General features: G+C 69.9%; 57 protein-coding genes and 2 pseudogenes (1 of these 59 cut by a window edge). 35 read left to right on the top strand and 24 right to left on the bottom strand.

Annotated elements, in window-relative coordinates:
* Positions 1 to 15 precede the first annotated feature (15 nt).
* The 7 genes from TSH58p_RS29025 (at position 16) to TSH58p_RS28995 (ending at position 7,444) form a co-directional block, all read left to right on the top strand.
* Entirely contained in the window at positions 16 to 315 is a 300-nt protein-coding gene (locus tag TSH58p_RS29025) for a cupin domain-containing protein (RefSeq protein ID WP_014198409.1), read from the top strand.
* Between the two features lie 26 nt (positions 316 to 341).
* Positions 342 to 761, top strand: coding sequence for a hypothetical protein (locus tag TSH58p_RS29020; protein ID WP_109070409.1), 420 nt, complete (start codon positions 342 to 344; stop codon positions 759 to 761).
* Between the two features lie 215 nt (positions 762 to 976).
* Positions 977 to 1,630: a metal-dependent hydrolase gene (locus TSH58p_RS29015; RefSeq protein ID WP_109070410.1), complete on the top strand. Its 654-nt coding sequence runs from the start codon at positions 977 to 979 to the stop codon at positions 1,628 to 1,630.
* A gap of 230 nt (positions 1,631 to 1,860) precedes the next feature.
* A complete protein-coding gene (locus TSH58p_RS29010; RefSeq protein WP_247874069.1) occupies positions 1,861 to 3,459 on the top strand; it encodes a hypothetical protein in 1,599 nt (532 codons plus the stop codon).
* A gap of 180 nt (positions 3,460 to 3,639) precedes the next feature.
* Complete coding sequence (locus tag TSH58p_RS29005) at positions 3,640 to 4,176, top strand: (2Fe-2S)-binding protein (RefSeq protein WP_109070412.1); 537 nt, start codon at positions 3,640 to 3,642, stop codon at positions 4,174 to 4,176.
* The gene (locus TSH58p_RS29000; protein WP_109070413.1) at positions 4,173 to 5,171 is read left to right on the top strand and encodes a xanthine dehydrogenase family protein subunit M; all 999 of its coding nucleotides are present in this window, start codon (positions 4,173 to 4,175) and stop codon (positions 5,169 to 5,171) included. The genes TSH58p_RS29005 and TSH58p_RS29000 overlap by 4 nt, the downstream gene beginning before the upstream one ends.
* On the top strand, positions 5,168 to 7,444 hold the full coding sequence (locus TSH58p_RS28995) for a xanthine dehydrogenase family protein molybdopterin-binding subunit (protein ID WP_109070414.1): 2,277 nt from the start codon (positions 5,168 to 5,170) through the stop codon (positions 7,442 to 7,444). The genes TSH58p_RS29000 and TSH58p_RS28995 overlap by 4 nt, the downstream gene beginning before the upstream one ends.
* Before the next feature lie 138 nt (positions 7,445 to 7,582).
* On the opposite strand, the gene ahpF is transcribed toward TSH58p_RS28995, so the two are convergent.
* Positions 7,583 to 9,163: an alkyl hydroperoxide reductase subunit F gene (gene ahpF, locus TSH58p_RS28990; RefSeq protein ID WP_109070415.1), complete on the bottom strand. Its 1,581-nt coding sequence runs from the start codon at positions 9,161 to 9,163 to the stop codon at positions 7,583 to 7,585.
* Between the two features lie 266 nt (positions 9,164 to 9,429).
* Positions 9,430 to 9,993 carry an alkyl hydroperoxide reductase subunit C gene (gene ahpC / locus TSH58p_RS28985; protein ID WP_059399299.1) on the bottom strand — a complete coding sequence of 188 codons (564 nt, stop codon included), beginning with the start codon at positions 9,991 to 9,993 and terminating at the stop codon, positions 9,430 to 9,432.
* 234 nt (positions 9,994 to 10,227) lie between these two features.
* On the opposite strand from ahpC, the gene TSH58p_RS28980 reads away from it, so the two are divergent.
* Complete coding sequence (locus TSH58p_RS28980; RefSeq protein WP_109070416.1) at positions 10,228 to 11,184, top strand: hydrogen peroxide-inducible genes activator; 957 nt, start codon at positions 10,228 to 10,230, stop codon at positions 11,182 to 11,184.
* Between the two features lie 55 nt (positions 11,185 to 11,239).
* Here TSH58p_RS28980 and TSH58p_RS28975 read toward each other — a convergent pair whose 3' ends face one another.
* The 5 genes from TSH58p_RS28975 to TSH58p_RS28955 all read right to left on the bottom strand — a co-directional run bounded on the left by TSH58p_RS28975 (position 11,240) and on the right by TSH58p_RS28955 (position 16,235).
* Positions 11,240 to 11,851: a helix-turn-helix domain-containing protein gene (locus TSH58p_RS28975; protein ID WP_109070417.1), complete on the bottom strand. Its 612-nt coding sequence runs from the start codon at positions 11,849 to 11,851 to the stop codon at positions 11,240 to 11,242.
* A gap of 47 nt (positions 11,852 to 11,898) precedes the next feature.
* Positions 11,899 to 12,915, bottom strand: coding sequence for a sulfate ABC transporter substrate-binding protein (locus tag TSH58p_RS28970; RefSeq protein ID WP_109070418.1), 1,017 nt, complete (start codon positions 12,913 to 12,915; stop codon positions 11,899 to 11,901).
* Positions 12,916 to 13,108: 193 nt separating this feature from the next.
* Entirely contained in the window at positions 13,109 to 14,026 is a 918-nt protein-coding gene (locus TSH58p_RS28965) for a prephenate/arogenate dehydrogenase family protein (protein ID WP_109070419.1), read from the bottom strand.
* Between the two features lie 164 nt (positions 14,027 to 14,190).
* Positions 14,191 to 15,285, bottom strand: a complete 1,095-nt coding sequence (hisC, locus tag TSH58p_RS28960) for a histidinol-phosphate transaminase (RefSeq protein ID WP_109070420.1) — start codon at positions 15,283 to 15,285, stop codon at positions 14,191 to 14,193.
* Positions 15,286 to 15,323: 38 nt separating this feature from the next.
* Positions 15,324 to 16,235 carry a chorismate mutase gene (locus TSH58p_RS28955; RefSeq protein WP_109070421.1) on the bottom strand — a complete coding sequence of 304 codons (912 nt, stop codon included), beginning with the start codon at positions 16,233 to 16,235 and terminating at the stop codon, positions 15,324 to 15,326.
* 145 nt (positions 16,236 to 16,380) lie between these two features.
* On the opposite strand from TSH58p_RS28955, the gene TSH58p_RS28950 reads away from it, so the two are divergent.
* The 3 genes from TSH58p_RS28950 (at position 16,381) to TSH58p_RS28940 (ending at position 18,919) form a co-directional block, all read left to right on the top strand.
* The gene (locus TSH58p_RS28950; RefSeq protein ID WP_371732451.1) at positions 16,381 to 17,592 is read left to right on the top strand and encodes a homoserine O-acetyltransferase; all 1,212 of its coding nucleotides are present in this window, start codon (positions 16,381 to 16,383) and stop codon (positions 17,590 to 17,592) included.
* Between the two features lie 10 nt (positions 17,593 to 17,602).
* Positions 17,603 to 18,253 carry a methionine biosynthesis protein MetW gene (gene metW, locus TSH58p_RS28945; protein WP_109070423.1) on the top strand — a complete coding sequence of 217 codons (651 nt, stop codon included), beginning with the start codon at positions 17,603 to 17,605 and terminating at the stop codon, positions 18,251 to 18,253.
* 96 nt (positions 18,254 to 18,349) lie between these two features.
* Positions 18,350 to 18,919: a PRC-barrel domain-containing protein gene (locus TSH58p_RS28940; RefSeq protein WP_109070424.1), complete on the top strand. Its 570-nt coding sequence runs from the start codon at positions 18,350 to 18,352 to the stop codon at positions 18,917 to 18,919.
* A 4-nt stretch (positions 18,920 to 18,923) separates the two neighbouring features.
* On the opposite strand, the gene TSH58p_RS28935 is transcribed toward TSH58p_RS28940, so the two are convergent.
* Both TSH58p_RS28935 and TSH58p_RS28930 read right to left on the bottom strand, forming a co-directional pair.
* Complete coding sequence (locus TSH58p_RS28935; protein ID WP_109070425.1) at positions 18,924 to 19,487, bottom strand: alpha/beta hydrolase; 564 nt, start codon at positions 19,485 to 19,487, stop codon at positions 18,924 to 18,926.
* Positions 19,488 to 19,548: 61 nt separating this feature from the next.
* A complete protein-coding gene (locus tag TSH58p_RS28930; protein ID WP_035678754.1) occupies positions 19,549 to 20,325 on the bottom strand; it encodes a class I SAM-dependent methyltransferase in 777 nt (258 codons plus the stop codon).
* A gap of 61 nt (positions 20,326 to 20,386) precedes the next feature.
* Here TSH58p_RS28930 and gloB point away from each other — a divergent pair, with 61 nt between their 5' ends.
* From gloB to TSH58p_RS28915, 3 genes are all read left to right on the top strand, one after another.
* On the top strand, positions 20,387 to 21,148 hold the full coding sequence (gloB, locus tag TSH58p_RS28925) for a hydroxyacylglutathione hydrolase (protein WP_109070426.1): 762 nt from the start codon (positions 20,387 to 20,389) through the stop codon (positions 21,146 to 21,148).
* A 70-nt stretch (positions 21,149 to 21,218) separates the two neighbouring features.
* Positions 21,219 to 21,824: a glutathione S-transferase N-terminal domain-containing protein gene (locus tag TSH58p_RS28920; RefSeq protein WP_109070427.1), complete on the top strand. Its 606-nt coding sequence runs from the start codon at positions 21,219 to 21,221 to the stop codon at positions 21,822 to 21,824.
* Positions 21,825 to 21,838: 14 nt separating this feature from the next.
* Positions 21,839 to 22,267 (top strand): cupin domain-containing protein, encoded by a 429-nt coding sequence (locus tag TSH58p_RS28915; protein ID WP_109070428.1) that lies wholly within the window; start codon positions 21,839 to 21,841, stop codon positions 22,265 to 22,267.
* Between the two features lie 129 nt (positions 22,268 to 22,396).
* On the opposite strand, the gene dcd is transcribed toward TSH58p_RS28915, so the two are convergent.
* On the bottom strand, positions 22,397 to 22,981 hold the full coding sequence (gene dcd, locus TSH58p_RS28910; RefSeq protein ID WP_109070429.1) for a dCTP deaminase: 585 nt from the start codon (positions 22,979 to 22,981) through the stop codon (positions 22,397 to 22,399).
* Between the two features lie 140 nt (positions 22,982 to 23,121).
* On the opposite strand from dcd, the gene TSH58p_RS28905 reads away from it, so the two are divergent.
* On the top strand, positions 23,122 to 23,997 hold the full coding sequence (locus TSH58p_RS28905) for a hypothetical protein (protein WP_109070430.1): 876 nt from the start codon (positions 23,122 to 23,124) through the stop codon (positions 23,995 to 23,997).
* A 13-nt stretch (positions 23,998 to 24,010) separates the two neighbouring features.
* Here the strand turns inward: TSH58p_RS28905 and TSH58p_RS28900 are convergent, their stop codons facing one another.
* Positions 24,011 to 24,415 carry a four-helix bundle copper-binding protein gene (locus TSH58p_RS28900; RefSeq protein WP_109070431.1) on the bottom strand — a complete coding sequence of 135 codons (405 nt, stop codon included), beginning with the start codon at positions 24,413 to 24,415 and terminating at the stop codon, positions 24,011 to 24,013.
* 161 nt (positions 24,416 to 24,576) lie between these two features.
* On the opposite strand from TSH58p_RS28900, the gene TSH58p_RS28895 reads away from it, so the two are divergent.
* Positions 24,577 to 25,326 carry a sulfite exporter TauE/SafE family protein gene (locus TSH58p_RS28895; RefSeq protein ID WP_109070432.1) on the top strand — a complete coding sequence of 250 codons (750 nt, stop codon included), beginning with the start codon at positions 24,577 to 24,579 and terminating at the stop codon, positions 25,324 to 25,326.
* Here the strand turns inward: TSH58p_RS28895 and TSH58p_RS28890 are convergent.
* Positions 25,307 to 26,356 (bottom strand): SDR family oxidoreductase, encoded by a 1,050-nt coding sequence (locus TSH58p_RS28890; protein WP_109070433.1) that lies wholly within the window; start codon positions 26,354 to 26,356, stop codon positions 25,307 to 25,309. The two genes, TSH58p_RS28895 and TSH58p_RS28890, sit on opposite strands and share 20 nt — an antisense overlap.
* Positions 26,357 to 26,546: 190 nt before the next feature.
* Between TSH58p_RS28890 and TSH58p_RS28885 the strand changes: the two genes are divergently transcribed.
* The 5 genes and pseudogenes from TSH58p_RS28885 (at position 26,547) to TSH58p_RS28875 (ending at position 28,391) form a co-directional block, all read left to right on the top strand.
* Positions 26,547 to 26,783 carry a sulfurtransferase TusA family protein gene (locus TSH58p_RS28885; RefSeq protein ID WP_109070434.1) on the top strand — a complete coding sequence of 79 codons (237 nt, stop codon included), beginning with the start codon at positions 26,547 to 26,549 and terminating at the stop codon, positions 26,781 to 26,783.
* Positions 26,783 to 27,274 (top strand): annotated as a pseudogene (locus tag TSH58p_RS34325) (DUF2478 domain-containing protein); the annotation flags it as partial. The gene TSH58p_RS28885 and the pseudogene TSH58p_RS34325, both read left to right, overlap by 1 nt.
* A gap of 50 nt (positions 27,275 to 27,324) precedes the next feature.
* Positions 27,325 to 27,543 (top strand): annotated as a pseudogene (locus tag TSH58p_RS34320) (enolase N-terminal-like fold-containing protein); the annotation flags it as partial.
* Positions 27,544 to 27,579: 36 nt separating this feature from the next.
* Positions 27,580 to 28,053, top strand: coding sequence for a Rossmann-like domain-containing protein (locus TSH58p_RS34315; protein ID WP_247895572.1), 474 nt, complete (start codon positions 27,580 to 27,582; stop codon positions 28,051 to 28,053).
* 11 nt (positions 28,054 to 28,064) lie between these two features.
* On the top strand, positions 28,065 to 28,391 hold the full coding sequence (locus tag TSH58p_RS28875; RefSeq protein ID WP_109070436.1) for a DUF1244 domain-containing protein: 327 nt from the start codon (positions 28,065 to 28,067) through the stop codon (positions 28,389 to 28,391).
* A 46-nt stretch (positions 28,392 to 28,437) separates the two neighbouring features.
* Here the strand turns inward: TSH58p_RS28875 and glp are convergent, their stop codons facing one another.
* On the bottom strand, positions 28,438 to 29,688 hold the full coding sequence (glp, locus tag TSH58p_RS28870) for a gephyrin-like molybdotransferase Glp (protein WP_109070437.1): 1,251 nt from the start codon (positions 29,686 to 29,688) through the stop codon (positions 28,438 to 28,440).
* A gap of 400 nt (positions 29,689 to 30,088) precedes the next feature.
* Between glp and TSH58p_RS28865 the strand changes: the two genes are divergently transcribed.
* From TSH58p_RS28865 to TSH58p_RS28835, 7 genes are read left to right on the top strand one after another with little or no spacing between them, the layout of a single operon-like run.
* Entirely contained in the window at positions 30,089 to 30,763 is a 675-nt protein-coding gene (locus tag TSH58p_RS28865; RefSeq protein WP_109070438.1) for an amino acid ABC transporter permease, read from the top strand.
* A gap of 14 nt (positions 30,764 to 30,777) precedes the next feature.
* A complete protein-coding gene (locus TSH58p_RS28860) occupies positions 30,778 to 31,431 on the top strand; it encodes an amino acid ABC transporter permease (protein WP_109070439.1) in 654 nt (217 codons plus the stop codon).
* 46 nt (positions 31,432 to 31,477) lie between these two features.
* Positions 31,478 to 32,278 carry a transporter substrate-binding domain-containing protein gene (locus TSH58p_RS28855; protein WP_109070440.1) on the top strand — a complete coding sequence of 267 codons (801 nt, stop codon included), beginning with the start codon at positions 31,478 to 31,480 and terminating at the stop codon, positions 32,276 to 32,278.
* Positions 32,279 to 32,337: 59 nt separating this feature from the next.
* On the top strand, positions 32,338 to 33,126 hold the full coding sequence (locus tag TSH58p_RS28850; protein WP_094303362.1) for an amino acid ABC transporter ATP-binding protein: 789 nt from the start codon (positions 32,338 to 32,340) through the stop codon (positions 33,124 to 33,126).
* A gap of 26 nt (positions 33,127 to 33,152) precedes the next feature.
* On the top strand, positions 33,153 to 34,091 hold the full coding sequence (locus TSH58p_RS28845; protein WP_109071482.1) for a 2-hydroxyacid dehydrogenase: 939 nt from the start codon (positions 33,153 to 33,155) through the stop codon (positions 34,089 to 34,091).
* Between the two features lie 11 nt (positions 34,092 to 34,102).
* Positions 34,103 to 35,155 (top strand): LacI family DNA-binding transcriptional regulator, encoded by a 1,053-nt coding sequence (locus TSH58p_RS28840; protein WP_109071483.1) that lies wholly within the window; start codon positions 34,103 to 34,105, stop codon positions 35,153 to 35,155.
* Between the two features lie 26 nt (positions 35,156 to 35,181).
* Positions 35,182 to 35,934: a 2-keto-4-pentenoate hydratase gene (locus TSH58p_RS28835; protein WP_109071484.1), complete on the top strand. Its 753-nt coding sequence runs from the start codon at positions 35,182 to 35,184 to the stop codon at positions 35,932 to 35,934.
* A gap of 176 nt (positions 35,935 to 36,110) precedes the next feature.
* On the opposite strand, the gene edd is transcribed toward TSH58p_RS28835, so the two are convergent.
* Entirely contained in the window at positions 36,111 to 37,910 is a 1,800-nt protein-coding gene (gene edd / locus TSH58p_RS28830; RefSeq protein WP_109071485.1) for a phosphogluconate dehydratase, read from the bottom strand.
* 28 nt (positions 37,911 to 37,938) lie between these two features.
* Entirely contained in the window at positions 37,939 to 38,490 is a 552-nt protein-coding gene (locus TSH58p_RS28825; RefSeq protein WP_109071486.1) for a gluconokinase, read from the bottom strand.
* A gap of 118 nt (positions 38,491 to 38,608) precedes the next feature.
* On the opposite strand from TSH58p_RS28825, the gene TSH58p_RS28820 reads away from it, so the two are divergent.
* Both TSH58p_RS28820 and gndA read left to right on the top strand, forming a co-directional pair.
* On the top strand, positions 38,609 to 39,685 hold the full coding sequence (locus TSH58p_RS28820) for a LacI family DNA-binding transcriptional regulator (RefSeq protein ID WP_247874191.1): 1,077 nt from the start codon (positions 38,609 to 38,611) through the stop codon (positions 39,683 to 39,685).
* A gap of 64 nt (positions 39,686 to 39,749) precedes the next feature.
* Entirely contained in the window at positions 39,750 to 41,192 is a 1,443-nt protein-coding gene (gene gndA, locus TSH58p_RS28815) for an NADP-dependent phosphogluconate dehydrogenase (RefSeq protein WP_109071488.1), read from the top strand.
* A gap of 113 nt (positions 41,193 to 41,305) precedes the next feature.
* Here gndA and TSH58p_RS28810 read toward each other — a convergent pair whose 3' ends face one another.
* The 3 genes from TSH58p_RS28810 to TSH58p_RS28800 form a co-directional block, all read right to left on the bottom strand.
* Positions 41,306 to 42,109 carry an oxepin-CoA hydrolase, alternative type gene (locus tag TSH58p_RS28810; protein ID WP_109071489.1) on the bottom strand — a complete coding sequence of 268 codons (804 nt, stop codon included), beginning with the start codon at positions 42,107 to 42,109 and terminating at the stop codon, positions 41,306 to 41,308.
* Positions 42,106 to 42,537, bottom strand: a complete 432-nt coding sequence (locus TSH58p_RS28805; protein WP_109071490.1) for a PaaI family thioesterase — start codon at positions 42,535 to 42,537, stop codon at positions 42,106 to 42,108. Before TSH58p_RS28805 ends, TSH58p_RS28810 begins: the two co-directional genes overlap by 4 nt.
* A 74-nt stretch (positions 42,538 to 42,611) precedes the next feature.
* A complete protein-coding gene (locus TSH58p_RS28800) occupies positions 42,612 to 43,592 on the bottom strand; it encodes a S1C family serine protease (RefSeq protein WP_109071491.1) in 981 nt (326 codons plus the stop codon).
* Positions 43,593 to 43,805: 213 nt separating this feature from the next.
* On the opposite strand from TSH58p_RS28800, the gene lysM reads away from it, so the two are divergent.
* Positions 43,806 to 44,291: a peptidoglycan-binding protein LysM gene (gene lysM / locus TSH58p_RS28795; RefSeq protein ID WP_109071519.1), complete on the top strand. Its 486-nt coding sequence runs from the start codon at positions 43,806 to 43,808 to the stop codon at positions 44,289 to 44,291.
* Positions 44,292 to 44,454: 163 nt separating this feature from the next.
* Complete coding sequence (locus TSH58p_RS28790) at positions 44,455 to 45,336, top strand: hypothetical protein (RefSeq protein WP_109071492.1); 882 nt, start codon at positions 44,455 to 44,457, stop codon at positions 45,334 to 45,336.
* A 3-nt stretch (positions 45,337 to 45,339) separates the two neighbouring features.
* Here TSH58p_RS28790 and TSH58p_RS28785 read toward each other — a convergent pair whose 3' ends face one another.
* The 6 genes from TSH58p_RS28785 to TSH58p_RS28760 form a co-directional block, all read right to left on the bottom strand.
* Positions 45,340 to 46,092, bottom strand: a complete 753-nt coding sequence (locus TSH58p_RS28785) for an ABC transporter permease (RefSeq protein ID WP_282183626.1) — start codon at positions 46,090 to 46,092, stop codon at positions 45,340 to 45,342.
* Positions 46,089 to 47,027 carry an ABC transporter ATP-binding protein gene (locus TSH58p_RS28780; protein WP_109071493.1) on the bottom strand — a complete coding sequence of 313 codons (939 nt, stop codon included), beginning with the start codon at positions 47,025 to 47,027 and terminating at the stop codon, positions 46,089 to 46,091. The genes TSH58p_RS28785 and TSH58p_RS28780 overlap by 4 nt, the downstream gene beginning before the upstream one ends.
* Positions 47,024 to 48,196, bottom strand: coding sequence for an ABC transporter permease (locus TSH58p_RS28775; protein ID WP_109071494.1), 1,173 nt, complete (start codon positions 48,194 to 48,196; stop codon positions 47,024 to 47,026). Before TSH58p_RS28775 ends, TSH58p_RS28780 begins: the two co-directional genes overlap by 4 nt.
* 4 nt (positions 48,197 to 48,200) lie before the next feature.
* Positions 48,201 to 49,121, bottom strand: a complete 921-nt coding sequence (locus tag TSH58p_RS28770; RefSeq protein WP_109071495.1) for an ABC transporter substrate-binding protein — start codon at positions 49,119 to 49,121, stop codon at positions 48,201 to 48,203.
* A 115-nt stretch (positions 49,122 to 49,236) separates the two neighbouring features.
* On the bottom strand, positions 49,237 to 50,376 hold the full coding sequence (gene hemH, locus TSH58p_RS28765; RefSeq protein ID WP_109071496.1) for a ferrochelatase: 1,140 nt from the start codon (positions 50,374 to 50,376) through the stop codon (positions 49,237 to 49,239).
* Positions 50,377 to 50,444: 68 nt separating this feature from the next.
* The gene (locus tag TSH58p_RS28760; protein ID WP_109071497.1) at positions 50,445 to 51,185 is read right to left on the bottom strand and encodes a GntR family transcriptional regulator; all 741 of its coding nucleotides are present in this window, start codon (positions 51,183 to 51,185) and stop codon (positions 50,445 to 50,447) included.
* Between the two features lie 268 nt (positions 51,186 to 51,453).
* Here TSH58p_RS28760 and TSH58p_RS28755 point away from each other — a divergent pair, with 268 nt between their 5' ends.
* The 3 genes from TSH58p_RS28755 to TSH58p_RS28745 form a co-directional block, all read left to right on the top strand.
* A complete protein-coding gene (locus tag TSH58p_RS28755) occupies positions 51,454 to 52,485 on the top strand; it encodes an ABC transporter ATP-binding protein (protein ID WP_109071498.1) in 1,032 nt (343 codons plus the stop codon).
* A gap of 64 nt (positions 52,486 to 52,549) precedes the next feature.
* Positions 52,550 to 53,866, top strand: a complete 1,317-nt coding sequence (locus TSH58p_RS28750) for a PotD/PotF family extracellular solute-binding protein (protein ID WP_109071499.1) — start codon at positions 52,550 to 52,552, stop codon at positions 53,864 to 53,866.
* Positions 53,867 to 54,039: 173 nt separating this feature from the next.
* On the top strand, positions 54,040 to 54,187 hold the beginning of the coding sequence (locus tag TSH58p_RS28745; protein WP_199230195.1) for an ABC transporter permease. 776 nt of this gene lie beyond the right edge of the window; the window shows 148 of its 924 coding nt (coding positions 1-148); it begins with the start codon at positions 54,040 to 54,042; its stop codon lies beyond the right edge, outside the window.

Raw genomic sequence — 54,187 nt, 5'->3', positions numbered from 1 at the left:
GGAGGGCACCGAGCGATGAGCACCCGTCCCCAGGCGGTTTCCACGCAGCATGTCGAGAACGAGCGCACCCGCGTCACCGAATGGCGTCTGGTTCCGGGTGCCGAGACCGGCGCCCATGTGCATGGCTACGACTATGTGATCGTCCCGGTGACCGCCGGCGCCTTCACCATCGTCGATCCCGACGGCAACGCCCGCCAGTTCCCGCTGGAGCCGGGCCGCTCCTACTTCCGCAAGGCCGGCGTCAGCCACAACGTCATCAACGATGGGGACAGCGACATCGTCTTCGTCGAGGTCGAATTCCTCCAGCCCGGCTGACCCCTCAAGCCCAATCCGACTGACCGATGCACCGCGGCTCCACCATGTTCGACTATGGCCAGGACGGCGACGAGCCGCTTCCCGACGCCGTCATCCGCACCGGCGGGCCGCGGTCCGTCCAGCATTTGCTGCTGTCCCTGTCGCCGGAGAACCCGCTTTACCTCTACGCCGACGCGGCGGATGCCGGGGGTGGGGCCTATTACCGGGACTCCCGCGAAGTCTGGCAGTCGCTGGCCGACGGGGAGGGCCAACGCTGGCGCTGGTTCGTCGGCAGCCAGGGCCGCGTCGTCGAGGCCGCCCCCGGCGACGTGCACGGCCTGCGCCGCGCCGCCCCGGTCGCCCTGACCATCACCTGGTACAGCCTGCCGGACCGCGAGAGCGTCGGCCGGGTGCGCAACGCCCTGCGCGCCATCGGCGCCACCTGCACCCGAGGCCCGGCGGGCTGACGGGCTCGGCGCTCCTCAACCAACGGTGTGAACGCATAGGCGCCATGTTATTTCGGAATCCCTCTTGATCAGGCCGCGATTGTGTGGTCGCGACTTCTGTCCTAAAGTTAGGAACCAGGAATCCGGGAGCATCCGACAGAGTGGCCGTCACCCAGGCACAGCCTTCGCGCGTTCTGACGCCCTGTGCCTCATCGCTCGTCCGGCGGTGACCGCCCATGATGGCCTCTTCCCACATGATCGTCGGCGGGGCGGCGTGGTTCTACGCGTCGGCGCGCTTCGGCCTGCCCTTCGACGTGGTGGCGTTCGGAGCGGCGGTGATCGGGTCGCTGGCGCCGGACATCGACCATCCCAAATCGACGCTCGGCCAGTTGATGCGGCCCCTGTCGAACGTGATCTCCGCCGTCTTCGGGCATCGCGGCGTCACCCATTCCACGCTGGCCATCGTGGGCTGCCTGTGGGTCCTGCACGAGTATGCGGACTACTCGCACCTGATCCTGCCCTTCCTGATCGGCTATCTGACCCATCTGGCGGGCGACCTGCTGACCCCGGCGGGGCTGCCGCTGCTGTGGCCGATCAAGCGGCGGCGCAACTTCGCGCTGCCCATCCTGAAGACCGGCGGGTTCTCGGAACAGCTGGCGGTCACGCTGCTGGCCGGCTGGATGATCTCCGGCCTGTTTTCCGGTTCCGGGCCGGGCCTGCCCTTCGACCGCCTGCCCTTCGAGAACTGGATGGCGATGGACCGCCCCTGGCGCTCCGCCGTCGTCGCGGCGCAGGGCTTTCTCGGGGAGGAGGGGCGGGAGCGCAGCGCACCCCCCATCCCCGCGCGCAAGCCCGCGGAGCCCGGACGGAACCGCCCGCTGAAGGGATGAGGCATGACCGCTTGGGTTGTGCTTTAAATGTAACGGTCAATGAATCATCTTCGCTTTCCGCTTCGTCAGCCTTGTCACATTTCGTCATAGAGCTGCAAAATTCTATCTTTGTCACCGCTTAGCGATTCGTTAGGCTTTTTAGGCATATTCTAACAACCATATCCAATCGATCTTAGATTGAATTTCCACACGCTTCGATGCGGATGGGTCCGACCATGGCAAAGCTTCGGATGTCGAAAGAGACACAGGCTGTCGACGGCGCTCCGCCCGACGCGGTGACGGCCATGCCGCTCCACCTCGCCCTGCCCGATCTGCCCGGTGGACGGGACAACAGCCTGAAGCGCGTGTCCGATGTCCTGGCCCCGCTGGACCATGTCCAGAAGCTCCAGCTCTACAAGATGATCCGCGACGGGTATCTGGAGGACATGGCCGAGCCGGTCGCCCAGATGCTGGTCACCATGCTGAACGGGCGGCGGTCCGAACACGCGCGCCGGGTCTGGACCGGCCTGTTCGACGCGCTGATCCTGCGCGACGATTCCCTGCTGACCAGCGGCGTCCGGCTGGCCGGTGCCCTGCATCTGGCCGATGTCAGCGCCTGGTGGTTCGCCCTGGCCCCGCGCATGGAGCCTCTGGTCGGCCGCGTCCAGGAGACGGTGGCCCGGCTCGCCAAGGACCAGCCGCTGAACGAGATCTTCGCCTCCGCCGAGGCGCAGGGCTGGGCGGACGAACTGCGCCAGCGCAGCCTCGCCGTGCTGGCCCGCCTGCGCGCCACGCCGGCGGAGGCGACCGCCTTCCTGGCCGAGGTGTCGGGCTTCCGCGCGCAGATGTTGAAACGCCACGGCGTCCGCCAACGCGAGGGCGTCGCCCGCGCGGAGCTGGAGCGGATGGAAACCATCCTTCATGCCGCCCCCGCCTGGGCGGACCAGCCCCTGCCGTCACTGCTGCACGGCGACCCGGTGCGTCTGGCGCGGGAGATGGTGCGGCGCGGCGACTGCAATCGCGAGGGAGCGGCCATGTTCGCGGTGGCCGGTCTTCACCGGCGGGACGACGCCGCCCTGGCGACCCGCCTGTTCGAGGCCTTCCCCATCGCCGTCGCCAAGGACGCGATCATCGGCCGCCTCCTCGTCGCCGCGGAGACGCTGAAGACGACGCTGACCGGCAGCTTCCTCAGCAAGCCCGGCCTGCTGGTGGCGGACGCGGTGGACGACCGCGACCATCCCTCCGCCCAGTTGCAGCATTTCCTGGCCTGGTACGACGCCGTCCACGCGCTGGAACTGGACACCACCGACCGCGAACGCAACATGGTCCATCAGGCGTTCCGCGAGTTGAGCAACGCGGTGCACGAGGATCTCGCCCCCGTCCTGGCGCGACGGATCGAGGCGCTGACCATGCACAGCGTGCTGGACCCGCTGATCGAGCGCGTGCGCTTCGTCAACGAGTTCCAGGCGCAGCTGGCGCGGCGCGGCATCGTGTCCTCCGGCAAGCCGTGGCGGGCCGAGGACGGCAACCACGTCGCCACGGTCTTCCGCCGCCTGTCCTCCACCGGTGCCGCGGAGGGGCTGCGGACGCTGGGGCAGCTCGCCGATCTGGCGGACATGCTGAGCTATCCCATCGAGATCACCGCGCTCGACATCGCGCTGGCCGGGGTGATCGAGTCCGCCCTTCGGCAGCAGAAGACGTTCGGCGCCTCCGAATCCCGCCTGATCGACCGCGTCATCGCCGTGTCGAGCGACGAGCGCAAGCGCTGCCGCTGGTGGGTCGCCCCGGAGGTCGTCACCCTGCTGGACGCCGCGGAGAAGTCCGGCATCGCCGGCCCCGCGAAGAAGTAACCGCGGACCGCCGAACCCCAACCTTTCAGCCTGTGCCCGAGGTGCGGCAGCGTCCGTTCCCGGCCGGTTCGTTCCGGCTGCGGAACGGCGGTGCAAACCTCCTGTTGTCCGGACATGTGAAGCCGGCGCCGCCCTTTGTCGTAACGGCGTCCGGCGCTCCCCCGCAGATCCGGAGTCTCCATGGCACAGCTCAAGGCCAGCCTGCGCCCGACCCCCGCCCCTCCTCCCGAACCGATTCCCGTCACGCTGAACATCAACGGGGTGGAACGGACACTTCACCTCGCCCCCTGGACGACCCTGCTGGACGCGCTGCGCCTGCACCTCGACCTGACCGGCACCAAAAAGGGCTGCGACCACGGTCAGTGCGGGGCCTGCACCGTGCTGGTGGACGGGCGCCGCATCAACGCCTGCCTGACGCTGGCGGCGATGCAGGACGGCCGCAAGGTCACCACCATCGAAGGGCTGACCACCGGCGACTCGCTCCACCCGCTCCAGGAAGCCTTCATCGAGCATGACGCCTTCCAGTGCGGCTATTGCACGCCGGGCCAGATCTGCTCCGCCGCCGGGCTGATCGCCGAGGGCAAGGCCACCACCGACGATGAGATCCGCGAACTGATGAGCGGCAACCTCTGCCGCTGCGGGGCCTACCCCAACATCGTCGCGGCGATCCGGCAGGCCATGGCGACCGCCGCCCCGAAGGCGGAGGGCGCGCCATGAGATCCTTCACCTACACCCGAGCCGGCAGCGCGGCGGACGCGGTCGGACGGGCCGGCGCCTCCGGAGCGGTCTTCGTCGCCGGGGGGACCAACCTGCTCGATCTGATGAAGTCCGACGTGGCGCGGCCGGAAAAGCTGGTCGACATCTCGCGCCTGCCACTGGACCGGATCGAGGAGACGGCGGAGGGCGGCCTGCGTCTGGGCGCGCTGGCCCGCAACGCCGACACCGCCTATGACGAGCGCGTGCAGACCCGCTACCCCATGCTGTCCAAGGCGATTCTCGCCGGGGCCTCGGCGCAGCTCCGCAACATGGCGACCAACGGCGGCAACCTGCTGCAACGGACACGCTGCTATTACTTCTACGACACGGCCACCCCCTGCAACAAACGGGAGCCGGGGTCGGGCTGCGGCGCGATCGGCGGGGTGAACCGCATCCACGCCATCCTGGGCGCCAGCGACCACTGCATCGCCGTCCACCCCTCCGACCTCTGCGTCGCGCTGGCGGCGCTCGAAGCGGTCGTCCAGGTGACCGGGCCGGACGGCGAGCGCAGTATCCCCTTCACCGAGTTCCACCGCCTGCCCGGCGACCGCCCGGAAATCGACACGGTCCTGCGGCCGGGCGACCTCGTGACATCCATCGACCTGCCGGCCAGGGGCTTCGCCGACCATTCGACCTATCTGAAGATCCGCGACCGCGCCTCCTACGCCTTCGCCCTGGTGTCGGTGGCGGCGGGGCTGGAGATGGATGGGGACACCGTCCGCGACGCCCGGCTGGCGCTGGGCGGGGTCGCCCACAAGCCCTGGCGCGACCCGGAGGCCGAAGCCGCCCTCATCGGGAAACCCGCCACGCCCGACCGGTTCCGCGCCGCCGCGCGCGTGCTGCTGCGCGACGCCAAGGGGCACGAGCACAACAGCTTCAAGATCGAACTGGCCGAGCGCGCCATCGTCCGCGCCCTGACCGAAGCCGCAGACCGCAAGGGAGCGCCCCGCCCATGATCGCCATTCCCAGCATCCCCGGCTTCCTCAAGGAGCCCAACGGCCCCATCGGCAAGCCCGTCAGCCGGGTGGACGGGCGCAAGAAGGTGACCGGCAACGCCCATTACGCCGCCGAATTCACCCTGCCGGACCTCGCCCACGGCTACATCGTCTCCAGCGCCATCGCGCGCGGCCGGATCACCCGCATCGACACGGCGGCGGCGCTCGCCCTGCCCGGCGTCATCCACGTCTTCACCCACGAGAACCGGCCGAGCCTCGCCTGGTTCGACCGCAAATGGAAGGACGACGACGCGCCCAAGGGAGCGCCCTTCCGTCCGCTCTACGACGCGGAGATCCACCACGCGCTCCAGCCGGTGGCGCTGGTGATTGCGGAGAGCTTCGAGCTGGCCCGCTACGCCGCCCGCCTCGTCCACATCGAGTATGAGGCGGCCCCCCACCAGACCGACCTGCGCGCCAACCGCGTGAACACCTTCACCCCCGGCAAGGACAAGGGCGGCTTCCAGCCCCCGCCGAAGCCGCGCGGCGACCCGGAGCAGGCCTTCCTCGACTCGCCAGTCCAGGTGGACGCAGAGTTCACCCAGGCGGCGGAATACCACAACCCGATGGAGATGCACGCCACCACCGTCCTGCACCACGATGACGGCACGCTGACCGTCCACGACAAGACCCAGGGCGCGCAGAACTGCCACACCTACATCTGCAACGTCTTCGGCCTGCCAAAATCCGCCGTGCGGGTGATGTCGCCCTTCGTCGGCGGCGCCTTCGGCTCGGGCTTGCGGCCTCAGCACCAGCTCTTCATGGCCATGTTGGCGGCGACGCAGTTGAAACGCTCCGTCCGGGTGGAGCTGTCGCGTCCGCAGATGTTCAGCTTCGGCCACCGGCCCGAAACCATCCAGCGGGTGGCTTTGGGTGCCGACCGCGACGGCACGCTGCGGGCGCTGATCCACGAGGCGGTGCAGGAAAGCTCGCGGAACGAGAATTACGTGGAGGTCGTCGTCAACTGGTCGGGCCAGCAGTACGCCTGCGACAACGTCCGGCTGGACTACAAACTGTCGCGGCTGGACGTGCACACGCCGCTGGACCAGCGCGCGCCCGGTGCGGCGACCGGAGTCCCGGCGCTGGAGATTGCCATGGACGAGCTGGCCTGCAAGCTCGGCATGGACCCGGTGGAGCTTCGCCTGAAGAACTACGCCGAGACCGATCCAAACACCGGAAACCCCTTTTCCAGCAAGGAGCTGCGGGCCTGCTTCCAGCACGGCGCGGAGCGGTTCGGCTGGGCGAAGCGCACCCCCGCGCCGCGATCGATGCGCGACGGGCGGGAGCTGATCGGCTGGGGCATGGCGGCGGGCGTGTGGGACGCCATGCAGGGGCAGGCCGCCGCCAAGGCGGTCCTGGGAGTCGACGGCAAGCTGGTGGTGTCGAGCGCCACCGCGGACATCGGCACCGGCACCTACACCGTCATGACGCAGATCGCCGCCGACGTGCTGGGCCTGCCGATCGAGGAGGTGACCTTCTGCCTGGGCGATTCCTCGCTTCCCACCGCTCCCATCGAGGGCGGGTCCTGGACCGTCTCCACCGTCGGGTCGGCGGTCAAGGCGGTGTGCGACCGGGTGCGGTCACAACTGGTCACATTGGCCGGCAAGCTGGAGAACAGCCCGCTGAAGGGTGTGGCGGAGGAGGATGTCGTCTTTGCCGATGGCCATCTGATCGTCCGGGACGACCGGTCGCGGCGGCTGTCGATCACCGACGTGATGCGCGGCTCCGGCACGCTGACGATCGAGGAGGAGGCGCGCGCCCTGCCCTATCTGCTGGCGCGGGCGCGGCACACCTTCGCCACCCATTCCGCCGTCTTCGTGGAGGTCCGGGTGGACGAGGATCTCGGCACCGTCCGGGTGGCCCGCGTGGTCAGCGCCATCGCCGCCGGGCGCATCATCAATCCCAAGACGGCGCGCAGCCAGATCCAGGGCGCCGTGGTCTGGGGCATCGGCATGGGTCTGGAGGAGGAGGCCTTCACCGATCACCGGCTGGGCCGCGTGATGAACCACGATTACGCGGAGTACCATGTCCCGGTGCACGCCGACGTGCCGGAGATCGACGTGCTGTTCGTCGAGGAGCACGACGACATGGTCAACGCGCTGGGCGCCAAGGGGGTCGGCGAGATCGGCATCGTCGGCGTTCCCGCCGCCATCGCCAACGCCATCCATCACGCGACCGGCGTGCGCGTGCGCGACTTCCCGATCACGCTGGACAAGGTGCTGGCTGGGCTTCGCTGATAAGGAAAAGTGGTCGCGTCGGGCCCCCACCCAACCCTCCCCCGCTTTGCAGGGGAGGGCTTTTTCCCCTCCCCCTGCGAAGCGGGGGGAGGTCGGGAGGGGGGCCCTACACAACCACCTCGCAAACCATCCGCCCCCTTACGCCGCGGCGACGGCCTCGACCGGCGCCATGCGGATCAGGTAGTCGAAGGCCGACAGGGCAGCCTTCGAGCCCTCGCCCATGGCGATGATGATCTGCTTGTAAGGCACCGTCGTCGCATCGCCCGCCGCGAACACGCCGGGGATGGAGGTCTGGCCGCGCGCGTCCACCTCGATCTCGCCGCGCGGGCTCAGCGCCACGGAGCCCTTCAGCCACTCGGTGTTGGGGACGAGGCCGATCTGCACGAAGATGCCTTCCAGGTCGATGCGGTGCACCTCGCCGGTGTTGCGGTTCTTGTAGCTGAGGCCGGTCACCTTGGTGCCGTCGCCATGCACCTCGGTCGTCAGGCCCGACGTGATGACGCGCACGTTGGGCAGGCTGCGCAGCTTGCGCTGCAGAACCTCGTCGGCGCGGAGCTGGCTGTCGAACTCGATCAGCGTCACCTCGGCGACGATGCCGGCGAGGTCGATGGCCGCCTCGACACCGGAATTGCCGCCGCCGATGACCGCCACGCGCTTGCCCTTGAACAGCGGGCCGTCGCAGTGCGGGCAATAGGCCACGCCCTTGTTCCGGTACTCATCCTCGCCGGGGACGCCCATCTGGCGCCAGCGGGCACCGGTGGACAGGATCACCGTCTTCGACTTCAGCGAGGCGCCGTTGGCGAGCTGGACCTCGATCAGGCCGCCCGGACCCGACGCGGGGATCAGCTTCTCCGCCCGCTGCAGGTTCATCACGTCGACCTCATACTCCTTGACGTGCTGCTCCAGCGCGGCGGCCAGCTTCGGCCCCTCGGTGTGCGAGACGGAGATGAAGTTCTCGATGGCCATCGTGTCGAGCACCTGACCGCCGAAGCGTTCCGCCGCGACGCCGGTGCGGATGCCCTTGCGGGCCGCGTAGATCGCCGCCGCGGCGCCGGCCGGGCCGCCGCCGATCACCAGCACGTCGAAGGCGTCCTTGGCCTTGATCTTCTCGGCGTCGCGCTGCGAGGCGCCGGTGTCGATCTTGGCGAGGATCTGCTCCAGCCCCATGCGGCCCTGGCCGAACGGCTCGCCGTTCAGGAAGATGGATGGGACGGCCATGATCTTGCGCGATTCGACCTCCTGCTGGAACAGCGCGCCGTCGATGGCGACATGCTTGATCCGCGGGTTCAGAACGCTCATCAGGTTCAGGGCCTGCACCACGTCGGGGCAGTTCTGGCAGGACAGCGAGAAGTAGGTCTCGAACCGGTACTCACCCTCCAGCGCCTTCACCTGCTCGATGACCTCCGCCGACTCCTTGGAGGGGTGGCCGCCGACCTGCAGCAGGGCGAGGATGAGGGAATTGAATTCGTGGCCCATCGGCAGGCCGGCGAAGCGGACGCCGATGTCGGTGCCGGTGCGCGTGATCGCGAAGGAGGGCTTGCGCGCGTCGTCGTCGCTGCGGACGAAGGTGATCTTGTCCGACAGGGACGCGATGTCCTGCAGCAGAGCCTGCATTTCCTGCGATTTTGCGCCGTCGTCCAGGGAGGCGGCCAGTTCGATGGGCTGCGTGATCTTGTCGAAATAGGCCTTGAGCTGGCCTTTGACGTTGCTATCCAACACGGCGAGGGCTCCCGAAAGTGGTTTTTCGAAGCGAGCCCGGTGGCGCCAGGGCGGGTCCGGGCAGCAGAAGTTCGTTGAAGCGTTTCTTGTCGAACGGCGGATCTTGGTGAACGGCGGATCTTGGTGAACGGATGAAGGCCACTCGTGATCCGGGCCCGGAATCGATCCGGGCCCGAAGCCGTGGCACCGCGGCCAGCGTAGCCGACGGCCGAACCGTCCGGCCGCGGTTGCGGCCGGCGGTTCCCAGAGGATCAAGCCGGAGAGGCTTAGATCTTGCCGACGAGGTCGAGCGACGGGGCGAGCGTCTTCTCACCCTCTTCCCACTTGGCCGGGCAGACCTCGCCCGGGTGCGAGGCGACGTACTGGGCGGCCTTCACCTTGCGGAGCAGCTCGCGGGCGTCGCGGCCGATGCCGCCGGCGGTGATCTCGACGATCTGGATCTTGCCGTCCGGGTCGACGACGAAGGTGCCGCGGTCGGCGAGGCCCTTCTCCTCGATCAGGATCTCGAAGTTGCGGCAGATCGTGGCGGTCGGGTCGCCGACCATGGTGTAGGCGATCTTGCCGATGGCCGGCGAGGTGTCGTGCCAGGCCTTGTGGCAGAAATGGGTGTCGGTCGAAACGCTGTAGATCTCAACGCCGAGCTTCTGGAACTCGCTGTAGTTATCGGCCAGGTCTTCCAGCTCGGTCGGGCACACGAAGGTGAAGTCCGCCGGGTAGAAGAAGACGACCGACCACTTGCCCTTCAGGTCGGCATCGCTGACGTCGATGAACTTGCCGCCCTTGAAAGCGGTCGCCTTGAACGGCTTAATCTCGGTGTTGATCAAGGACATGATTTCTCCATCAGTCTGAATGATTGGAGCAAGCGTCACTCCGGTGTCCTGCCAGCCTGGCCCCGTCTCCCCAATGGTTTCCCAAATGGGCTACCGGTGCCGCGGCATCCCTGCCGGAAGTCTGCTCCCCCCTCGTTGGTCGCTTGACACCAGGGAAGTTAGGGGCAATGGGTCAGCGATGGAAGCGAAAAATACCAATCGCTTTGATCGATAAAACCGATTATTGTGCAGTGCATGAAGCCCCTTCCCACCTTGCGCCAGCTCCACTACCTCGTCGCCGTCGTCGATCGCTGCCATTTCGGCAAGGCGGCGGAGGCGTGCCTCGTCAGCCAGTCCACGCTCAGCGCCGGCATCCAGGAATTGGAGAGCCTGCTGGGCGCGCCGCTGCTGGAGCGCACGCGGCGCACCGTCCTGCCGACCCCGCTGGGCCGGGAGATCGCCGACCGCGCCCGCATCGTGCTGAAGGGGGCGGAGGAGCTGGTGGACATGGCCCGCTCGGTGGAGGACCCGATGTCCGGGCCGCTCCATCTGGGCGTGATCCCGACCATCGGCCCCTTCCTGATTCCCCGCGTGATGCCGGCCCTGCGCGACAGCTTCCCCAAGCTGAAGCTGTTCCTGCGCGAGGACCAGACGGCCCGGCTGCTCGACCGGCTGGAGTCGGGGGAGCTCGACGCGGCCATCCTGGCCCTGCCCTACCCCTCCGGCGACGTGGAATCGATCGACCTCGCCGAAGACCGCTTTTCCGTGGTCTGCACGCCCAACCACCGGCTGAGCGACGTCACGACGCCCCGCCCGTCCGACGTGGCGCTGGACGATCTGCTGCTGCTGGAGGACGGGCACTGCCTGCGCGACCACGCGCTGGCCGCCTGCTCCATGGAAGGGGCACGGCAAAGCGCTGCGTTCCAGGGCACCAGCCTGCACACGCTGGTCCAGATGGTCGCCAACGGGCTGGGGGTGACGCTGCTGCCGCAGATGGCGCTCGACTCGGGGATTCTGCGCGGTTTGGATGTGGTGGTTCGCCCGCTGGGCGGGGAGCGGCCCTTCCGCCGCATCGGGCTGGTCTGGCGCCGCACCTCCGGCCGCAAGGAGACCTTCCGGCAACTCGCCGCCGCCTTGAAGACGGAGATGTCCCGCGACAGCGGGCCGCAGGCTCCCGCCAATGGCGACGCCAGCGTGCGGACCGCCGCCTGACCGGGAGTCAGAGAACGCCGGGGGCAGAGAACGCCGGGGTCAGAGAACGCCAGGGTCAGAGAACATAGGTCATCACGAGATAGAGAAGCGCCTCGCCGTCGCCGACATTGCGGTAGGCGTGGGGGGAGTCGGCGTCGAACTGGATCGTGTCGCCCTCCTCCAGCCGGTGGGTGCCGTCGCCGGTCTCGATCTCGACCACGCCGCGCCCGACCAGGATGTTCTCCACGGTGCCGATGGTGTGGGCGTCGGCCCGTTCATCGGTGCCGGGGGCGAGGCGCAGCTCGTAGAACTCCACCTGCCGCTCGCCGTGGAAGGGAAACAGCGCCCGCGAGCTGAAGCGTCCGTCGCGCGAGGCCAGCGGCCGGCTGTCCGCCCGCCGGATCACCGTGGTCCCGCCGCTGCCCCCGCTGCTGAGCAGGCTGGAGAAGGGCACGTCGAGCGCGCGGGCGATGGTCCACAGGAAATCGATGTTGGACGGCCCGCGCCCCGCCTCGACCGCCGTCAGCTCCGCCCGGCTGTTGCCCGACAGCTTGGCGAGCGCATCGACGGACAGCCCCTGGCGGAGCCGGAAATTGCGGATGTTCTCGGCGATCACGCCGGTCAGCGGGTTGGCGTCGCCGTCCGCGGTCCGGGGGTCCGTGGTCCGGGGGGTCGAAGTCGTGCTCATGGTGTCTGGCCCTCCCGTTCTGTGAATGCGTGTCGAATTCCTGGGACTCAGCGGGGCGCCTGCTGGATCTGGTCGAACAGGGCGCCGTCCGCGAAATGGGTCGCCTGGGCCTTGCGCCAGCCACCGAACACGTCGTCCACGGTCACCAGCGCCACCGGGGAGAAGCGCCCGGCATACTGCCGCGCCAGTTCGGGATGGCGGGGCCGGTAGAAGTTCCGCGCGGCGATCTCCTGCCCCTCGCGGGTGTAGAGATACTGCACATAGGCCTCGGCCACCTTGCGGGTGCCCTTGCGGTCGACCACGCTGTCCACCACGGCGACCGGCGGTTCGGTGAGGATGGAGAGGGACGGCACGACGATTTCGAACTGGTCGGCGCCGAACTCCTGAAGCGACAGGAAGGCCTCGTTCTCCCAGGCCAGCAGAACATCGCCGACGCCCTTGCGGGTGAAGGTCAGCGCGGCCCCGCGGGCGCCACTGTCGAGCACCGGCACGTTCCGGTAGAGGTCGGCGATGAACTGCCTGGCCTTCGCCTCGTCGTTGCCGTTCGTCTTCAGCGCGTAGGCCCAGGCGGCCAGATAGTTCCAGCGCGCCCCGCCCGAGGTCTTCGGGTTCGGCGTCACCACCTCCACCCCCGGCTTCACCAGATCGTCCCAGTCCCTGATCTGCTTCGGGTTGCCCTTGCGGACCAGGAACACGATGGTCGAGGTGTAGGGGGAGCTGTTGTTCGGCAGGCGGGTCCGCCAATCCTTCGCGATCAGCCCGGCGTCGGCGATGGCGTCCACATCGTAGCCCAGAGCCAGAGTCACCACGTCGGCGTCCAGCCCATCCATCACCGAGCGCGCCTGCGCGCCCGACCCGCCGTGCGACTGCCGGATCACCACCGTTTCCCCCGATGCATCCGCCCAGGTGCGGGCGAAGGCCGGGTTGAATTCCTCGTACAGCTCCCGCGTCGGGTCGTAGGAGACGTTCAGGATCGTGCTGCGGCTCGCGGCGCTGGCGGTCGCCAGGGCGGCCAACGTCACCAGCCCGACGGCGATGAGGCTCTGGCTGAAGCGCGACGGCATGAACGGTGTTCCCCAGGCTGACGGTCGATGGCGCGGTGCCTGGGATTATTGAACACAAGTGATCCCTATCAGACAAGTCGTCTTTTGCGATCCTGTGTGTAATTCACATATGCTCAATTCATATTTATCAAAATTTATATGTGAAAATAGGGGATCGAACCGCGCCACCGGACGAACGGCGCAACCTGACCGGTCAAGCCTGCTTGGCGTCGATGATGCCGCGGCGGATGGCGCGGGTCTTGGTGAAATGGTCCTGCAACTGCTCCCCCTCGCCCCAGCGGATGGCGCGCTGCAGGGCGGTCAGGTCCTCGGTGAAGCGCTGGAGGATCTCCAGAACCGCCTCCCGGTTGTTCAGGAACACGTCGCGCCACATCACCGGATCGCTGGCGGCGATGCGGGTGAAGTCGCGGAAGCCGCCGGCCGAGAACTTGATGACCTCGGACTTGGTGTCGTCCTCCAGGTCGGACGCCGTGCCGACGATGGTGTAGGCGATCAGGTGCGGCAGGTGCGAGGTGATGGCCAGCACGCGGTCATGGTGGTTGGCGTTCATCAGTTCCACGGTGGAGCCGATGCGGCGCCACATCGCCACCACCTTGTCCACCGCGCCCTCGTTGGCGCCGGGCGGCGGGGTGACGATGCACCAGCGGCCCTGGAACAGGGTGGCGAAGCCGGCCTCCGGCCCCGAATGCTCGGTGCCCGCCACCGGGTGGCCGGGGATCAGATGCACGCCGTCGGGGATGTGCGGCCCGACGTCGCGGAGCACCGCCTGCTTCACCGAGCCGACGTCCGTCACGATCATGCCGGGGCGCAGCAGCGGCCCGAGTTGCTCCCCCACCTCGGCGAAGGCGCCGACGGGGGTCGCCAGCACCACCACGTCCGCGCCGTCCAGCGCTTCCGCCAGATCGGTGGTGGCCCGCTCGACGATACCCAGCTCCATCGCCTTGGCGCAATGCTCCGGGTTGCGGTCGGCGCAGACGACCTGCCGCGCCACCCCGTAATGCGTGAGCGCCCGCGCCAGGGACGAACCGATCAGACCCACGCCGACGATGGCGACGCGGTCGAACAGGGGAGTGGCCAGGGTGGCGGCCAGAGGGGCGGCGGTCTCGCTCATGATCTCAAGGCACCGGCTGCGGATGGGTTGCAGAACGCCCCGCTATAAAGCACCAAGGCGCCCCCCGACCAAGTGAAACTTTGCCCGGCCCGGCGCTTGCGGCGGCCGAAACGAAAAGGCCGGGCGCGAAGCCCGGCCTGTTTCCGCTCGATCCGACGGCACCGTTACGCCGCCAGGAAGTCCTTCAGCGCCCGCACCACCTCGCGCATTTCGGCCTCCGTGCCGATGGTGACGCGCAGGCAGCTCGGCAGGCCATAGGCGGGCATCTGGCGGACCAGGATGCCGCGGCCCTTCAGGAACAGGCGCGCCGCCTCGGCATCGTCCTTGCCGGCGGCCTGCCCGGCGAAGTCCACCAGGACGAAGTTCGTCACGCTGGGGTGGGTCTTCAGGCCAAGCCCCTGCACCTGCTGGACGAACCACTCCCGCCATTCGGTGTTGTGGCTGCGCGAGCGCTCCAGGAACCCGGTGTCCTCCAGCGCCGCCACGCCGGCGATCTGCGCCGCGGAGGAGACGTTGAAGGGACCACGCACGCGGTTCAGCACGTCGGCGATCCCCGCCGGGCAATAGGCCCAGCCGAGCCGGACCGAGCCCAGCGCGAAGATCTTCGAGAAGGTGCGGGTCATCACCACGTTGGGGAAGCGGTCAACCAGCTCCTGCCCCGCCGAATAGTCATTGTGGTTCATGTACTCGGCGTAGGCCGCGTCGATGACCAGGATGGCGTTCTCCGGCAGGCCGGCGTGCAGCCGGGCCATCTCGTCGGCGGTGATGTAGGTGCCGGTCGGGTTGTTCGGGTTGGCGACGAAGACCAGCCGGGTGCGCGGCGTGACGTGGGCCAGCAGCGAATCCACGTCGGTGGTCAGATTCGTCTCCGGCGCCTGGACCGGGGTGGCGCCGACCGACTTGGCGCCGATCGGGTACATCAGGAAGCCGTGCTGCGAATACAGCACCTCGTCCCCCGGCCCGGCATAGGCGCGGATCAGCAGGGCGATCAGCTCGTCGGAGCCGGCGCCGCAGACGACGCGGTCGGCGTCCAGGCCGAAGCGCTCGGCGATGGCCTTGCGCAGCTTGGCGGAGCCGCCGTCCGGATAGCGGTGCAGTTCGCCCGCGGCGGCCTTGTAGGCCTCCACGGCGCGCGGGCTGGGGCCGAGCGCGCCTTCGTTGGAGGCGAGGCGGATGTGCCCCGCATGCTCGCCGCCGACGTAGGGGGCGATGTCGAGAATCCCCGGGCGGGGCGCCGGGCCGTTGTTCGGCTGGGTCATGTCAGGTCTCAGACCTTGCGGGCGTTATTGGGCGGGCGTCATTGGAAAGACGAGGCGGAGAGATGAAGCGGGACGGCGTAGCCGCCCACGATGTTGATCCGCACCGGGATCTCGCCCAGCCGGCCGGCGAAGGCGGACAGGCGGGGGTCGGTGTGGTCGACGAAGTCGGCGACCTCGACCAGATGGATGGACGGGCCGGACGGGTCGCGGGCGTGCCAGGTGCAGAAATAGGTCGGGGCGAGGCCGCTCGTCTCCAGATGGTCCTTGAGCCGGCCGCGGCTGAGGTCGTGCCCCAGCTCGATCCCCAGCAGGGTGCGGTCGTCGCCGGTCGGCTCGTGCGGGACCAGCGCGATGGCCAGCGCGTCGCGGTCCTCGCCGCGGGCGTTGCCGCGCCCGGCGAAGGGCAGCCGCGCGACCACGCGCGGCGTGCGCGCGTCGGACGACACCAGGAAGCGCCACCAGGGGTCGGCGTCGTCTTCCGCCGGGTAGGGAACGACGCCGACGGTGGCCGTGCCCTCCGACACCGCGCGGATGGCCGCGGCGGGGGAGTTGACGGCGGTCATCGGAACGACGCTGCCGAAATGGTCGCGGGCCACGTCCCAGAATCCGCGGCGATCCTCCGGCGCGTAGACGGCGACGGCGAAGGGGCCCTGGAGCCGGGTGAAGGCGGTGATCATCTCCCGCCACATGCGGACGAGGGCCATCGCCGGGAAGGAGCCGGCGTGGCGCGCCATCAGGCGGCGCAGGATGACCGCCTCGCGCGCCGGGCGCAGATAGATCGGGGTCTGGGGATTCCCGCTGACCTGACCCTCGGCGGCCTCGATCTGGCTTTTGACCACGCCGACGCGCTCCACCACCGCCGTGCGGCGCATCAGCAGGTCGTGGATCGTATCGTCGATGTGATCGATCTCGCGGCGCAGATCGTCGAGCGGGGACTTGGGCGGAGGCATGGGGCGGGAAACCGTCAAATCCAGGGCGAATCCAAAGCCGGATAGTAGTAGTCCGCAAGCGCCGCGAAATCAAAGAAAACGTTGACACTCCCAACCGCCGGTCCATAGCTATGATCTCCCGTTTTCCGGAGGCCCCCGACCCGTCATGTCCGCGCCGAACCCCGCCGCCGCCGTGCCTGCCGCCGTGCCTGCCGAGCCCGCGACGATGCCCGGCCACCGGGTCACGCTCGGGGTGGACAAGCCCATGCGGCTGGACAGCGGGGCGGAGCTGGGACCCTTCGAGGTCGCCTATCAGACCTACGGCACGCTGAACGCCGACCGGTCGAACGCCGTCCTGATCTGCCACGCCCTGACCGGCGACCATTACGTGCTCGACCAGCATCCGGTGACCGGCAAGCCCGGCTGGTGGGAGATGCTGGTCGGTCCGGGCAGGCCGGTCGACACCGACCGCTACTTCGTCATCTGCTCCAACGTGATCGGCGGCTGCATGGGCTCCACCGGCCCGAAGGAGACCGATCCGGCGACCGGCAAGCCCTACGGCCTCGGCTTCCCCGTCATCACCATCGGCGACATGGTGCGCGCGCAGAAGCTGCTGGTGGAGCATCTCGGGATCGAGCAGCTCTTCTGCGTGATCGGTGGCTCGATGGGCGGCATGCAGGTGCTGCAATGGGCCGTCGCCTATCCCGAATCGGTCTTCGCCGCGGTGCCGATCGCCACGGCGGCCCGCCACTCGGCGCAGAACATCGCCTTCCACGAGGTCGGCCGGCAGGCGATCATGGCCGACCCGGACTGGGCCGGCGGCAACTACCTGCTGGAGGGCACCCGCCCGCACCGCGGCCTCGCGGTGGCGCGCATGGCCGCGCACATCACCTACCTGTCGGAACCGGCGCTGCACCGCAAGTTCGGGCGCAACCTGCAGAACCGCCAGACCGTCACATACGGCTTCGACGCCGATTTCCAGGTGGAGAGCTATCTGCGCCACCAGGGCATCACCTTCGTCGAGCGGTTCGACGCCAACTCCTACCTCTACATCACGCGGGCGATGGACTATTTCGACCTCGCCGCGGATTACGGGGGCGGCACCCTGTCCAACGCCTTCCGCAAGGACGGCAAGGGCACGCCGGTGCGTTTCTGCCTCGCCAGCTTCTCCAGCGACTGGCTGTTCCCCACCTCCGAATCGCGGGCCATCGTGCACGCGCTGAACGCGGTGGCCGCGAACGTCAGCTTCGTGGAGATCCGCACCGACAAGGGCCACGACTCCTTCCTGCTGGACGAGCCGGAATTCCATCAGGTGATCCGCGGCTTCCTGGACGGCTGCGCCGAGCACCGCGGCCTGACACGGACCTCCAGACCATGACATCCCGGCCATGAGCCCCCTCGACGACAAGCAAGCCTCCGCCCGCGCCGTCTCCGGCAACGGCATCCGTTCCGACCTGAAGCTGATCGCGGAGATGGTGGAGCCGGGCAGCCGCGTGCTCGACGTCGGCTGCGGCGACGGCGCCCTGCTCGCCTTCCTGTCCCGCCAGAAGGGAGTGGACGGTCGCGGGATCGAGCTGTCGATGGACGGCGTGCACCAGTGCGTGGCGCAGGGCCTGTCGGTCATCCAGGGCGACGCCGAAACCGACCTGAAGGACTACCCGCCGGGCGCCTTCGATTACGTGATCCTCAGCCAGACCCTCCAGGCGATGCGGGAGCCGCGGACGGTGCTGGAGACGATGACGCGCATCGGACGGCGGGCCATCGTGTCGGTGCCCAATTTCGGCTATTGGCGCATCCGCGCGCAGCTTCTGCTGACCGGGCGCATGCCGGTGACGGAGAAGCTGGGCTACCAGTGGTGGGAAACGCCCAACATCCATTTCTGCACGATCAAGGACTTCGTCGTCCTGGCGGAGGAGATGGGCATCCGCATCGAGCGCTGCATGATCGTGAACGGCGCCGGCCGGGTCACCGGCCACGCCCATTCCGGGCTCGCCAACCTGCTGGGCGAGCAGGGCGTCTTCCTGCTGCGCCGGGACTGACCGGACCACGCCGGGCCCCGGCGATGCAACCCCTGCCCCGCTGGCGCTGTTGATAGGCAAAGTCCGTTCAACAACCGTCAGCGGGAGCCACGCACCATGCGCCTCGTCCCCTCCTCCGTCCTCGCCGCATCGGCCGCCGCCCTGCTGCTGTCCGGCACCGCCTCGGCGCAAACGCCGCAGGCGTCACCGGACACCGCCCGTCCCCCGCTGATGACGGCGCCGCGCCCGGACGACACCCCGGCCACCTCGCCCGCGACGTCGCCGGAGGGCCTCGGCGGCGCCGCTCCCTCCGACGAGATGCAGCGCGCGGCCCCCTCCGTCGCCGCGATCCCCCACCTGCTGACCCCGGAGGAGGCGCGGACCCTGATCGGCAAGGAGGTGCGGACCCGCGACGGCCAGCCCGGCGGCTCCATCAAGGATTTCACGCTGGACGGCAGCGCCGCCTCGATCGAGCGGATCGTGCTGGCCCCCGCCGAGGGCAGCGGCGCGGACGGGAAACTGCGCTCGCTGCCGGTCAGCATGCTGCGCACCGACATCGCGGGCGCGTCCGCCGGCGGCGACGGTTCCACGCCGCCGACGCTGGACCTGCCGGCCGCCGAACTCGCGCGGGCGCCGGAATTCACCTATGGCGAGGGCGTGAAGACGGTGACCGGCCAGCCGCAGTGACCGTTCAGGCGCCACCCTCCACCGTACGCAGCAGGTCGAGCACGAGCCGTTCCCCGTCCGGCCAGGGGCCATAGCCGGCGGCGGTGTTGATGTGGTCGAGGTCGCCGCCGTCGATGAAGTCGGCGCCCCACCCCACCGCGAATCCGCAGGAGCGCGCGACCGGGGCGTAGGGATCGTTGCGGCTGGCCAGCACCACCGTGCGGAAGGGCAGCGGGTCGGTGGGCACCGGGGCGAAGCCGTGGACCTCCGGCGGCGTGTGCGCCGCCGATTCGACGTCGGGCGGGGCGACCAGCAGGGCGGCGGCGACCTTGCCGACCGACGACCCGCTCCGCACCGCCCAATGGGCCACCGTCATGCAGCCCAGGCTGTGGGCGATCAGGACGACCGGCGCGGCCGCGGCGGCCACGGAGTCCTCCAGCGACCGCACCCAATCCTCCAGGGCCGGCGCGTCCCAGTCGACCTGCTCGACCCGCGTGAAGGACGGGTGGCGCCGCTGCAGCCAGCTTTGCCAGTGGTCCGGACCGGAGTTGCCGAGTCCGGGGACGATGAGAACGCTCGCTTTCGCCATGGGGTCCGATCCGCTGCGGTGACCAGGGACGTTACAAAGCCGGAAGCCCCCGGAGCAAGGCCTACGGCTCCTCCGACACCCGCCACGCGCCGGACCCCGCCGGGCGGCGGGCCGGGGCCGCCCCGCCGGGAAGCGGGACGATCAGGCGGCGCTTGGCCGGTTGCTGGGTCTTGCGCGACACCCCGGCGAAGATCTGCTTGGACGCCTCGATCATCGTCACGCCGGCGAAGGCCTTGAACCATCGGCAGCCGACCTCCTCCCAGGCCGGGGCGGTCTTCATCAGGAAGCGGGAGCGCAGCGGCGGCAGGAACAGGGCGTGCCCCGTGCGCTCCGGCACGAACATGGTGTCGCGCAGAACCTGCTTCAGTTGCGAGGCCGAATAGGGGAAGCCGTGCCCGAAGGGCGTCCAGTCGGCCCGCGCCCACAGGCCGCGGCGGTTCGGCACCACCACCAGCACCCGCCCGCCGCCGGCCAGCACGCGCCAGATCTCCCGCATCATCGGGCGGAGCTGCTCCGTGCCCTCCAGCCCGTGGACGAGCAGCACGCGGTCCACCGACATGTCGGCCAGCGGCAGGTCCGCCTCGTCGCCCAGCGCCACCAGCCCCGGCCCGCCCGGCGGCCAGAAGGTCACACCCTGGGTCGCCGGCATGATCGAGAACACCCGCTCCGCCTCGTCGCGGAAGGGTTGCAGATAGGGCGTGGTGTAGCCGACCCCCAGCACGATCTGCCCGCGCAGGTCGGGCCAGATGGTGCGGATGCGCCGGCGGATCATCCGCCGCGCCGCCTGACCAAGCCCGGACTCGTAGAATTCACGAAGATCGACGATATCGGTGTACATGGTCATCCCAGGCTATCACGTTTCGATCAAACGTCCATTCATGCGGGAGGGGCCCAAGGCCATGGACATCCACCTGATTCCGGCGTTCGCCGACAACTACATCCACCTCCTGCGCGACCCGGCCAGCGGCGCCGTGGGGGTCGTCGACCCCGGCGACGCGCAGCCTGTGCTGGCGGAACTGGACCGGCGCAACTGGACGCTGACGCACATCTTCAACACCCACCATCACAACGACCACATCGGCGGCAACCACGCGCTGAAGGCGCGTTATGGCGCCGACGTGATCGGGCCGCGCGCCGACGTCGCCCGCATTCCCGATATGGAGACGTGTCTGGGCGAAGGCGAGACCATTTCGTTCGGATCGCTCACCGCGCACGTGTTTTTTGTCCCCGGCCACACCTCCGGCCACATCGCCTTCTGGTTTCCCGAGGCCAAGGCGCTGTTCAGCGGCGACACGCTGTTCGCGCTCGGCTGCGGACGGCTGTTCGAAGGCACGCCGGCCCAGATGTGGACCTCGCTGATCAAGCTGCGCGGCCTGCCGGACGACACGCGCGTCTATTGCGGCCACGAATACACCCTGTCCAATGCCCGCTTCGCCGTGACGGTGGAGCCGGACAACGCCGCCCTGAAGGCGCGCGCGGCGGACATCGCCGCGCAGCGGGAGCGCGGGGAGCCGACCATCCCCTCCACGCTGGGCGTCGAGAAGGCCACCAACCCCTTCCTGCGCGCCGACGTGCCGGAGGTCCAGACCGCCCTCGGCATGGCCGGGGCCGACCCGGTGGCGGTCTTCGCCGAGATCCGCGGCCGCAAGGACCGCTTTTGAGAAGGACCGCTTTTAAGACCGCGCGCCCTCGCGCTACGCTGACGCCCACAAAACGGGAGGAGAGATTTTGATGAAGCTGCGCTGGAGCCCGACCTCGCCCTACGTCCGCAAGGTCGCGATGGTCCTCATCGAATGCGGGCTGGATTCGGCGGTCGAGAAGCAGGTGACCAACGCCTGGGCGCCCGACACCGACCTGCCGGCGGACAACCCGCTGGGCAAGGTGCCGGCGCTGATCCTGGACGACGGCTCGGCGCTCTACGACAGCCCGGTGATCGCCGAGTATCTCGACTCGCTGCACGACGGCCCGCGCCTGTTCCCGGCCGCCGGCCCGGCGCGCTGGACGGCGCTGCGCCAGCAGGCCCTGGCCGACGGAATCTGCGACGCCGCCATCCTGCGCCGGCTGGAGCTTCAGCGGCCGGACGGCGAGCGTTCCGACAACTGGGCGGACCGCCAGCGCCGCGCCGTCGCCCGCGCGCTCGACGTGCTGGAGGCGGAGGCGCCGGCCCTCGACGGCACGCTGACCATCGGGACGCTGACCATCCTGGTGGCGCTCGGCTACCTCGACTTCCGGTTCGGGCACGAGGACTGGCGGGTCGGCCGTCCGGAGCTGGCGGCATGGTTCGCCTCGGCCTCCGACCTCGACAGCTTCCGCCGCACCGCGCCGCCGCCGGCGTGACGGAGGGCGACGCCATGGACTCGCTGACGCCCGAGCGCATCATCGCGACGCTGGGCATGCAGCCCCATCCGGAAGGCGGCCACTATGTGGAAACCTACCGGGACGCCCCGCCGGGCGGCGGGCGCGGAGTCAAGACCGGCATCCATTACCTGCTGCAGGCGGGCGAGCGCTCCCATTGGCACCGGGTGGACGCGGTCGAGATGTGGCACTGGCACGCCGGGGGTCCGCTGGAGCTGTCCATCTCCACCGATGGGCGGACGGTGGAGCGGGTGACGCTGGGGATGGACCTTGCGGGCGGCCAACGCCCGCAGGGGGTCGTTCCGGCGCACGCGTGGCAGGCGGCGCGGCCGTTGGAAGGCTGGGTGCTGGTGGGCTGCACCGTGTCCCCCGCCTTCGAATTCGCCGGCTTCGAGATGGCCCCGGAGGGGTGGGAGCCGGGATAGGAGAGCAGAACGAATGGACCGCCAGACGCCGTCGCAGAAAAAAGGCGCCCCGGAAACGGGGCGCCTTTTCTTCGTCAGCCTTCCGAAAACCGCCGTCAGGGCAATTCCAGGTTCAGGGCTGGTCCAGATTCAGGACTGTTCCAGGTTGATCCGGCTCGGCAGCGGGTCGAGCTGGTCGCGGTACTTGGCGTCGGGGCGCGCGGCGTAGGGCTTGGAGGTCGGCGACATCAGCGTCTCGAAGCTGAGGGCGCAGATCCGCATGCCCGGACGCAGCGCCAGCGGCAGCCGTCCGCAGTTGAAGAATTCCAGCGTGATGCGGCCGTTCCAGCCCGGATCGATGGTGTGCGCGGTGGCGTGCACCATCAGGCCCAGGCGGGCGAGGCTGCTGCGACCGTCCAGGCGGCCGGCGATGTCGTTGGGCAGGCCGATGCGCTGCACGGTGATGCCGAGCACCAGCTCGCCCGGATGCAGGAAGAAGGGCTCGCCGACGGGGACCTCGACCCGGTCCATCAGCTTGTCGGGAACCTGGCTGGGATGGCCCTCGGGCGGGGCGAGGTCGACGAAGGCCGCCTTGCCCGGCGGGAAGACCTGGAAGGCGTTCCCAAGCTGGAGGTCCACCGACATCGCGCCGATCTGGCTCTCCGCCGGCAACGGGTCGATCTCGATGCGTCCTTCAGCGAGGTATCGGCGAATATCGACGTCTGACAGCTTCATTCCTTCCGAACCTCCTGTCGAACCCGCAATCGGCGCGGCTCCGGTCGCTTTCCTGGCGCACTCTATAGCCGGATCGACGCCTCTCGACAACACAATCGCCAGTCCCTTAGATGGGGCCGCTTGGCAAAAGGGGTGTGGGAATGACGGTATCCTCGATCGACGCGTCGGCAACGGAGCATGAGGCCGCGTTGCGGCGCCTGTCCGTCATCCTGGGCGACGTCCCCCCCGTGGGCGACCGGCCGGACGCGCTCTCGCTGTTCCGGACCCGCGTCGCCGACCATGGGGCGCGGGTCCGCGCCCTGCGGGATTCCGCGTCGCCCCTGTTCGTCGTGAACAACGACCTGACCGCCTATGCCTCCCAAAACGGCGCTCTGCCGGAACTGATTCTGGTCGGCGACAATCCGGGGCGCCGGGAGTTCGAGCAATCCGTCTATCTGTGCGTCCAGGGGCGCGCCGGGGCGATGGCGCACAGCTTCTTCGACGGCATCTTCGGCGCCGCGTCCTTCCGCAGCAAGGTGATGGTGCTGAACAAGAGCTCCTTCCACACGCCGCGCACGGTGGGCCTGACGGAAGCGATGCGCGGCGATCCGGCGCTCGCCGAGGCCATCCGCCGCGACCAGGAGGAGAACGCCCGCCTGATCGCCGACTCGGTGGCCCTGCTCGGCGTTCCGGTCGTCACCATCGGCATGGAGAGCGGCGGGACGACCTTCCAGAGCTTCCGCAAGGCGCTGGAAGCCCGTTACCGCGCCCTTGGCAACCCGCCGGCGGTCTTCCAGGGAAAGCGCCTCGCCGGCCCCTTCCGCAAGGTGCCGCATTTCTCGCTGTCGAAAATCTTCTGCCGCAACGCCGATCCCGCCTGGAACGCCGCATTGGACGGCTTCCTCGCCCGCCACGCCGCGGTTCCGGGCCTGCGGACGGACAACGGCAACGTGTCGTCCAAGCTGCTGCTCGGGCTGGGGGACGGCCCGCTGCTCGCCGATTACCTGGACAGGGTGATCCTCGGCAACGGCGGATAAACCTCCACGATCATCAATGGCTCAGGGTCTGCATGGCCTTGCGGCAGGCGTCCTCGCAGGTCCGGCAGGCTTCGGCGCAGATGCGGCAGTGCTGGTGCATGCCGGCGTGGCGCTCGCACTCCTCGGCGCACAGGCGGCAGGCGGTGGCGCAGACGTCGAGCATGGCGCGGATCACCGCCTCGTTGGAACCGCTGCGCCGGGTGGCGACGGAACCGGTGACCGCACAGACGTCGGCGCAATCCATGTTCAGGCGGATGCACTGGACCAACGCGGCCACCTGATCCTCGCCCAGGCAGGCGTCGGCGCAGGTGGTGCAGGTCTGCGCGCAGTCGTAGCAGGCCTCGATGCAGCGGATGAGCGCGTCGTTGGTGTTTCCGCGCACTTGCGGGTGCGTGCCGATCATCTCGCGGGCGTGCATGGGCAGCCTCCGAAGGACAAATGGGATGGGGGGCGGGCGTCGTTGCCCTCCCCCGCCAACAGCGCCGCGCCGCCATGGTTCGGAAAATCTCCACCCTTTCCCTGGCCCCGCCCACGCGTGCCGGTTTACAAGCGGCCGGCACGGCTTGAGGAGAACCACGGGTGTTCAACGAGACGGTCGGTCTGACGGCGCTGATCCTGGCCGTCGCCACGCTGTACGCCGCGGTCGGGCAGGCCGGAGCCTCGGGCTATCTGGCGGTCATGGGCATCGTCGGGCTCGACCCGGCGACGATGAAGCCGACGGCACTCGCCCTGAATCTCCTGGTGGCGGCCATCGGCACCATCCGCTTCGCCCGCGCCGGGCTGTTCACATGGCGCGCCTTCTACCCGTTCGGCGTGCTGGGAATGCCCTTCTCGTTCCTCGGCGGCACGATGCACCTGCCGCCGCACCTCTACTACCCGCTGGTCGGGGCGATCCTCCTCCTGGCGGCTCTGGAACTGGCGCGCTCCACCTGGGCGACGCGCGGAACACCGGAACGGACGGGTGCGACGGCACCCCCCTTCCTGCCGGCGCTCGCCGCCGGGGCCGCCGTGGGCTTCCTGTCCGGGATGACCGGGACGGGCGGCGGCATCTTCCTGGCGCCGCTGATCCTGCTCATGGGCTGGGTCGAGACCCGCCGCGCCGCCGCCGTCTCGGCCGCCTACAACCTGCTGAACTCGGCGGCGGCGCTGGCCGGCACCTGGACGACCGCGACGACCCTGCCCGCGGCCCTGCCCTGGTGGCTGGCCGCCGCCGGGGCGGGCGGCGCGGTCGGCGCCTGGCTGGGCAGCCGCCATCTGCCGACCGCCACGTTGCGCTATCTGCTGGCGACGATCCTCGCCCTGTCCGGCCTCAAGATGCTGACGAGCTGACGCCGGACGTCCCCCACGCCCGCCGCTCCCACACTTGGGCGGGCAGGCGGCTCATCAGGCCGATGGGCAGCAGGAACAGCGCGAGATTCGTCCAGCAGAAGGCCCGGCGCCCGTCCGCCCGGCCTTGCGGCGCCTGCGCGGCGGCGCGCTCCATCCAGCCGCCGCTCGCCTCCCGGTAATCCGGCATGGCCTCCAGAACGCCGCCGGAGGTGTCGTGGGCCGGGCGGTTGTCGAACATGTCGCGGTCCATCCGGTGGGCCAGCACGCGCTCCGCCAAAGCCGGCGCCACCGCGTGCGGCAGGGCGGCGGAGCGTCCCGCGGCGCCGACGAACAGCTCGGGCCGGGGAGTCTCGGCCAGACGCAGGATGGCGTCGGCCACCTCCTCCGGCGGGCGCAGCGGGTTCATCGCCTTGACGGCGCGGCCGGTGTAGTTCGCGCCATGCTGCCACAGCGGCGTGTCGATGGGGCCGGGCAGCACGGTGCAGACCTGGATGCCGGGGTCCTCCACCAGCTCCTGCCGCAGCGTTTCGGAGAAGCCGCGGACCGCGAATTTGCTGGCGGCGTAGGCGGCGGCGTAGCGCTGCCCGACGATCGAGGCCAGCGAGGCGACGTTGATGACCGTGCCCTCCCCCCGCTCCAGGAAATGCGGCAGCACGGCGCGGCAGCCGTTGGCGGTGCCGAAGAAGTTGGTGCGCATCACCTCCTCGAAGACGTCCTGCGGAGTCTCCTCGAAGCGTCCGAAGGCGATCACGCCGGCGTTGTTCACCCAGACGTCGATCCCGCCGAAGACCTCGATGGCGCGCTCGGCCAGCCGGTTCATCTGCTCCTGGTCGCGCACGTCGGTGGGCACCACCATCGCCCGCCCCCCGGCCTCGATGCAGTCCTCCGCGACCTCGTGCAGGGCGGCGTGGCGCCGCGCCGCCAGGACCACCGCGGCGCCGTGGCGCGCAAACTCCACGGCGGTCGCCCGGCCGATCCCGCTGGACGCCCCGGTGATGACCACCACCTTGTCGAAATGCCGACCGGCCATAAGCGCTGCTCCCGCATTGTTGGTTCGAATCCGTTTCCCTGGCTAACATTCCAGCCCGGCAAAGGTGCCCCGATCCGCCGGGAGCGCCCAATCCCGCGGAACGCCAAATCCACCGGAACGGTGGAGACGGAGGCGCGAACCCGGTACAGTCGCGGCGTCCGGTGCCCATGCAGAAGAAGAGGTTACGTCCGTGGCGGCCAAGGAACTCGACGTGAAGGGGCTGCATTGCCCGCTGCCCATCCTGCGGACGCGCGCCCTGCTGGACAAACTGGCCGAGGGGGAAGAGGTGATCGTCTACGCCACCGACCCGGCGTCGATCATCGACTTCAAGCATTTCTGCAACACCACCGACAACGTGCTGCTGGCGCACGAGACGCGCGGCGAGGTGTTCGTGTACCACATCCGCCGCGGCGCCTCCGCCGCGTGATGCCCGTCTCCATTCCCGAAGGAGCCCGCCCCATGCCGACCCTGCGCCCCGCGGTTCCGCCCCCGCTGCGTCCCGGCGCGGTGGTCCATGGTCCCGGCTCCACTGCCGTCGACGCGATGATCGACCGGTTCGTGACGGAGCTGCGGCGGCGCGGCTTCCGCGTCGGCGGCGTGATCCAGCGCAACACCGGCGCCCCCGGCGACTGCGCCGACCTGATGGAGCTGGTCGACGTCGCCACCGGCCAGGCCTACGACATCTCCCAGCATCTGGGCCGCCAGTCGCAGTCCTGCCGCGTCGATCCCCAGGGAGTGGCCGAGGCCAGCCAGGCGCTGCGCCGCGCCATCGCGGAGCGCGCCGACCTGCTGGTGGTCAACAAGTTCGCCGGTCTTGAGGCGCACGGCGAAGGGCTGGCGGACGAGCTGCTGGCCGGCATCGCCGAGGGCATCCCGGTGCTGACCAGCGTCGGCAGCCGCTTCCTCAACGAGTGGCAGAGCTTCACCGGCGGCTTCACCTCCCTGATCTCGCCGGATGAGGACGCGCTGTGGCGCTGGTGGGGGCGCACCGGCTCTACGACGACCTGCTGCACGGGGTGGCGGACGCCGAGGTCCGCGCCATCACCATCGGCGCCAAATGGATCATGGTGGAGACGGACGGCGCCGCGGGTCCCGGCATCGGGCTGGCCGCCCGCCCGCAGTCGGCGCCGCCGCCCGATCCGGCGCGCTGGGCCGGTGTCGGCCTCGCCGAATTGGCCGCCCACGCCGCCCGCTCCTGGGACCCGCAGGAGGCCGCGGTCGGCATGGCCGCCCTGAACGCCCATTACAACCGCCCCGACCTGACCGGCTCGGCGGCGAACGGGCTGGACCTGTTCACCGGGATGGAGGGGCGCGTCGTCGTCTTCGGGGCCTTCCCGCAGATTGCCCGACGCCTGCCCAACGCCCATGTGGTCGAAATGAACCCCAGCGACGGGGAATTTCCGGAAGCCGCCGGGGAATGGCTGCTGCCGGGCGCGGAGGGGGCGGCGATCACCTCCTCCACCCTGACCAACCGCACCCTGCCCCGCCTGCTGTCGGTGGCGCAGGGGACCCGCGTCGCCCTGGTCGGGCCGGGGACGCCGCTGTCGCCGCGGCTGTTCCGCTACGGCATCGCCGCGCTGGCCGGCTTCGTGGTGGAGAACCGCGACGCCGTGGCCGAAGCGATCCTGGCCGGCGGCTCGTCCCAGAGCTTCCACCGCCATGGCCGCTTCGTCACGCTGCACAACGAACAAAACTGAGAGGGATTGGAATGGACGAGAAGACCCGCACCGAGCTGGAGGCCGCCGCGTTCCGCGGCCTGGTCGCGCATCTCCAGAAGCGCACCGACGTGCAGAACATCGATCTGATGAATCTGGCCGGCTTCTGCCGCAACTGCCTGTCCAAATGGTACGCCGCCGCCGCCAGGGAGCGGAACGTGCCGCTGACCGACGAGGAGGCCCGCATCGCCGTCTACGGCATGCCCTATTCGGAATGGAAGGCGAAGCACCAGAAGGAAGCGTCCCCGGAGCAGCAGAAGACCTTCGAGGACACCAAGCCCCTGCACGCCGAGATCAGCGGCCACATGCCGAAGAAGTGACAGCCCGCCCCTCTCCCGCCGCGCCGGGAGAGGGGTAATCCCGCGTTCAGGCGAACAGCCCGGTGAAGGGCAGGAACTCCACCATGTCGCCGTCGCGGATCGTGGTGGCGTCCGCCGGCATGTCCACCAGCCCGTCGGCCTCGACCATCGAGGTCAGGACGCCGGAGCTGTCGCTGGGAAATTTGTGGGCGACCGGGCGACCATCCGGCCCGGTCGCCAGACGGGCGCGCAGGAACTCCCGCCGTCCCGGCTTCTTCCTGAACTCGAATCCGGCGACGACGAGGCAGCGCGGGGCCGGCGCGCTCTCCGCCCCCGACAGGCGCAGCACCAGCGGGCGGCCCACCAGCATGAAGGTCACCATGGCCGACACCGGGTTGCCCGGCAGGCCGAGGAACGGCGTGGTCCCGATGCGCCCGAGCGCCAGCGGCTTGCCCGGCTTCAGCGCAAGCTTCCACAGATCGACGGACCCCAGCTCGCCGACCACCGCCTTGACATGGTCCTCCTCCCCCACCGACGCGCCGCCGGAGGTGACGACGAGATCGGCGGTCGCCGCGGCGTCGGCCAGGGCGGCGCGGGTCACATCCGGCTTGTCCGGCAGGATGCCGAGATCGCGCACCTCCGCCCCCAGCGCGTCGAGCTGGGCGGCCAGCGTGTAGCGGTTGGCGTCGTAGATGGTGCCCTCGGGCTTGTCCGTTCCTGGCTCGCGCAGTTCGTCGCCGGTGGAGAACAGGACGACGCGCAGACGCTTGCGCACCGACAGGCTCGACCGCCCGACCGCTGCGGCCAAGCCAATCTCCTGGGCGCGCAGCCGCAGGCCGGGCGTCAGCACGACCGACCCCGCCGTCATGTCCTCCCCGGCGTCGCGGATGTTGGCGCCGCGCTTGAGGGCGGCGGGCACCAGCACCGCGCCGTCCTCGGCCCGGCAGTCCTCCTGCATGGCCACGGTGTCCACCCCCGCCGGGATCGGCGCGCCCGTGAAGATGCGCACCGCCTCGCCCGGCCCGACCGTGCCGGGGAAGACGGAACCGGCGGGCACGCGCCCGACCACAGCCAGCCGCCGGAAATCGCCCGATTCAGCACCGTTCGCCTTGCCGAATCCCCAGCCGTCCATCGCCGAGACGGCGACCGGCGGCACGTTCACCGTCGCCGTCACCGGTTCCGCCAGGATGCGGCCGAGCGCGGCGCGCAGCGGCACCTCCTCGGGTTCCGTCACCGCGCCGTAGGTCCGCTGCACGCGGGCCAGCGCCTCGTCCAGCGGGAGGGGGGCGGCGGGGCCGGGGCCGGCGAAGCAGTCCATGCGACAATCCTTCTCCCTTGGGGACCGCCCCCAGGGGCGGCACCGCGTCATATCACCCCGGATAGTCCGGTGCGCGGTTCTCTTCCACCTTGATCATCGTCAAGACGCGGCGCGGCGCAAGCGTCCGTTCGTGGACGCACCATCGCGGTGGAGCAGCCTATCGGGAAATTCGCGGGATAATTGTTGGCTGCACGAATTAATTTTCGCAGCGCTGCGTTTTCCGCCTTGCGCATTTGGATCGATCCAAATAGGCTCCGCCCAACATCCGGCGCCGGAGGCATCGCCACGGCTCGCCGGACGACGAGAGGCCGATAACGAGAATCCCGCACAGGGACCGTCCGCCGGCGGCGCGCAGCGCCCCGGTCTGGTTGCGGCCGGTCCGGAAGCGGAGGGAAAGCCCGTGAACTACACCTTCGATTTCAAGGCGGTCATCGAGTCCTGGGACTACCTGCTCCAGGGCGCTTGGCTGACCGTGCAATTGTCGATCGGCGCCATGATTCTCGGCCTGATCGTCGCCATTCTCTGCGCGCTCGGCAAGACGTCCGGGCCGAAGCCGGTCCGCTGGATCATCAACGCCTACATCGAGGTGGTGCGCAACACGCCCTTCCTGGTGCAGATCTTCCTGATCTTCTTCGGCCTTCCGACCATGGGCATCCGGCTGTCGCCCGACCTCGCCGCCCTGATCGCCATGGTGGTCAATGTCGGCGCCTACGCGACGGAGATCATCCGGGCCGGCATCGAATCGATCCAAAAGGGCCAGATCGAAGCCGGGCTGGCGCTGGGGCTGAAGCCGTTGCAGGTCTTCCGCTACATCGTCATCAAGCCGGCGCTGCGCACCGTCTACCCCGCGCTGACCAGCCAGTTCATCCTGCTGATGCTCAGCTCCAGCGTGGTCTCGGCGATCTCGGCGGACGAGCTGACCTCGGTCGCCAACAACATCCAGTCGCAGACCTTCCGCAGCTTCGAAATCTACATCGTGGTCACCGGCATCTATCTGGCGCTGGCGATGATGTTCTCCGCGCTGTTCGCCGGCATCTACAAGCTGGCCTTCGCCTACGACACCGACCGGCGCTGAGGGAGGGCCGAGCCATGATCCGCGCCTTCAGTTACAACGAGTTCCTCTTCCTCCTCAGCGCCATGCAGTGGACGCTGGCCCTGTCGGCCATCGCCTTCATCGGCGGGGCCACGGTCGGTCTGGTCATCGCGCTGGCCCGCACGTCCGACATCAAGGCGCTGCGGCTGGCCGCCACCGGCTACATCCAGCTGTTTCAGGGCACGCCGTTGCTGATGCAGCTGTTCCTGGTGTTCTTCGGCGCCACGGTGCTGGGCCTCGACCTGAACCCCTGGGCCGCCGCCGCTCTGGGCCTGACGCTGAACGCCAGCGCCTTCCTCGGCGAGATCTGGCGCGGCTGCATCCAGGCGGTGCCGCGCGGCCAGTGGGAGGCCGCCTCCGCGCTCGGCCTGCGCTATCCGGGGCTGATGCGCTACGTGATCCTGCCGCAGGCGGTGAAGGTCGCGGTGCCGCCGACGGTAGGCTTCCTCGTGCAGCTGATCAAGAGCACGTCGCTGGCCGCCATCATTGGCTTCACCGAGCTGACCCGCGCCGGGCAGATCGTCAACAACGCCACCTTCCAGCCCTTCCTGGTGTTCGGCATTGTGGCGGTGCTCTACTTCCTGATGTGCTGGCCGCTGTCGCTGCTCAGCGCCCGTCTGGAGCGGCGCTACGCCCTCGCCAGCCGCTAAGCCCAACGCCGACCCTTCTTTCATAAGAACCGTGAGGAAACCCCCAATGACCCTGTCGATCACCCGCCGCCTCGCCGTCGCCGGCGCCATGATGGCCGCAGCCGTCGCCCTGGCCGCTCCCGCCGCCGCCCAGACCGTCGACGAGATCAAGTCGAAGGGCAAGCTGACCATCGGCATGCTGGTGGACTTCCCGCCCTTCGGCATCACCACCGCCGACGGCAAGCCGGACGGCTACGACGCCGACGTCGCCAAGCTGCTGGGCAAGCACATGGGCGTCCCGGTGGAGATCGTTCCGGTCACCGGCCCGAACCGCATCCCCTACCTGCTGACCAACAAGGTCGACCTGCTGGTCGCCTCGCTGGGCATCACCCCGGCCCGCGCCGAGCAGGTGCAGTTCTCCGAGCCCTACGCCGCCATCGAGATCGGTCTGGTCGCCCCGGCCAACACCAAGATCAAGGAGGCCGCGGAGCTGTCCGGCAAGCGCGTCGGCGTCGCCCGCGCCAGCACCCAGGACAACGCCCTGACCGCCGTCGCGCCGAAGGACGCGCGCATCATGCGCTTCGACGACGACGCCAGCGCCGTGCAGGCGATGCTGTCGGGTCAGGTGGACGCGCTGGGCCTCAGCAACGTGGTCACCAAGGAGATCAAGAAGCTGGCCCCGCAGGCGAACTACGAGATGAAGTTCGTGCTGAACCGTCAGGTCCAGGGCATCGCCATGCGCAAGGGCCAGGACGCCCTGCTGAAGTGGGTCAACGAGTTCATCGAGACCGCGAAGGCGAACGGCGAGCTGAACGAGGTCCACAAGAAGTGGCTGGGCACCGACCTGCCCCCGCTGACCAAGTCGTAACGGCTTAACGCCCTCTCCCCTCTGGGGAGAGGGCTTACACAGAGCAGGAGGAGTCCCCCATGGCCTCGGCTTACGATACCACGGACGTCCCCGCGCCGCGGCCGGTCAGCGGCGAGGTCGTCATCCGGATGGCCGGCGTCCAGAAATGGTACGACAGCTTCCATGTGCTGAAGGACATCGAGCTGGAGGTCCACAAGGGGGAGCGGATCGTCATCTGCGGCCCCTCGGGCTCCGGCAAGTCCACGCTGATCCGCTGCATCAACCAGCTCGAGAAGCACCAGAAGGGCACGATCACCGTCAACGGCGTCACGATCGATGCCAACCATCGCCACCTCGATCAGGTGCGGCGCGACGTCGGGATGGTGTTCCAGCAGTTCAACCTGTTCCCCCACCTGACCGTGGTCGAGAACTGCATGCTGGCGCCCATGCGGGTGCGCGGCACCTCCAAGCAGGAGGCGCGCGACATCGCCATGAAGTATCTGGCCCGCGTGCGCATCCCGGAGCAGGCGGACAAGTATCCCGGCCAGCTTTCCGGCGGCCAGCAGCAGCGCGTCGCCATCGCACGGTCGCTGTGCATGAACCCCAAGGTCATGCTGTTCGACGAGCCGACCTCCGCTCTGGACCCCGAGATGGTCAAGGAGGTCCTCGACACCATGATCGGGCTGGCCGAGGACGGCATGACCATGCTCTGCGTCACGCACGAGATGGGCTTCGCCAAGTCGGTCGCCGACCGCGTCATCTTCATGGACCGCGGCGAGATCGTCGAGCAGGCCACCCCGGCCGAGTTCTTCACCAATCCGAGGTCCGAGCGGACCCGCAACTTCCTCGGCCAGATCCTCACCCACTGAGTCTTCCCCATTAAGGACAGCGTTTGATGAAGCCGGAGATCCTCCTCGTCGAATCCATGATGCCGGACATCGAGGCGGCGCTGGACGCGGGCTACACCGTCCACCGCCTCGCCGGGGCGCCCGACCGCGACCGGCTGATCGCCGAGGTGGGACCGCGCGTCCGCGCCGTCGTCACCGGCGGCGGCACCGGCGTCAGCAACGCGATCATGGACGCCTGCCCCGGCCTGGGGATCGTCGCGATCAACGGCGTCGGCACCGACGCGGTGGACCTGAAGCACGCGGCGGACCGCGGCGTCCGCGTCACCAACACGCCGGACGTGCTGACCGACGACGTGGCCGATCTCGCCATCGGGCTGATGATCGCCGGGTCGCGCCGCATGATGGTCGGCGACCGCTTCGTGCGCGCCGGGCGCTGGCCGGGCGGCGGGCTGCCGCTGGCCCGCAAGGTGACCGGCAAGCGGCTGGGCATCCTGGGTCTGGGCCGCATCGGGATGGCCATCGCCCAGCGCGCCGCCGGCTTCGGCATGGACATCGCCTACACCAACCGCAAGCCGCGCGGCGACGTGCCCTACCGCTTCGTCGCCTCCCCGGTCGATCTGGCGCGGGAGAGCGACATCCTGATCGTCGCCGCCTCCGCCGGGCCGGACGCCCGCAACATGGTCAACCGGGCGGTGATCGAGGCGCTGGGTCCCGACGGGCTGCTGGTCAACGTCGCCCGCGGCGCCGTGGTGGACGAGCCGGAACTGGTCGCCGCTTTGACCGACGGGCGCCTCGGCGGGGCCGCGCTGGACGTCTTCGCCAACGAGCCGCACGCGCCGGAGGCCCTGTTCGGCCTGGACAATGTCGTGCTCCAGCCGCATCAGGCGAGCGCCACGGTCGAGACGCGGATGGCCATGGGCAATCTGGTGCTGGCGAACCTGTCCGCCTTCTTCGCCGGCCAGCCGCTGCCGACCGCCGTCGTCTGAATGGACCGTCCATGACCATTCTGGACGAGCGCGGCGGACCGGCCCGCATCACCCTGACGGAGGTGGCACACCACGCCGGGGTGTCGCGGTCCACCGTCTCGCTCGTCCTGCGCGGCAGCCCGCTGGTCGCCGCCGAGACGCGGGAGCGCGTGCAGGCCGCCATCGAGGCCCTGGGCTACGTCTACAACCGCGGCGCCGCGACCCTGCGCGCCGCCCGCACCGACACCGTCGGGCTGCTCGTCTGCGAGATCAACAACTCCTTCTACGGCGAGCTGACCGCCGGGGTGGACGACGTTCTGGGCGAGCGGGGGGTCGTCGCCTTCCTCGCCAACACCGCGGAATCGGGGGAGCGGCAGGACCGCTACCTCCAGCGCATGCGCGAGCAGAATGTGGACGGGGTGATCATCTGCCCCGCCGCCGGCACGTCGCCGGCCCTGCTGGACCGGCTGCGCCAGTGGCAGCTTCCCGTCGTCCAGGCGCTGCGTTTCATCTCCGCCCGCGAAGGCGATTACGCCGGGGTGGATTACGAGTTCGGCATGGAGATGGTGACCGAGCATCTGCTGCGGATCGGCCATCGCCGCATCGCCTTCGTCGGCGGCAACCTGTCCCACTCCGCGTCGGCCGGGCGCCGCGTCGGCTTCGCCGCGGCGCTGCGCCGCCACGGCCTGACCCCGGACCTCGTCGTCCGCTGCCCGGCCACCCGGCGCGGCGGGCTGGACGCGGTGGGGCCGCTGTTGGACCTTGCCGACCCGCCCACCGCGATGCTTTGTTACAACGATCTGGTCGCGTTCGGCGTGATGCTGGGGCTGGAGGCCCGCGGTCTGCGGGCGGGACGGGACATCGCCGTGACCGGTTTCGACGACGTCATCGAAGCGGCGATGAGCCGCCCCGCCCTGACCACAGTCGCCACCTCCGCCCGCCAGATCGGGCAGGAGGCCGCCCGCCTGCTGCTGCGCCGCATCGCCGACCCGCAGGGCGCGCCGGAGCGCGTGATCCTGCCCGCCCGGCTGGTCATCCGCGAGTCCTGCGGCGCCATGAGAGTCCAACCCGACAAGCACCAATAACCGAAGAAAAGCGAAGGCCCGAAGAGATGAACGATTCCGCATTCAGCGACTCCGTCGATGCCCTGATCCAGGCGCGCGAGACCCGCAACTGGCTGTCCGCCCTGCCGACCCGCCCCACCAGCGAGGCCGAGGCCTACGCCATCCAGGACGCCGTGGCCCGCCGCCTCGGCCCGGTGGTCGCCTGGAAGGTCGGCGCCCGCACCCCGGAGTCGGAGCCGTTCCGCGCCCCCATCCACGCCGACACGCTGTTCTTCGACACCACGACGCTCCCCGCCGCGGACTATCAGGTCATCGGCATGGAAGCGGAGATCGCCTACAAGTTCGCCAAGGACCTGCCGCCCCGCGCCGAGCCCTACAGCCGCGAGGAGGTGCTCGACGCCGTCGAGTCCGTCCATCCGGCCTTCGAGATCGTCGACACGCGCTTCGCCGGTTTCGGCTCGCAGAACGGGCTCAGCCACATGGCCGACCAGTTCAACCACGGCGCCCTGGTCGTCGGCCCGGCCATCGCCGACTGGCGCTCGCTGGAGCCGCTGAAGGAGCGCGTCGCCCTGGTCGTCGACGGCGAGACGAAGGCCGAGACCGTCGCCGGCAACTCCGCGGGCGAGCCGGTGCGGCTGCTGGTGTGGATGGCCAACACCGGTGCGGTCGGCCTGGGCGGCCTGAAGGCCGGCGACGTGGTGACCACCGGGTCGCACGTCGGCACCGTCATGGTCCCGGCGGGCAGCACGTCGGTCGCCGTGTACGGGACGATGGGGACGTATGAACTGACCGTGAAGTGATCGGACTGCGCTGGCCTCTGCCGGGACAGCTTTAATAACCCTCTCCCCTCCGGGGAGAGGGTGGTCCGGAGGGCCGGTGAGGGGGATGCGCATGGCGCTACGTCCGGCACAAGCGCACCCCCCTCACCCTGACGCTCTCCCCGGAGGGGAGAGGGAATCCGCAATAGGATCACTCCTCACCCGAACACCGACGCACCGGCCTCGGCGCTGCCCACCGCCCGGCGGAACACGCCGAACAGCTCCCGCCCGCAGCCGACACCGGCGTCCGCCGGCGCGTCCGCCAGCGGGCGCGCGTCCCACACAGCACCGTCCACCAGCACCTCCAGCGTGCCGCGCTCGGTGTCCAGCTGCAGCACGTCGCCGTCCCGCACCCGCCCCAGCGGACCGCCCGCAGCCGCCTCCGGCGTGACGTGGATCGCCGCCGGGACCTTGCCCGACGCGCCGGACATCCGCCCGTCCGTCACCAGGGCCACCCGGTAGCCGAGATCCTGGAGCACGCCCAGCGGCGGCGTCAGCTTGTGCAGTTCCGGCATGCCGTTGGCCTTCGGCCCCTGGAAGCGCACCACCACCACGACATCGCGGTGCAGCTCGCCGCGACGGAACGCCGCCTGCACCGATTCCTGGTCGGTGAAGACGCGGGCCGGCGCCTCGATCACGCGGTGGTCCGGCTTCACGGCGGAGACCTTGACCACCGCGCGCCCCAGCGGCCCGCCCAGAACGCGCAATCCGCCTTCCGCCGCCATGGGCGACGACACCGGAGCGAGCACGGCGGGGTCGAGGCACTCCCGGACCGGCGCGCCGCGGACCAGCTCGTCCCCCTCCAGCCGCAGCGGGCGGCGGTAGGCGGCGATCCCCTCACCCTCGCACACGGTGGCGGCGTCGCCATGCAGAAGCCCGGCGTCGGCCAGTTCCCCGATCAGGAAGGCCATGCCGCCCGCCGCCTCGAAGTGGTTCACGTCGGCGCTGCCGTTCGGGTAGACGCGGGCGAGCAGCGGCACCACCGCCGACAGGTCGGCGAAATCCTCCCAGGTCAGGGCGATCCCCGCCGCCGCCGCGATGGCCGGCAGATGCAGCGTGTGGTTGGTCGAGCCGCCGGTCGCCAGCAGCCCGACCACCGCGTTGACGATGGCGCGCTCGTCGACGATCTCGCCGATGGGCGTGCGCAGGGACACCACCCGCCGCGCCGCCGCGTCGGTCAGCGCGTCGCGCAGCGCCGTGCCGGGGTTGGCGAAGCTCGCCCCCGGCAGATGCAGCCCCATCATCTCGACCAGCATCTGGTTCGAGTTGGCGGTGCCGTAGAAGGTGCAGGTGCCCGGCGCGTGGTAGGACGCCGCCTCCGCCGCCAGCAGCGCCTCCTTGTCCAGCTTGCCTTCCGCGTATTGCTGGCGGATGCGCCCCTTCTCCTTGTTGGGCAGGCCGGAGGGCATCGGCCCGGCGGGCACGAAGACGGTGGGCAGATGGCCGAAGGACAGCGCGCCGATCAGCAGACCCGGAACGATCTTGTCGCAGACGCCGAGGCACAGCACGCCGTCGAAGGTGCCGTGCGACAGGGCGACCGCCGTTCCCATGGCGATGACCTCGCGCGAGAACAGCGACAGCTCCATCCCCGGCTCGCCCTGGGTGACGCCGTCGCACATGGCCGGCACGCCGCCCGCCACCTGCGCCACGCCGCCCGCCGCGCGCACCGCCGCCTTGAGCCGCTCCGGGTAGTCCCCGTAGGGCTGATGGGCGGACAGCATGTCGTTGTAGGAGGTGACGATGCCGATGGCCGGCGTGGAGCCGCCGCGCAGCGCCGCCTTGTCCTCCGCGGCGGTGCAGCCGGCGAAGCCGTGCGCCCGGTTGGCGCAGCCCAGCGCCAGACGGCGCGGCCCCTGCGCCGCGGCGGCCCGCAGCCGCTCCAGATAGGCGGCGCGGGAGATGGCGCTGCGCTCCCGGATGCGGCGGGTGACGGCGTCGAGGACGGGGTGAAGACTCATGGCGCGGTCTTTCCGGACGGAAGAAGGGTCAGGCGGCGGGGGCGACCAGGGCGGCGACGCGGGCGGCGATCTCCGTCGGGCTGGCGTCGATGTTGCACACGATGCCGAACTCTCCGGACCCCAGCGGCTCCAGCGCCGCGAACTGGCTGTCGAGCAGCGCGGTCGGCATGAAATGGCCGGAGCGCAGCGCCATGCGGGCGTGAATGGTGTCCCGATCGCCGTCGAGATGGACGAAGAGAACGCGCGTCCCGCCGGTGCTCAGCCGCTCGCGGTAGCGCCGCTTCAGCGCGGAGCAGGACACGACGATCGGCGCATTCGCGTCCCGCGCGAGCGCGATGTGGGCGGCGATGGTGTCCAGCCAGCCCCAGCGGTCCTCGTCCTGAAGCGGGATGCCGGCGGACATCTTCGCGATGTTCTCCGGCGGATGGAAGCCGTCGCCCTCCAGGAACTGCCAGCCGAGCCGCCGGGCCAGCTCCTTCCCCACCGAGGTCTTGCCGCAACCGGCCACGCCCATCACCACCACAGCATCCACCGGCCCGCCTGTGTTAGCGGTAACATCAGGGGACGAAAGAGCGCTCATGCCGATCGATCCTTAAAACAGAACAAGGGGGGAGAGGTGCGGATGTTACCGCTAACAAACGAGGCTTGTAAAGCCCAATCCGGCGCGGGATAATGGCCGCCGGACAATTGGAACGCTTATGACCGCCACCACCCGTAAACCCCGATCCTCGCGCAGCGGACGCACCACCATGGCCGACGTGGCCGCCGCCGCCGGGGTCAGCGCCATGACCGTGTCCCGCGCCCTGCGCCGGCCCGACACGGTCAGCGAGGAGGTGCGCGCCCGCGTCGAGGAGGCGAGCCGCCGCCTGGGCTTCGTGCCCAGCCGCGTGGCCTCGGCGCTGGCCTCGGCGCGGACGATGACGGTGGCGGTGCTGATCCCCTCCCTGACCAACGCCGTCTTCATCGACCTGCTGGCCGGCGTGCAGGAGACGCTGAGCCCGCAGGGCTACCAGCCGCTGATCGGCATCACCGGCTACGGCCCGGAGGCGGAGGAGCGCGTGCTGCGCACGCAGCTCGCCCACGATCCGGACGGGGTGATCCTGAGCGGGCTCGACCACACGCCGGGCACCTGGGAGCTGCTGCGCGGCCTGACGATCCCGGTCGTCCACACCATGGATCTGAGCGTGGAGGGGGTTCTGATCGCCGAAGGCGGGCATGGCGATTGCCCGGTGCAGACGGTCGGCTTCTCGCAGTTCGACGCCGGCTACGCCGTCGGCGCGCATCTGGCGGCGCGGGGACGGAGGCGGATCGGGCTGATCGCCGGGCAGCTCGACCCGCGGACGCGCCAGCGCTGCGACGGCTGGCGGCAGGCGCTGCGCGACGCCGGGCGGCACGACCCGGCGCTGGAGCTGATGGTGCCGGACGCCACCTCCGTCGCGCTGGGCGCGGACCTGCTGGAGCGCGCGCTGGCCGCCCATCCGGACACCGACGCGCTGTTCCTGTGCAACGACGATCTGGCGCAGGGCGCGCTGTTCCAATGCGCCCGGCTGGGCATTCCGGTGCCGGAGCGGCTGGCCGTCGCCGGGTTCAACGATCTGGCGGGGGCGGCCTGGACCGTCCCGCCGCTGACCACCGTCGCCACCCCCCGGCGTGCGATCGGCGTGGAGGCGGCCCGCCTGCTGATCGCGGGCATGGCGGACCGGACGCCGAAAGGCCTGGAAAATCCGCGCCGCGTGGATCTGGGCTTTCGCCTGATGGTCCGCGAGACCACTTGAGAGACCGCAACCGCCCCCCGCGCCGCGGGGGTTCTTCAAAGAGAATGTACGGGAGTTCGTCGTAATGGTGCAGGGCAACGCGACCGGGACCAGAGCGGAAACCGCCGCCGTCGGCTCGGCCGACATCGCCGTCCTCGGCCTGGGCGTGATGGGACGCAACCTCGCCGCCAATCTGGCCGACCACGGGGCCGTGGTGGCGGGCTACGACCTGGACGAGGGCCGCCGCGGCGCCTTCGCCGCCCAGGTGGGCAACGCCGTCCCCTGCGCGTCGGTGGAGGCGTTGCTGGGCGCGCTCAAGGCGCCGCGCACGATCCTGATGATGGTGCCCGCCGGCGCCCCGGTGGACGAGTTGACGACGGCCCTGCTGCCCCGCCTGTCGCCGGGCGACGTGCTGATCGACGGCGGCAACTCCCATTTCCGCGACACCAACCGTCGCGCCGCGCTCGCCGCCGCGGCGGGCGTGCGCTTCGTCGGGCTGGGCGTGTCGGGCGGCGAGGAGGGAGCCCGCCGCGGCCCCGCCCTGATGGCCGGCGGCGATGCCGAGGCGCTGGCTCCCGTCGCCCCGCTGCTCGCCGCCATCGCCGCCCGCGCCCCGGACGGCGAGTCCTGCTTCGCCCGCGTCGGGCCGGAGGGGGCGGGCCATTTCGTGAAGATGATCCACAACGGGATCGAATACGCCGACATGCAGCTGATCGCCGAGGCGTATCATCTTCTGCGCGAGATCGGCGGCTGCTCCTACGAGCGTCTGGCGGACATCTTCGCCGAGTGGAACGGCGGGGAGCTGGCCTCCTACCTGATGGAGATCACCACCGACATCCTGCGCACGAAGGACGGCGAGACCGGCGCCCCGATCCTTGAGGTCATCCGCGACGCCGCCGGCCAGAAGGGCACCGGCCATTGGGCGGCGACCACCGCGCTGGAGCTGGGCATGCCCGCCCCGACCATCGCCGAGGCCGTGCACGCCCGCTGCCTGTCCGCCCTGAAGGACGAGCGCGTGCGCGCCGCCGAGGCCCTGGCCATTCCCCACGCCCCGTCCCGCGAGGATCTGGTCGCGTCGGTCGGCGACGCGCTGCTCGGCGGACGGATCGCGGTCTACGCCCAGGGCTTCGCGGTCATCGCGGCGGGCAGCCGGCAGTTCGGCTGGGACGTCGATCTGGCGGCGGTGGCGCGCATCTGGCGCGGCGGCTGCATCATCCGCGCCCGCCTGCTCGACCGCATCCTGACCGCGCTGAACCGCGCGCCGGAACTGCCGAACCTGATGCTGGACCCCGACATCGCCGGTCTGATGACCCGCGGAGACGCCGGCTTCCGCCGCGTGGTGGCCGCCGCGACCCTGGCCGCGGTGCCGGTTCCGGCGATGGCTTCGGCCCTGTCCTACTGGGACGGCTACCGCAGCGGCCGGCTGTGGGCCAACATGATCCAGGCCCAGCGCGACTATTTCGGCGCCCACGGCTATGAGCGCACGGACCGCCCGGGCATGGTGCACACGGAGTGGAAAGTGGGGTGAGGTGGTTGAGCAGGACCCCCACCCTAACCCTCCCCCGCTGGCGCAGGGAAGGGGATCAAGCTCCCTCCCCCGTCCAGAGGGGGAGGGCCGGGGTGGGGGCCCCACGCTCGCACTCACCCCTTCGGAAACACCGGCGCCCGCTTCTCGAAGAAGGCCGTCACGCCCTCTCCGGCCTCGTCGTTGAACAGAGACTCCACGAAGGCGTCGCGCTCGCGGTCGAGCTGCTCCGCCAGCCCGCCGTAAGCCACCTCAAGCAGCCCCTTGGCGCGGCCCAGCGCCGCGGTCGGGCCATTCGCCAGCCGCTCCGCCCAGGCCGTCGCCTCGGCCAGCGCGCCGCCGGGGGCGGTCAGCCGGTTGATCAGGCCGAGCTGCGCCAGACGCGGCGCCGCCACGCGCCCACCCTCGAACAGGATCTCCGCGGCGAGCTGCGGCGGCAGCGCGCGGGCCAGCGACGCCGTGCCGCCGCCGTCGGAGGTCAGCGCGACCTTGATGTAGGACAGCGTGAAGACCGCATCCTCCGCCGCGACGATCAGGTCGCAGGCCAGCGCCAGCGGGAAGCCCGCCCCGCCCGCCGGCCCCTCGACCGCGGCGATCACCGGCTTCGGGCAGGCGCGCAGGCTGCGGATCATGGCGTGGAAGCTCTCCACCCCCGCCCGCACCGACTCGCGGTCGCCGCCGCGCGCCTCCTTCAGCCATTTCAGGTTGCCGCCGGAGCAGAAGGCTCCCTCGGCGCCGGTCAGCACCACGGCCCCGACGCGCGCGTCCGACGCCGCGGCGTCGAAGGCGGCGCGGGCCGCCTCCATCAGCGCCGGGCCGATGGAGTTGCGGGTGGCCGGGTCGTTGATGGTCAGGCGCAGCACGCGGCCGTCCTGCGCAATGTCCAAACCAGTCTTCTTATTGTTGGTGTTCTCGGTCATCGGGGCGTTCCCTCCGGATTTTCACTTCCCGGAGAATATTTGAACATTCCCTCGGCGGACGCCAGCAGCGCGCCATCATCCTTGCGCCGAACCTCGCCCCGGCAGCCGACGATCTTGCGCCCGCCGCCCAGCAGCGTGCCGCGGGCCACCACCGTGCCCTCCGCCACGGCACCCAGGAAGCTGGAGGACAGCGACAGCGTGACCACCCGGCGGGAATGGCCGGGCACCGTGCAATGGGTCGCCGCGAATCCCATGACGGTGTCGAGCAGGGTCATCAACGCGCCGCCATGCAGGACGCCACCCCGGTTGCGGTGCTGCGGCGCGATGGTCAGCTCCACCTCCGCCACGCCCTCGTCCCACCGCACCAGCGTGTAGCCGAGCAGGGTCTGGAAGCCGGAGGCCGGTTCCCCCTTCATCAAGTCGTCCATAAAAGCGCTCTCCAACCCGTCTTCTTGGTTCTGAGGCGCCAGTGTCGCACAAAATCGCCGCAAGAACGGGCGTGTCAGTGCCGCCGCGCCGCCTTCAGAAAGCGCTCGCGGTCGCTGGAGCCGACGCGCATGTCGAACACGTCGCCCTCCCGCTCCAGGGTCAGCGGCACGTCCACCCCCGCCGGGCCGAGGTTCCACAGGGCGCGGTAGAAGTCGGCCAGCGAGCCCACCGGCTGCCCGGCGACGGCGCGCACCACGTCGCCGGCCCGCAGCTCCGCCCGCTGCGCCGGCCCGTCGCCCGCCAGCCCGACCAGCACCACCCGCTCGCGCTCGTCCTGCGTGGCGTAGAGGCCGAGCCAGGGGCGCGGCGGGCCGCCGACCTTGCCGCGGGTCATCAGGTCGTCGAGGATCGGCTTCAGCAGGTCGATCGGCACGTTCATGTTGAGCGGCAGGACGCGCTCCTCCTCGGCCCGGTACTGGAGCTGGAGGGAGCCGATGCCCAGCAGTTCGCCGCCCGCCCCCAGCATCGCCGTGCCGCCCCAGTTCGGATGGGCCGGCAGGGTGAACAGCGCGTCGTCGATCATGTATTCCCAGTAGCCGGCGAACTCCTGCCGGGCGACCACCCGCGCGACGATCGACCGCTCGCGCCCCCCGGCCCCGGCCACCACCACCGGGTCGCCCAACTGCACATGGCGCGACGAGCCGAGCATCAGCGCCGGCACGCCGAGCGGCGACAGCGCCTGCACCAGCCCGAATCCGCTGGTGTGGTCGTAGGCGACGACATGCGCCTGCACCGCCCGCCCGTCGTTGGTGGTCAGCCAGATCTCCTCGGCCTCCGCGATCAGATAGCCGATGGTCAGGACCAGCCCGTCCTCGCGGATGACCGCGCCCTGCCCGGCGCGCTCCGTCCCCAGCACGCCGGCGGTGTAGGCGTCGTCCGGCACGCTGGCCCGCAGCCCGACCACGGCGGACAGCGCCCGGTCCAGGTCATAGGCCAGATCATCCGGGTCGGGCTGGAATTGCGGCGGAATCCGCCAGTCGTCGGACGGGTTCATCGGCGGCTCCTTTGCGCAAGGGGGTGGGTGATCCTCTCCCCTTTCGGCGTCATTCTCTATGGCTTTATTTGGGTTCCATGGCCTTATTTGGGAAGTCGAACGCGCCTGCGAAGCCCGGCGTTCCGCCCCCCCTCCTCCGCGCGTGAAACCAGCGGGCCGCAGCGATGTTGTCCGGGATCGCTTCACCATGGCGACCAACCGAGGGAGGACATGATGGGCCTGTTCGATTTCTTCCGCCGCGATCATGGCGAAAAGGTCGGCGACGCGGACGCCCCGACCGCCGATGAGTTGAAATCCCACCTGACGCAGGTCGGCCTGCCGACGAACGGGCTGGACATCCAGGTCGCCGACGACACGGTGACCGTCCGCGGCAGCGCCGCCTCGCAGGAGGAGAAGGAGAAGATCGCGGTGGCGCTCGGCAACGTGAAGGGCGTGTCGCGGGTGGACGACCAGACCGCGGTCATCGCCAAGGACCAGGGGGCGGGCGGCCCGGATCAGCCCACCGCGCCGCCGACCGGGCAGCCGGCCAGCCAGACGCGGTTCCACACGGTGGAGAAGGGCGACACGCTGTCCGCCATCGCCAAGAAGGTCTACGGCGACCCCAACCGCTACGCCGCCATCTTCGAGGCGAACAAGCCGATGCTGAAGGACCCGAACAAGATCTATCCCGGTCAGGTCCTGCGCATCCCGCCGCAGTGAGGCGGCGCCGTCCCGCGGCGGGGGAAGAGCCCCCCGCCGCGGGATCGGTCCGCAAAGGTGCAGATCGCACCGGATTCTCCCGTCAATCCGACCGATCTCGAATTGCTCCGCCCAAGCCCGTTCGGCAGGCTCTCCCCCACAAACCGGCAGGGAGGCGCAGGCCATGAAGATTATGGGATACCCCGACGAACTCATTCCACGCGTCGCGGCGGCCAACTTGGGAACCTGCCAGGACCGCCCGGCCTGTGTGAAGTTCCTGGAGGGACTTGCCGCGGCGGAAAAGGCGTACGAGTCGATCACCTGGAACCGGGTGATGCTGCAACCCCTCGCCAAGCCGGAGCCGTTGGACGACGACGTCATCAGCACCTACGAAGCCGAGGTGGCCAAGGTCATCACCCCCATGTTCCGGAAGCTGAAGACCGTCGGCACTCTGGCCGCGGAGGCCGCGAAGGATCTGGACGTTCTGACGAAGGCTCACCCGAAGGCCACGGTGGCGAAGAAGGCCCTCACTTTCGCCAAATCGGTGCCGGGCGTCACGGCCAAGCTCATCAAGACGTTCGAGGAGGCCATCGCCAAGGACCGCAAGGACATCAGCGCCCGCTTGGCGAAGGACGAAGCCGCCTATGAAAAGCAACGCAAGGCGGACCAGAAGGCGCAGGCCAAGGACAGTCCGTTCGTCAACCCCTTCGAAAAGAAGGGAATCGAGGATATCCTGAAAAGCAACAAGCTGACGCTGCTGTTGCACGCCGTCGCCGAGCAGGGGCGAACCGGCGAGAACATCGAGTTCCTCTCGATCACCCGCAAGGGTGTCGATCAGAAGAACGCTCCCAAGCTGTATAAGGTGTTCATCAACCAGAACAGCGCCAAGGGCCTGAACATCGACGACCATCTGCGGAATGATTTTCTCAACGGGATCGACAGCGGCGCCTACACGGACGCCCTGAAGAGCATCCGGACGCATGTGCTGAAAGTCGTGAACGAGGACACGCTGCCGCGCGCCAGGAAGCTCGACGAGACGGCCCTGCGCAAGCTCGGCTACAAATGACCCTTACACAGCACCGGGCCTCCAGCGGGTCAGCCGCGCCGCCAGCCGGTCGAAGCCGGCGTCCAGCACCACCGCCAGGGCGGCCACGATCACCGCCCCCTGGATGACGTAGGCGGGGTTGGAGCCGTTGAGCCCGACGATGATCGGCAGGCCCAGCGTCTTCGCCCCGACCGTGGAGGCGATGGCCGCCGTGCCGAGATTGACGACCGCCGCCGTCCGCACCCCGGCCAGGATCACCGGGGCGGCCAGCGGCAGCTCCACCCGCCACAGCAGCGCGCCCGGCCCCATGCCCATGCCGCGCGCCGCCTCGCGCACCGGTTCCGGCACCGATTCCAGACCGGCCACGGTGTTCTCCACGATGGGCAGCAGCCCGTAGAGCGTCAGGGCGATCAGCGCCGGAGCGGGGCCGAAGCCGAGGACGGGGACCGAGACGGCCAGCACCGCCACCGGCGGGAAGGTCTGGCCCATCGCCGCCACCGCGTCGAGGACGCCGCGGAACTCCCGGCCGAAGGGCCGGGTCACCGCGACGCCCGCCGCCCCGCCGAGCAGCACGGCGATCAGGCTCGCCCCGCCGGCCAGCGCCAGATGGTCGAGCGTCAAAGCGAGGAAGCCGTCCGCCTCGTACAGGGGCCGGTCGAGCGCCGGGAAGGCTGCGGCGAACAGCGGCTTCAGCGCCGGCATCCCCAGAACCAGCGTCGCCAGGACGAGCAGCCCCAAGGCCAGCCGGTCCGTCAGCAGACTCCGCAGGCGGCTCACGGCCGGTCGGGCCCGCGCAGCAGGTCGGCGAGGTGGAGCGCGCCCATCGGGCGCCCCTGCCCGTCCGCCACGGGAAGCCGGTCGGTGCCGCGCGCCACCATCGCGGCCAGCGCCTGACGCAGCGACGCCCCCGCCGCCAGGGGATCGCCGGGCGCCGTCTCGCCGGGGCGCAGCCGCTCCGCCACCGTTTCCACCGCCAGCCGCTTCAGCCCCCAATCCTCGCGCCCCACCAGATCGCGCACGCGGTCGTCGGCCGGTTGGGTCAGGATGTCGATCGGTGTGCCGGTCTGCACCAGCCGCCCGCGGTCCAGCACGGCGATCCGGCTGGCCAGCGCCAGCGCCTCGTCCATGTCGTGGGTGACGAAGACGATGGTGGTCCCGGTCGCCTTGTGGATCGCCGCCATCTCCGCCTGCAAGGCGCCGCGGGTGATCGGGTCGAGCGCGCTGAACGGCTCGTCCATCAACAGGATGTGCGGCTCCGCCGCCAGCGCGCGGGCGACGCCGACCCGCTGCTGCTGCCCGCCGGACAGCTCGTGCGGGTAGGCGCCGCGGTACCGCTCCGCATCGAGATTCAGCAGGGTCAGCAGCTCCGTCACCCGGTCGCGCACCCGCGCCCTCGGCCAGCCGAGCAGGTCCGGCACGGCGGCGATGTTGCGCTCCACCGTCCAGTGCGGGAACAGGCCTACGCTCTGGATCACGTAGCCCATGCGGCGGCGCAGCGCCTCCGGCTTCAGGCGGGCGATGTCCTCCCCCTCCACCCGGATCGTCCCGGCGTCCGGCGCGATCAGCCGGTTCATCATCCGCAGAACCGTCGACTTGCCGGAGCCGGACGGCCCGATCAGCACGCGGAACTCCCCGGCCGCCACGGTCAGGGACAGGTCGTCCACGGCGGTCCAGGCGCCGAACCGCTTGGTCACTCCCTCGAAGGCGATCACGCCGCCGTCCTCCCGAGTCGCGACAGCGCCAGCGCCGAGGCCAGCTTCAGCGCCGCGTCGGCGGCGACGGCCAGCAGGATCACCGGCACCGCCCCCAGCAGCACGAGGTCCAGCGCGTTGGCGAACAGCCCCTGGAACATGATGGCGCCCAGCCCGCCGGCGCCGATCAGCGCCGCCACCGCGGCCAGCCCGACCGCCTGGACCAGGGTGATCCGCACGCCGGACAGGAACACCGGCAGGGCCAGAGGCGCCTCGACCCGCCAGAAGACCTGGCGCGGCGTCATGCCGATGCCGCGCGCCGCCTCCCGCACCGGCTCCGGCACGCCGGCCAGCCCGGCGGCGGTGTTGCGCGCGATGGGCAGCAGCGAATAGAGCGTCAGCGCGATCACCGCCGGCACCGGCCCCACCCCGCCGATCCCCAGCCCCGGAAAGGCGGCGGCCAACGCCGACAGCGGCGCCAGCAGCAGCCCGAACAGGGCGATGGATGGGATCGTCTGCACCACGTTCAGCACCGGGAAGACCAGCCGCCCCACGGCGGGCGAACGCTGCGCCGCGACGCCCAGCGGCACGCCGATCAGCAGGGTCGGCACCAGGGCCGCGGCGACCAGCGCGGCGTGGCGCAGCACGGCCCCGGCGAAGACGTCCCGCTGGTTCGCGTATTCCTTCATGATCGACAGCTGGTCGAGATGCCCGGCGGCGAACTGCCCGCCGATCAGCGCCGCCACCAGAGCGCCCACGGCGATCCGCCCGGCGGGACCCAGCCCCAGCCGCCGCACCCCGTCGAGGACCGCGAGCAGAGCCGCCGCCTCCATCACCCAGAAGCCGGCCCCGAAGGAGGTCCGCGCCGCCGGGCTGGCCGTCGCGGCGAGCAAGGCGGCGTGCTGCCCGGCCAGCCAGACCAGCCCCGCCGCCGCAAGAACGCCCGCCCCGACATACAGGCCATTCACCGCCCGGCTTGTCCGCAGGAACGGCACGGCCAGCAGCAGGGCGACCGGCAGCAGCGCCGTCCCGCTCCATCCGGCGCCCGCCACCGCGCTCAACGCGATGGCCTTTCCGGACAGCAGCCGGTTCGGCGCGAAAGCGAGGAACGGCAAGGCCAGCGCCGCCGCCACGGTGACGGCGGCGAGCAGCAGGGCGACGCGGTTGTGGATCAGACGGAAGCGGGCCATCCCGTCAGTTCAGAAAGCCTTTCGACTTCAGATAGGTCGTGGCGACCGTCCGCGGGTCCTGCCCCTCCACGGAAATCTTCGCGTTCAGACCGCGCAGGGTCTCGGTGTCCAGGGATTTGAAGACCGGGTCCAGCAGGTCGCGGATCTTCGGATGGGCGTCCAGCACGCCGTCGCGGATGGTCGGGGCCGGCGCGTAGACCATCTGCGCGCTCTTGGTGTCCTTCATGACCACGAGGTCCAGAGCGGCGATGGCGCCGTCCGTGCCGTAGACCATGGCGGTGTTCACGCCGGACGTGCCCTCGGCCGCCGCGCGGATGGTCGCCGCCGTGTCGCCGCCGGCCAGCACCAGGATCTGGTCGGGCTTCAGCGTGAAGCCGTAGGATTTCTGGAAGGAGGGCAGCGCCGCCGGGCTTTCCACGAACTCCGCCGAGGCGGCGAGCTTCGCCGTGCCGCCGGCACCGACCCAGCGCGAGAAATCCTCCATGGTGGCGAGGTTGTTGGGCGCCGCCACGTCGCGGCGCAGCGCGATGGCCCAGGTGTTGTTCGCCGGTGCCGGGGCCAGCCAGACGATGTTGTTCTTGTCGCGGTCGAGCTGCTTCACCGTCTCGTAGCCGGCGGCGGCGTTCTTCCAGGCCGGATCGCTGTCGAGGTTGAAGAAGAAGGCGCCATTGCCGGTGTATTCCGGATAGACGTCGATCTCCCCGGCCAGCAGGGCGCTGCGCACGATCCGGGTGGGGCCGAGCTGGATCTTGTTCTCCACCGGGATGCCGTTGGCCTCCAGCACCTGAAGGATCATGGTGCCGAGCAGGCCGCTTTCGGCGTCCAGCTTCGATCCGACACGGACCTTGTCCGCCGCCGCGGCGCTCCCCGCCGTCAGCAGCGCTCCCAGCGCCAGGGCGGCCACCGCCCGAACCACACGCCGCATCCCCCGCATCCTCCCAACCATCGTCCAGTGTGTCCGTCCGCCAGCATGGGGAAGCCGGGCCGCCACGGCAACCCACCCTTTCCGCCGGTGCGGTCCTCCATTTTGGAGAAGGGGGTCACGCCGTGACGTGGTCCTCCGCGTCGCGGGCCACCCGCGACCCGGCGCCGTCCACCCAGCCGCCCAGCTCGCGCTCGACGAGGTCGGCCAGGAAAATGACATGGTCGGGATGGTCGTTCAGGCAAGGAATGTAGGTGAAGCGCTCGCCCCCCGCCGCCATGAAGGCGTCCTTCACCTGGAACTGGATCTCCTCCAGCGTCTCCACGCAGTCGGCGGAGAAGCCCGGCGCGATCACCGCGATCTTCGTCTTGCCGGCGCGGGCCAGCTCCTCGACCGTCTTGTCGGTGTAGGGCTTCAGCCACTCCGCCTTGCCGAAGCGCGACTGGAAGCTGTACTGGACGCGCCCCGCCTCCCAGCCCAGCCGATCGGCCAGCAGGCGCGCGGTCTTCACGCAGAAGCAGTGATAGGGGTCGCCGCGGTCGAGATAGGCCTTCGGCAGGCCATGGAAGCTCGCCAGCAGGACGTCCGGCGTGTGGTCCAGCGCCGCGATGTGCCGCACCACCGACCGCGCCAGCGCCTCGATGTAGCCCGGCTCGTCGTGGTAGGCGGGGACGGTGCGCACCGCCGGCTGCCAGCGCATGGTCATCAGCTGGCGGAAGGCCTGGTCGTTGGCCGTGGCCGTCGTGGTCGCTGAATATTGCGGGTAGAGCGGGAACAGCAGGATGCGGTCGCAGCCCTGGTCCTTCAGCCGCTGGATCGCCGGGCCGACCGCCGGCTGGCCGTAGCGCATGGCCCAGTCCACCACCACGCTTTCGCCGTGCCGCGCCGCCAGCGCCGTCGCGACGCCCTCCGCCTGGGCGCGGGTGACGCTCTTCAGCGGGCTTTCGTTGCGCTCCTCGTTCCAGATGCTTTTGTAGGCATGGCCGCTCTTGCCCGGACGCACGGTCAGGATGATGCCGTTCAGCACCGGCCACCAGACGGCCTTCGGCACCTCGATCACGCGGGGGTCCGACAGGAACTCCTTCAGGTAGCGGCGCATCGACCAGTAGTCGGTCGCCTCGGGCGTTCCGAGATTCATCAGAAGCACACCGACGCGGCGCGCGGGAACCGGCAGATGGTCGGCGGGCTTGGAAATGGGCTGCATGATGTCGGTCACCTCGATGTCGCGGCGGGCAGCATAATAGCGAGCCGAACCCATCGGAAGCAGCCCTTTGTCCCTATGCGGTCGATAGGGCCGGGCTATCCTCCGGCCGTTCGGACAGGCCCTTACGTCCGGCCCGCCGGCCGATCCGCGAAAACGGATTTCAGATCGACCGCGCCATCCGGCCGCAGATCGAGGTCGAGCTGCCGCTCCACCTCGTCGAGATGCTCCATCATCAGCCGCAGCGCCGCGCCGGGCGGTCCGGACTCCAGCGCCTCGACGAAGCGCCGGTGCTCGGTGGCGGAGCAGGAATGGGCGGACCGCCGCTCGAACGCCGCGATGGCGAGGCTGGAGCGGTCGATCAGGTCCGCCAGGATTCCGGCCAGCGTCGCGTTCCCGGCGAAGTCGGCGAGCAGAAGGTGGAACTGACCCGACAGGCGGATCAGCGCCATGCGGTCGCCGGCCCGGTCGGCCTCCTCCTCCTGCGCCAGATGGGCGCGCAGCTTGGCCGACATCTCGTCCGGCAGCGGGCGCGGGCTGCGCTCCAGCGCCTCCACCACGGCGCGCTCGATCACCCGCCGGGCCTCGAACACCTCGCGCGCCTCCCGCGCGGTGGGCTTGGCGACGAAGGCGCCGCGGTTGGGGATCAGCGTCACCACGCGCCGCTGCGCCAGCAGGAGCAGCACCTTGCGCACCCGCTCCCGGCTGACGCCGAACACCTCGGCCAGGCTCTCCTCGGCCAGCTTGGTGCCGGGCGGCAGGCGGCGGTCGGCGATGGCGTCGCCGATGCTGCGGACGATGCGGGCCTCCGCCCCCTCCCCCCGCCCGCGGACGGCGCGGCGGGGGGCGCTCAGGACAGTCTTCATGATGGCATGGCTGGCTGTTCAAACCTTCGCCGCGGATTGTGCACAAAACGGACCAGCGGACAAACGCGGCGGCCGCGCGCTGCCCATGCATCAGGCACAGCCCACCCATGCACAATTTTGCGCCACAGCGCCGAAATCCTGACCATTCGCTGATTTTCGCCGCTGGAAAGGCGCGGGATTCCGCCATTCACACGCTGGCATGGAACTTGCGGACATCTCCGACAGCCGCAGCGGGCCCTGCGGATTGTGCACAAAATCGGAGAAGGTCATGACCGCCAGATCGACCGCAGCCGGATCGACCGCCGCCGGATCAACCGTCGAACTGGTGAAGCTGCGCAAATTCTACGGTTCGACCGTCGCCGTGGACGGCATCGACCTGCGCATCGCCGCTGGCGCCTACTGCTGCCTGCTCGGCCCCAGCGGCTGCGGCAAGACCTCCACGCTGCGCATGATCGCCGGGCACGAGGACATCTCCGACGGCGACCTGCTGATCGGCGACACGGTGGTCAACGGCGAGCCGCCGGCCCGCCGCGGCACCGCCATGATGTTCCAGAGCTACGCCCTGTTCCCCCACCTGGACTGCACCGACAACGTCGCCTTCAGCCTGAAGATGAAGGGCGTGGCGAAGGAGGAGCGGCGCCGCCGCGCGCGGGAGATGCTGGACCTCGTCCACATGTCCCAGTACGCGGACCGGCTGCCCGCCCAGCTCTCCGGCGGCCAGCAGCAGCGCGTGGCGCTCGCCCGCGCGCTGATCACCCGTCCCGGCGTGCTCCTGCTCGACGAGCCGCTGTCGGCGCTCGATCCCTTCCTGCGCATCCGCATGCGCGAGGAGCTGAAGCGCCTGCACACCGAGCTTGGCATCACCTTCGTCCATGTCACCCACAGCCAGACCGAGGCGATGGCGCTGGCCGACCTCGTGGTGGTGATGAACCAGGGCCGGATCGAGCAGGCCGGCCCGCCGCGCGAGGTCTTCAACCAGCCGCGCACCGCCTTCGTCGCCCGCTTCATCGGTGGCCACAACGTGGTGGAGGACGCCGCCGGCCGCCGGGCCGTGCGGGCCGACCGCATCCTGCTCGGCCAGCCTGCCATTTCCGATCACGGCACCGACCATCAGCTGGAAGGCACCGTCCGCGCGCTGGAGTATCACGGCGCGTCGGTCCACCTGACGCTCGACGTGCCGGGTGCCGAGGACTTCGCGGTGGTGCTGGACGAATCCCGCTTCTACGACGCCCCGCTCGCCATCGGCGACCGCGTGACCGCGGGCTGGAAGGCGCGCGACGTCCACCCCCTGGTCGCCTGATTTCCCGACCAACACCCAAAACCGAATCCCCAAGAACCGACCGACCATACTGGAGGCACAGAGCATGACCGAGACGCGCACCGGCTCGCCCCTTTCCGCCGGGACCACCACGGGCGTCAGCCGCCGCACGCTGCTGAAGGGCAGCGCCGCCGCCGCGGGTGTCGCCATCGGGTCGGGGGCGATCACCGGCTTCCCCACCATCTGGGCGCAGAACATCAAGAACGTCACGCTGCGCCAGTTCGGCACCGGCGTGTCGAACCTGAACGCCGTCGCCGACAAGGTGAAGGAGGATCTCGGCTTCACGCTGCAGATGACCGCGCTCGATTCGGACGCTGTGGCCCAGCGCGCGGTGACCCAGCCGAAGTCCTACGACATCGCCGACATCGAATACTGGATCTGCAAGAAGGTCTTCCCGGCGGGCGTGATGCAGCCGATGGACGTGTCCAAGATCAAGAACTTCGACAAGATCGTCCCGATCTTCGTCAACGGCAAGCTGACCCCGGAGAGCGCCGTCGCCCAGGGCACCGCCCCGCACACCGTCGGCTTCGTCGAGGGCAAGGACAGCATCAAGTTCGCCAAGTCGGCCACCCAGTGGATGACGCTGATCCCGACCATCTACAACGCCGACACGCTGGGCATCCGCCCCGATCTGGTCGGCCGCCCGATCACCAGCTGGACGGACCTGCTGGACCCGGCCTTCAAGGGCAAGGCGTCGATTCTGAACATCCCCTCCATCGGAATCATGGACGCCGCCATGGTCTGCGAGGCCATGGGCGAGGTGAAGTACGGCGACAAGGGCAACATGACCAAGGAGGAGATCGACAAGACCCTCAAGATCATGACCGACGCCAAGAAGGCCGGCCAGTTCCGCGCCTTCTGGAAGACCTTCGACGAGAGCGTGAACCTGATGTCGTCGGGCGAGGTCATCATCCAGTCCATGTGGTCGCCCGCCGTGGCCGCCGTGCGCGCCAAGGGCATCCCCTGCGTCTACCAGCCGCTGAAGGAAGGCTACCGCGCCTGGGGCGGCGGTCTCGGCATCGCCAAGCATCTGAGCGGTCTGGAGCTTGAGGCGGCCTACGAGTACATCAACTGGTACCTGTCGGGCTGGGTCGGCGCCTACCTGAACCGCCAGGGCTATTACTCCGCCGTGCTCGACACCGCGAAGGAGCACATGTCGCCGGACGAGTGGGCCTTCTGGATGGAGGGCCAGCCGGCCAAGACCGACATCCTCAGCCCCGAAGGCAAGGTGATGGAGAAGGCCGGCGCGGTGCGCGACGGCGGGTCGTTCCAGGACCGCATGGGCCGCGTGGCCTGCTGGAACGCGGTGATGGACGAGGACCGCTACATGGTCCGCAAGTGGAACGAGTTCGTCGCGGCGTAAGGCGCGTCTGCGTTTGCCCCCACCCTTCCCATGCTCCGCATGGGCCCCTTCCCTCCCCCGCTGGGCAGGGGAGGGAGCATCAAATTCCCTCCCCCGCCCAGCGGGGGAGGGTCAGGGTGGGGGCAAGACTCCCTCACACCCCGCACTCCCCCACGGCACCGGACCCCTGCGCCATGACCGCCTCCACCGTCCCATCCGAAGCGTCCAGCGCGTCCGCGGCACCGCGGGGCGACGGGGTGCGCCGTTCCACGCTGCGCCGGGTCGTCCCCTATCTCCAGGCCGGGCCGCTGGCGCTGACTCTCCTGGTCTTCCTGCTGATCC

This window comes from Azospirillum sp. TSH58, from assembly GCF_003119115.1.
In the GTDB taxonomy this organism is placed as follows: domain Bacteria; phylum Pseudomonadota; class Alphaproteobacteria; order Azospirillales; family Azospirillaceae; genus Azospirillum.
The sequence above is the reverse complement of the archived record's forward strand: the minus strand, read 5'-3'. Positions and strand labels throughout refer to the sequence as shown.

Bases quoted from the DNA above. Each gene is read 5' to 3' on its own strand.
- TSH58p_RS29005 (WP_109070412.1), top strand. From the start codon at position 3,640: ATGGCACAGCTCAAGGCCAGCCTGCGCCCGACCCCCGCCCCTCCTCCC.
- TSH58p_RS28810 (WP_109071489.1), bottom strand. From the start codon at position 42,109: ATGACCGAGAACACCAACAATAAGAAGACTGGTTTGGACATTGCGCAG.
- TSH58p_RS29015 (WP_109070410.1), top strand. From the start codon at position 977: ATGATGGCCTCTTCCCACATGATCGTCGGCGGGGCGGCGTGGTTCTAC.
- dcd (WP_109070429.1), bottom strand. From the start codon at position 22,981: ATGAAGCTGTCAGACGTCGATATTCGCCGATACCTCGCTGAAGGACGC.
- TSH58p_RS28850 (WP_094303362.1), top strand. From the start codon at position 32,338: ATGGCCTCGGCTTACGATACCACGGACGTCCCCGCGCCGCGGCCGGTC.
- TSH58p_RS28940 (WP_109070424.1), top strand. From the start codon at position 18,350: ATGCGCCTCGTCCCCTCCTCCGTCCTCGCCGCATCGGCCGCCGCCCTG.
- TSH58p_RS28950 (WP_371732451.1), top strand. From the start codon at position 16,381: ATGTCCGCGCCGAACCCCGCCGCCGCCGTGCCTGCCGCCGTGCCTGCC.
- TSH58p_RS28760 (WP_109071497.1), bottom strand. From the start codon at position 51,185: ATGAAGACTGTCCTGAGCGCCCCCCGCCGCGCCGTCCGCGGGCGGGGG.
- TSH58p_RS28835 (WP_109071484.1), top strand. From the start codon at position 35,182: ATGAACGATTCCGCATTCAGCGACTCCGTCGATGCCCTGATCCAGGCG.
- TSH58p_RS28820 (WP_247874191.1), top strand. From the start codon at position 38,609: ATGACCGCCACCACCCGTAAACCCCGATCCTCGCGCAGCGGACGCACC.
- TSH58p_RS28965 (WP_109070419.1), bottom strand. From the start codon at position 14,026: ATGAGCGAGACCGCCGCCCCTCTGGCCGCCACCCTGGCCACTCCCCTG.
- TSH58p_RS28800 (WP_109071491.1), bottom strand. From the start codon at position 43,592: ATGAACCCGTCCGACGACTGGCGGATTCCGCCGCAATTCCAGCCCGAC.
- gndA (WP_109071488.1), top strand. From the start codon at position 39,750: ATGGTGCAGGGCAACGCGACCGGGACCAGAGCGGAAACCGCCGCCGTC.
- TSH58p_RS28755 (WP_109071498.1), top strand. From the start codon at position 51,454: ATGACCGCCAGATCGACCGCAGCCGGATCGACCGCCGCCGGATCAACC.
- TSH58p_RS28920 (WP_109070427.1), top strand. From the start codon at position 21,219: ATGAAGCTGCGCTGGAGCCCGACCTCGCCCTACGTCCGCAAGGTCGCG.
- TSH58p_RS28905 (WP_109070430.1), top strand. From the start codon at position 23,122: ATGACGGTATCCTCGATCGACGCGTCGGCAACGGAGCATGAGGCCGCG.
- TSH58p_RS28840 (WP_109071483.1), top strand. From the start codon at position 34,103: ATGACCATTCTGGACGAGCGCGGCGGACCGGCCCGCATCACCCTGACG.
- ahpC (WP_059399299.1), bottom strand. From the start codon at position 9,993: ATGTCCTTGATCAACACCGAGATTAAGCCGTTCAAGGCGACCGCTTTC.
- TSH58p_RS29000 (WP_109070413.1), top strand. From the start codon at position 4,173: ATGAGATCCTTCACCTACACCCGAGCCGGCAGCGCGGCGGACGCGGTC.
- TSH58p_RS28975 (WP_109070417.1), bottom strand. From the start codon at position 11,851: ATGAGCACGACTTCGACCCCCCGGACCACGGACCCCCGGACCGCGGAC.
- lysM (WP_109071519.1), top strand. From the start codon at position 43,806: ATGGGCCTGTTCGATTTCTTCCGCCGCGATCATGGCGAAAAGGTCGGC.
- TSH58p_RS28825 (WP_109071486.1), bottom strand. From the start codon at position 38,490: ATGAGCGCTCTTTCGTCCCCTGATGTTACCGCTAACACAGGCGGGCCG.
- hisC (WP_109070420.1), bottom strand. From the start codon at position 15,285: ATGACCCAGCCGAACAACGGCCCGGCGCCCCGCCCGGGGATTCTCGAC.
- glp (WP_109070437.1), bottom strand. From the start codon at position 29,688: ATGGACTGCTTCGCCGGCCCCGGCCCCGCCGCCCCCCTCCCGCTGGAC.
- TSH58p_RS28995 (WP_109070414.1), top strand. From the start codon at position 5,168: ATGATCGCCATTCCCAGCATCCCCGGCTTCCTCAAGGAGCCCAACGGC.
- TSH58p_RS29010 (WP_247874069.1), top strand. From the start codon at position 1,861: ATGTCGAAAGAGACACAGGCTGTCGACGGCGCTCCGCCCGACGCGGTG.
- TSH58p_RS28770 (WP_109071495.1), bottom strand. From the start codon at position 49,121: ATGCGGCGTGTGGTTCGGGCGGTGGCCGCCCTGGCGCTGGGAGCGCTG.
- TSH58p_RS34315 (WP_247895572.1), top strand. From the start codon at position 27,580: ATGGCCGCCCTGAACGCCCATTACAACCGCCCCGACCTGACCGGCTCG.
- TSH58p_RS28860 (WP_109070439.1), top strand. From the start codon at position 30,778: ATGATCCGCGCCTTCAGTTACAACGAGTTCCTCTTCCTCCTCAGCGCC.
- hemH (WP_109071496.1), bottom strand. From the start codon at position 50,376: ATGGGTTCGGCTCGCTATTATGCTGCCCGCCGCGACATCGAGGTGACC.
- TSH58p_RS28750 (WP_109071499.1), top strand. From the start codon at position 52,550: ATGACCGAGACGCGCACCGGCTCGCCCCTTTCCGCCGGGACCACCACG.
- TSH58p_RS29020 (WP_109070409.1), top strand. From the start codon at position 342: ATGCACCGCGGCTCCACCATGTTCGACTATGGCCAGGACGGCGACGAG.
- TSH58p_RS28935 (WP_109070425.1), bottom strand. From the start codon at position 19,487: ATGGCGAAAGCGAGCGTTCTCATCGTCCCCGGACTCGGCAACTCCGGT.
- metW (WP_109070423.1), top strand. From the start codon at position 17,603: ATGAGCCCCCTCGACGACAAGCAAGCCTCCGCCCGCGCCGTCTCCGGC.
- TSH58p_RS28980 (WP_109070416.1), top strand. From the start codon at position 10,228: ATGAAGCCCCTTCCCACCTTGCGCCAGCTCCACTACCTCGTCGCCGTC.
- TSH58p_RS29025 (WP_014198409.1), top strand. From the start codon at position 16: ATGAGCACCCGTCCCCAGGCGGTTTCCACGCAGCATGTCGAGAACGAG.
- TSH58p_RS28890 (WP_109070433.1), bottom strand. From the start codon at position 26,356: ATGGCCGGTCGGCATTTCGACAAGGTGGTGGTCATCACCGGGGCGTCC.
- gloB (WP_109070426.1), top strand. From the start codon at position 20,387: ATGGACATCCACCTGATTCCGGCGTTCGCCGACAACTACATCCACCTC.
- TSH58p_RS28970 (WP_109070418.1), bottom strand. From the start codon at position 12,915: ATGCCGTCGCGCTTCAGCCAGAGCCTCATCGCCGTCGGGCTGGTGACG.
- TSH58p_RS28900 (WP_109070431.1), bottom strand. From the start codon at position 24,415: ATGCACGCCCGCGAGATGATCGGCACGCACCCGCAAGTGCGCGGAAAC.
- TSH58p_RS28955 (WP_109070421.1), bottom strand. From the start codon at position 16,235: ATGCCTCCGCCCAAGTCCCCGCTCGACGATCTGCGCCGCGAGATCGAT.
- TSH58p_RS28845 (WP_109071482.1), top strand. From the start codon at position 33,153: ATGAAGCCGGAGATCCTCCTCGTCGAATCCATGATGCCGGACATCGAG.
- TSH58p_RS28805 (WP_109071490.1), bottom strand. From the start codon at position 42,537: ATGGACGACTTGATGAAGGGGGAACCGGCCTCCGGCTTCCAGACCCTG.
- TSH58p_RS28915 (WP_109070428.1), top strand. From the start codon at position 21,839: ATGGACTCGCTGACGCCCGAGCGCATCATCGCGACGCTGGGCATGCAG.
- TSH58p_RS28930 (WP_035678754.1), bottom strand. From the start codon at position 20,325: ATGTACACCGATATCGTCGATCTTCGTGAATTCTACGAGTCCGGGCTT.
- TSH58p_RS28855 (WP_109070440.1), top strand. From the start codon at position 31,478: ATGACCCTGTCGATCACCCGCCGCCTCGCCGTCGCCGGCGCCATGATG.
- TSH58p_RS28790 (WP_109071492.1), top strand. From the start codon at position 44,455: ATGAAGATTATGGGATACCCCGACGAACTCATTCCACGCGTCGCGGCG.
- TSH58p_RS28775 (WP_109071494.1), bottom strand. From the start codon at position 48,196: ATGGCCCGCTTCCGTCTGATCCACAACCGCGTCGCCCTGCTGCTCGCC.
- TSH58p_RS28875 (WP_109070436.1), top strand. From the start codon at position 28,065: ATGGACGAGAAGACCCGCACCGAGCTGGAGGCCGCCGCGTTCCGCGGC.
- edd (WP_109071485.1), bottom strand. From the start codon at position 37,910: ATGAGTCTTCACCCCGTCCTCGACGCCGTCACCCGCCGCATCCGGGAG.